The following is a 55,897-nucleotide window of genomic DNA, read 5'->3' as shown; positions in this document are numbered from 1 at the left end:
AATTCATAGTGGTGTAGCTGGTCGGCTGGCAACTGGCCGGAGGCGGCCAGGATGCCCAGTGCGATGGGCAGGTCGAAGCGGCCCGATTCCTTGGGTAAATCGGCTGGGGCCAGGTTGACGGTGATGCGCCGCGCCGGCATGTCGAAACCGCAGTTCTGCAGCGCGGCACGCACCCGGTCGCGCGATTCCTTGACTTCCGTATCCGGCAAGCCAACGATCGTAAACGACGGCAAGCCATTGGCAAGGTGGGTTTCGACACTGACCTCGGGCGCCTCCATGCCGGCCAGGGCGCGGCTTTTCAGGACTGCCAGGCTCATGAGTTTCCCCTGCACCGCGGGCGCGGGCAGGTTCAGTGTAGCCGTTGGTGCCGCCGCAGGTTTGAGGTATGCCAGCAAGACCGCTGAAAGGCGGCTTGCCGGTCACCTTACACTTTTGGTTCGTTCAGGCGGGTTTCCAGTTCGATCAGGCGCAATTCCAGTGCATCCAGTTTCGCGCGGGTCTTGGCCAGCACTTGTGCCTGGATATCAAATTCTTCGCGCGTGACCAGGTCCAGGCGGGCAAAGCCCTGGGTCATCATCGATTTCACGTTCTTCTCGATATCCTTGGCCGGCGAGTTTTCTATGGCTTGATGGATCTTGCCTTGCAGGTCGTTAAAAAAGGTATTCATGTCCATGGTAGGTCCTTTGTGGTGCAGCCTGTGCATCGCACCATTGCGGTGCACAGCGGCGTTAATCTGGTGCGAATCCTGGCAGTTATAACTCTCCAGCAGTTCCTTGCCGCATGTCCAGGGGCTTGCAGGGTATGTATGGACGGAAATGCACCTGTCAAGGTGGCAATGGAGCTGGCACGTATTCTGCTAAAGAAGCTATGAACGCTTTGTGATCTCCAGACAAGATTTTAAACCTCAACTGCTTTAAAAGTTCAATAAAAGGGAATCGCCATGAAGAATCTGTCCAAGAACATGACTTTAGCTGCAGCGTTGACGTTGGCCGTGGCCGCCCTGAGCGGCCATGCCATGGCCCAGGATGCGGCGGCGGCACCGGCTGCTGCCGAAGCGGTACCCGATAATGTAGTGAGTTACAACGTGGCGCTGACGAGCGATTACCGCTACCGCGGCCTGTCGCAAAGCCGTCTCGATCCCGCCATCAGCGGTGGCACCGACTATACCCACAACCCGACGGGCCTGTATGTGGGCACCTGGCTGTCGAGCATCAAATGGATCAAGGATGGCGGCGGCGACACGAACCTGGAATGGGATATCTACGGCGGCAAACGGGGCGAATTCGCACCGGGGATCACCTACGATGTGGGTGGCCTGTACTACTTCTACCCATCGAATGGACTGAGCACGAATGCCAATACCTTCGAGCTGTACGGCCAGGTCGGTTTCGGGCCGGCCTACATCAAGTATTCGCACTCGACGACCAACCTGTTTGGCGTGGCCGACAGCAAGAACAGCGGCTATATCGATGCCGGCCTGAACGTGCCGCTGTACGACGACTATACGTTCAACCTGCACGTGGGCCATCAGAGCGTCAAACACAATGACTCGCTCAGCTACTATGACTACAAGCTGGGCGTGACCAAGGATTTCCCCGGCGTTGTCACCGTGTCGCTGGCGGCCGTGCGCGCCGACATCACGTCGCTGGCACCGAACGGCAAGAACCTGGCGAAAACTGGCCTGGTCCTGACTGTTTCCAAAACCTTTTAAGCGAGACTGCCATGAAAATGATTACTGCAATCATTAAGCCGTTCAAACTGGATGAAGTGCGCGAAGCCTTGTCTGCTATCAATGTGCAAGGCATTACCGTCACCGAAGTCAAGGGGTTTGGCCGCCAGAAGGGCCACACGGAACTGTACCGTGGCGCCGAGTATGTCGTCGATTTCTTGCCAAAAACAAAAATTGAAGCGGCCGTCGACGATGCCATCGTCGACCAGGCCATCGAGGCGATCGAAGGTGCCGCGCGTACCGGTAAAATCGGCGATGGCAAGATTTTTGTGTACAACCTGGAACAAGTCATTCGCATCCGTACCGGTGAAACCGGCAACGAAGCGCTCTAAGGGGAATATTGATGCGTAAAAATATAACAAAATTGCTAGCTGGGTTTGCCTGTCTGTGTGCGTTTGGCGTTGCCGCGCCCAGTTTTGCCGATGCGCCGGCCAAGCCGGAAGCCGTTGCGGCCGCGGTCGCCACGCCAGCCGTGACGCCTGCGCCTGACGCTGCACCAGCCGCCGTCGCGCCAGCAGCGGCCGCCGCGGCTGCTGCCACGCCGGCGCCAGCCGCCGCCCCCGTCGCCAACAAGGGCGACACGAGTTTCATGATGATCTGCACCGTGCTGGTCATTTTGATGACCATCCCCGGCCTGGCCCTGTTCTACGGCGGCCTGGTGCGTTCGAAGAACATGCTGTCCGTCCTGATGCAGGTATTCATGGTCTTCGCGCTGGTCGTGGTGCTGTGGTGCATTTATGGCTACTCGGTCGCCTTCACGGAAAAAACCGCCTTCTTCGGTGGCTTCGACCGTCTCTTCCTGAATGGCATCTGGGATCCGGTAAAGGGCACCTTTGCCTCCGCCGCCACCTTCAGCAAGGGCGTCGTCATCCCCGAGTTCGTGTTTGTCGCCTTCCAGGGCACGTTTGCCGCGATTACCTGCTCGCTGATCGTCGGCGCCTTTGCCGAACGCGCCAAGTTTTCCGCCGTGCTGGCCTTCGTCGTACTGTGGTTCACGTTTGCCTACCTGCCGGCAGCCCACATGGTCTGGTTCTGGACCGGTCCTGATGCCATCACCAACGCCGCCACCTCGGCCAGCGAAGCCCTGAAAGCGGGCTGGATCTGGCAAAAAGGCGCGCTGGACTTCGCCGGCGGCACCGTGGTGCACATCAATGCCGCTATCGCCGGCCTGGTGGGCGCCATCATGATCGGCAAGCGCGTCGGCTATGGCCGCGAATCGATGGCACCGCACTCGCTGACGATGACCATGATCGGCGCTTCCCTGCTGTGGGTGGGCTGGTTCGGTTTCAATGCCGGCTCCTCGCTGGAAGCGGGCGACGTGGCCGCCCTGGCCTTCGTCAACACCATGCTGGCCACGGCTGCCGCGACCCTGTCGTGGGTGTTCGGCGAGTGGATCACCAAGGGCAAGCCTTCCATGCTCGGTGGCGCTTCCGGTGCCGTGGCCGGCCTGGTGGCGATCACCCCGGCGGCCGGCTTTGTCGGCCCGATGGGCGGCCTGGTCATCGGCTTGCTGGCCGGTATCGTCTGCCTGTGGGGCGTGAATGGCCTGAAACGCCTGATCGGCGCCGACGATTCGCTCGACGTATTCGGCGTGCACGGCGTGGGCGGCATCCTGGGTGCCTTGCTGACGGGTGTATTTGCTGCACCACAACTGGGCGGCCAGGGCATCTTCGACTACGTCACCAACAAGATGTCGGCGGATCCGTATTCGATCGGCCACCAGGTATGGGTACAGGCGCAGGCAGTCGGCACGACCATCATCTGGTCGGCCGTGGTCTCCGTCATCGCCTATAAACTGGTCGACATCGTCATCGGCCTGCGCGTGCCGGAAGAAGAAGAGCGCGAAGGCCTCGATATCACCAGCCATGGCGAACAGGCATATCATGGTTAAATGCTAATTTTCTGCTGCGGGAGCGCCCAGGCGCACCGCCGCAGCGTGGTTTTGCCGGAAAAGGCGTCTCATCGAGGCGCCTTTTTTTCGTCATGGGAATGGAAAAGGTCTTTAAAACAAGGCTTTTGCCCCGATTTGGGGTACTTACACGGTAATATAGTCGGCAGTTCTGTGTGCTTTTTTGAATACTGCACATAATTTAAGGATGTAACTATGGTTCCCCATCTCGTCACGGCCCTGACCGGACCGCTGCTCGACCTCGAAAAAAAGATTCTGGCCGCGACGCCGGCCATTGAGCGCTGGTTCCGCATGGAGTGGCAAGAGCACACGCCGCCCTTCTATTGCTCGGTTGACTTGCGCAATGCCGGCTACAAGCTGGCGCCCGTCGATACCAATCTGTTCCCTGGCGGTTTTCATAACCTGGCCACGGAAATGCTGCCCCTGTCCGTGCAGGCGGCCATGGCCGCCATCGACAAGTATTGCCCGGATGCCCGCAACCTGCTGATCGTGCCGGAATTGCACAACACCACGCCGCAATACCTGCAGAACGTGGCGCGCCTGATGCAGATCTTCCGCCAGACGGGACTGCACGTGCGCTTCGGCTCGTGGTCGCCCGACATCACCCAGCCGACACCGCTGGCGTTGCCAGATGGCAACATGCTCGTCATCGAACCCCTCGTGCGCCTGAACAATGGCCGCCGCCTGGGCTTGAAGGATTTCGACCCGTGCACGATTCTGCTGAATAACGACTTGTCGGACGGTATCCCCGATATCTTGCAAAATATTCATGAACAAAGTCTGTTGCCGCCCTTGCATGCGGGCTGGGCCTTGCGTCGCAAGAGCAACCACTACACGGCCTACGATGAAGTGGTGAAAAAGTTCGGCAAGATGATCGACGTCGATCCGTGGATGCTCAACCCCTTCCACGCCAAATGCAGCGACGTCAACTTCCAGGAAGGCGAGGGCGAAGACGCGCTGGCCGCCAGTGTGGACGTGCTGCTGGCGAAGATCCGCAAGAAATACAAGGAATACGGCATCAAGGAAAAGCCCTTCGTCATCGTCAAGCCCGATGCGGGCACGTATGGCACGGGCATCATGACGGTGCGCGACGCCAGCGAAGTGCGCGACCTGTCGCGCAAGCAGCGCGACAAGATGTCCATCGTCAAGGATGGCAAGGTCGTCACGGATGTGATCATCCAGGAAGGCGTGCCGACCTTCGAGAGCATCAAGGATGCCGTGGCCGAGCCCGTCGTCTACATGATCGACCGCTATGTGGTGGGCGGCTTCTACCGCGTGCATGCGGAGCGGGGCGTGGACCAGAACCTGAACGCGCCCGGCTCGCAGTACGTGCCGCTGGCGTTTGCCCAGCAGCATGCTGTGCCGGACTTGAAGGCCAAGCCGGGCACGGCCGCGCCGAACCGTTTCTATGTGTATGGCGTGGTGGCGCGCCTGGCCTTGCTGGCCGCGTCGCTGGAAATGGAGCGTACGGACCCGAATCCCGAGGTGTATTGATCCATCCATGAGGCGTGCCGGGCGCGGTGACTACTGTGCCTGGCGATCTCGGCTAGAATCAAGCATTCCTTATCCAGGCTCCCCGATTGGACGCACCATGAAAATTGCATTCCTTGCCGACCCGCTGGCAAGCTTCAAGACCTACAAAGATTCCACCTTTGCCATGATGCGCGAGGCGGCCAGGCGCGGCCACGCCGTCCATGCCTTCGAGCAGAAGGACATGGCGCTGGAAGAAGGCATCGTCACGGCACTGGTCAAGCACATCGCGCTGACGGGCGACGAGCACGACTGGTACAAGGTCGTCTCCACCGACGAAGTACGCCTGTCGACGCTGGACGCCATCATCGAGCGCAAGGACCCGCCGTTCGACATGGAATACGTGTACGGCACATATCTGCTGGAACTGGCGGAAAAGCAGGGCGCCTGCGTCTTCAACAAGCCATCCGCCATCCGCGACAACAATGAAAAGCTGGCCATCGCGCAGTTTTCCGAATTCACTTCGCCGACCCTGGTGACGTCGAACGAAGCGCGCCTGCGCGCCTTCCACGCCAAGCACCAGGACGTCATCTTCAAGCCGCTCGACGGCATGGGCGGCACGGGCATCTTCCGCGTCAAGGCCGATGGCCTGAACCTGGGCGCCATCATCGAGACGCTGACGGAGAACGGCGCGCAAACCATCATGGCGCAGCGCTTCATCGCCGACATCGTCAAGGGCGACAAGCGCATTCTCGTCATCGGCGGCAAGCCGGTGCCGTTTTCGCTGGCGCGCATCCCGCAGGCGGGCGAAGTGCGTGGCAACCTGGCCGCCGGCGGCACGGGCGTGGCGCAGCCATTGACGACGCGCGACCTGGAAATCGCGGAAAAGCTGGGCCCGATCCTGGCCGCGCGCGGCCTGATGCTGGTAGGATTGGACGTGATCGGCGACTACCTGACGGAAGTCAACGTCACCAGCCCGACTTGCTTCCAGGAAATTATGCAGCAGACCGGATTTGACGTGGCCGCCATGTTCATCGATGCGGTCGAACACGGTGTTGCGTCCGCGCAGCAGCGATCACAGGTGAAATGACTATGGTAGGGATTTTGCTCATGACACATGCACCGTTGGGCCAGGCTTTCATCGCCGCCTGCGCGCATGTGTTTCGCGGACCCACGGAACGCTTTGAAGCCATCGACGTCGTCGCCGACCAGGACCTGGCGGAAGTACAGAAGCTGGCCTCGGAAGCTATCTGCCGCCTCGACGACGGTTCCGGCGTGCTGGTGATTACCGACGTGAAGGGCGGCACGCCATCGAACTGCTGCAACAAGCTGGCCGATGCGGGGCGCGTGGAAGTCATCGCCGGCATCAGCCTGCCGATGCTGCTGCGCGCGATTACCTATCGCCGCGACTCGCTCGACGTGGTGGTGGAGATGGCCCTGGCCGGCGCGCAAAGCGGCGCCGTGCGCGTGGATAACCGCATTCGCGTGGGCGAATAGGAAAGTGCAGGGCCGCCGCCCTGGAGGCGGCGGGTGGTATAGGCCAAGATTGTCATCAGCGCAGTGCATTCAGGGATAAAGACTATATAAAAATGATTCAAAAAGAACTCGAAATCATCAACAAGCTGGGACTGCACGCACGCGCTTCCGCCAAATTTACCCAGTTGGCCGCCAAGTTCAAGAGCGACGTCTGGTTGACCCGCAACGCGCGCCGCATCAATGCCAAGTCCATCATGGGCGTCATGATGCTGGCCGCCGGCAAGGGCGCGAAAGTGACCCTGGAAGCAGATGGCGATGATGAGCAGGCATGTGTCGATGCGCTCACCGCCCTGATTAATGACAGGTTTGGCGAAGGCGAGTAATGCCCGCCGAACGCAGCCGCAGCCGCATTCCGACAGGTCAACCCATGGCATCCTTCACGCTCCACGGCATCCCGGTTTCCCGCGGCATTGCCATTGGCCGCGCGCATTTGCTGGCGCCGGCCGCCCTTGACGTCAAACATTACCTGGTCGCCCAGGAACAGATCGAAGCCGAAGTCCAGCGCCTGCAAAACGCCATCGCCACCGTCCACAAGGAACTGCAAACCTTGTGGAACGATCTGCCCAAGGACGCGCCCACCGAGCTGGGCGCCTTCATCGACGTGCACGCGCTGATCCTGTCCGATCCGATGATTTCCGAAGCGCCGCTCGATATCATCCGCAAGCGCCACTACAACGCCGAATGGGCGCTGTTGACGCAGATCGATGAATTGTCTGCGCAATTCGATGAAATTGAAGACCCGTATTTGCGCGAGCGCAAGGCGGACATCCAGCAAGTCGCCGAGCGCGTGCTGAAAGTCCTGCTGGGCACGGAGCAATTGCTGCCCAAGGCGGCTGCCGAAGACGAGCTGATGGCGCAGATGATCGTCGTCGCCCACGACATCTCGCCGGCCGACATGCTGCAGTTCCGCGACCGCTCCTTCATCGGTTTCATCACCGACGTGGGCGGGCAGAACTCGCACACGGCCATCGTCGCGCGCAGCCTGGACATCCCGGCCGCCGTCGGCATGTCGCAGGCGTCGACCCTGATCGAGCAGGATGACTGGCTGATCATCGACGGCGATGCCGGCGTGGTGATCGCCAATCCCAGCGCGCTGGTGCTGGAACAGTACCGCGAGCGCCAGACGGCCATGCAGCGTGCGCGCAAAAAGCTGGGCAAGCTGAAAAAGACGCCGGCCGTCACGAAATGCGGCACCCCCGTCACCCTGCTGGCGAATATCGAGCTGCCCGAGGATTGCCCGTTCGCCCTGGAGTCGGGCGCCAGCGGCGTGGGCCTGTTCCGCTCCGAATTCCTGTTCATGGGCCGCGCCCACAAGATTCCCACCGAGGACGAGCAGTTCGAGGCCTACCGCAACACGGTGCAGTCGATGAAGGGGCGGGTCGTCACCATCCGCACGCTCGACATCGGCGCCGACAAGCCGCTCGACCAGGCCGACCATACGGCACTCAATCCCGCCCTGGGCCTGCGCGCCATCCGCTATTGCCTGGCCGAGCCGCAGCTGTTCCTGACGCAGCTGCGCGCCATCCTGCGCGCTTCCGCCTTCGGCAAGGTGCGCATCCTGATCCCCATGCTGGCGCACGCCTTCGAGATCGACCAGTCGCTGGCCATGATCGCGCAAGCCAAGGCCAGCCTGCGCGAGGAAGGCATCAAGTTCGACGATGCCGTCGAAGTGGGCGCCATGATCGAAATCCCGGCCGCCGCGCTGGCGCTGCCCATGTTCGTCAAGCGCATGGATTTCCTCTCCATCGGCACGAATGACCTGATCCAGTACACGCTGGCCATCGACCGCGTCGACTACGAGGTGGCGCATTTGTACAATCCGCTGCATCCGGCCGTGCTGCAGCTGATCTCCATGACGATCGCCGCCGGCCACAAGGCGGGCATCGACGTGGCCGTCTGTGGCGAGATGGCGGGCGACGTGAAACTCACGCGCCTGTTGCTGGGCATGGGCTTGCGCGAGTTTTCCATGCATCCGGCGCAACTGTTGGCGGTCAAGCAAGAGATTCTCAACAGCGACCTGGGGCTGATCGCACCACAAATGCGCAAAATTATGCGTTCGATGGAGCCAAATGTGATCGCGGAAGCCGTACAACAGTTGCAGCTCATGTAAACTGTCGTTTTATCAGCATCAGGACACATCGCGCGCGGCAAGATGTGTCCTGGTGCTAAAGTTGCAGCACCTATCATCGCGGTGCTGCATCGACCATGGCCCGTGGGGCCACCCCCCTTTTATAAACCGACACACATGTCATCCATTGGAATCGTTTCGCCGCAAACCATGTATTTTGCGGAACCCCTGCAGCTGCAAAGCGGCGCCTCGCTGCAGGACTATATGTTGATGTATGAAACCTACGGCACCCTGAACGCCGACAAATCGAACGCGGTGCTGGTCTGCCACGCCCTGAACGCCTCGCACCACGTGGCCGGCGTCTACGCGGACGAACCGAAGAGCACGGGCTGGTGGGACAATATGGTGGGACCGGGCAAGCCGCTCGACACCAACAAATTCTTCGTCATCGGCGTCAACAACCTGGGTTCGTGCTTCGGCTCGACGGGCCCCATGCACACCAATCCCGCCACCGGCAAGCCGTATGGCGCCAGCTTCCCCGTCGTCACGGTGGAAGACTGGGTCAGCGCGCAGGCGCGCCTGGCCAATGAACTGGGCATCAACCAGTTCGCCGCCGTGATGGGCGGCTCGCTGGGCGGCATGCAGGCGCTGGCGTGGAGCATCATGTTCCCCGAGCGGCTGCGCCACTGCGTGGTGATCGCCTCGACGGCCAAGCTGTCGGCGCAGAACATCGCCTTCAACGACGTGGCGCGCCAGGCCATCCTGTCGGACCCCGACTACCGTGGCGGCGACTTCTATGCGCACGGCGTGGTGCCGAAGAACGGCTTGCGCGTGGCGCGCATGGTGGGCCACATCACCTATCTGTCGAACGACGACATGGCCGAGAAATTCGGCCGCAAGCTGCGCGACGCGGCGCAGACGGGCGACTACAAGTTCGGCTTCGGCATCGACTTCGAAATCGAGTCCTACCTGCGCTACCAGGGAGATAAATTCTCCGAATACTTCGATGCCAACACCTATCTCTTGATCACCAAGGCGCTCGATTATTTCGACCCGGCGCGCGCGCATGGCGGCGACCTGGCGAAGGCCCTGTCGGGCACCAAGGCCAAGTTCTTCCTCGCCTCGTTTTCCACCGACTGGCGCTTCTCGCCCGAGCGCAGCCGCGAAATCGTCGAAGCGCTCGTATGCAACCGCCGCCAGGTCACGTATGCCGAGATCGACGCGCCGCACGGCCACGACGCCTTTTTGCTGGAAGATCCGCGCTACATGAACATGGTGCGCGCCTACTACGGCCAGGTATGGAATGACATCGCCGCAGGCGCGCCCGCGGCAGCACAGAACACCGCCGTCCGCCAGGGCGCGAAGGAGACCGCATGACTTTTGACGAATTGAGCGCGCTGCGCCCCGACCTGGCCTTCATCGCCCACTGGGTGCCGGACAACGCGCATGTGCTGGACGTGGGCTGCGGCGACGGCGTGATGCTGCAATATTTGCAAAGCGATAAGGAATGCAGCGGCTACGGCATCGAGATCGCCGACGACAAGGTGCTGGCCAGTACCCAGCGCGGCGTCAACGTGATCCAGCAGGACATGGAAAAGGGCCTGGCGATCTTTGGCGACAACAGCTTCGACACGGTGCTGTGCCTGTCTTCCCTGCAGATGATGAAGCAGGTCGAGCCGCTGCTGCGAGACATCGTGCGGGTGGGCGCCGAGGCCATCGTCTCGTTCCCCAACTTCGCCTACTGGCCGCACCGCGTGGCGCTGCTGAAAGGGCGCATGCCCGTGTCGAAATCGCTGCCCTACCAGTGGTACGACACGCCCAACGTGCGCTGCGCTACCATCAACGACTTCCGTGAACTGGCCGAGGAATGCGGCCTGGAAGTGATCGAATGCGTGGCCCTGGCCGAAGGCAGGATGGTCTCCGTACTGCCCAACCTGCGCGGCGACCTGGCCGTCTTCCGCCTGCGCAAAAAAGCGGTGCATTGATGACCAGCAGTCCGGCGCCAGGCTGGCGTTCCTATGCCAATGGCCGCATGCTGGCCGTGCTGGTGCTGGGCTTCAGTTCCGGCCTGCCCCTGTTCATCCTGCTGTACCTGCTGCAGGCGTGGCTGGCCAAGTCGGGCCTGAACGTCAAGGCGCTGGGGCTGTTCGCCCTGGTGCAGTTCCCCTACATCTGGAAATTCCTGTGGGCGCCCCTGATGGACCGCTACAGCATCCTGGGGCTGGGACGCCGGCGCGGCTGGATGGCGCTCACCCAGGTGGCACTGTTCTTTTCCATCGGCGGCATGGGCATGCTGGACCCGCTCTCGCAGATCGGCCTCATCGCCGCCGCTGCCGGCGGTGTCGCCTTTCTATCGGCCAGCCAGGACATCGTCATCGACGCCTACCGCCGCGAAATCCTCAGCGACAACGAGCAGGGGCTGGGCGCCGCCGTCATCGTCAACGCATATAAAGTGGCGGGCATGGTGCCGGGTGCGCTGTCGTTGATCCTGGCCGACCGCATGCCGTGGCAGCCCGTGTTCTGGATCACGGCCGCCTTCATGCTGCCGGGCCTCGCGTGCACCCTGTTGATCAGGGAGCCGACCGTGTACGGCTCGCCGCCGAAGACCATGCGCGAGGCGATCATCTTGCCCTTCCGCGAATTCATCGCGCGCGATGGTTGGCGTAACGCAATGTGGATCCTCGCCTTCGTATTACTCTACAAAATAGGCGACAGCATGGCCACGGCGCTGGCGACGAAGTTCTATCTGGACCTGGGGTTCAGCATGACGCAGATCGGCCTGGCCGCCAACACCACGGGATTCTGGGCCAGCCTGGCCGGCGGTGTGGTGGGCGGCGTGTGGATGCTCAAGCTGGGCATCAACCGGGGCCTGTGGGTCTTCGGCGCGCTGCAGGCGATCGCGATTTTGGGATTCGCCTGGCTGGCGCAGGTGGGGCCGAATACCATGCTGTTGAGCGCCGTGATCGGCTTCGAAGCGTTTGCCAGCCTGGGCCTGGGGGCCGCCGCCTTTGTCGCGTTCCTGTCGCGCACCACGGACCCGCGCTACACGGCCACGCAATATGCCCTGTTTTCCAGCCTGAGCGCCGTGCCGCGCACCCTGATCAATGCCTCGGTGGGCTTCCTCGTCGCGGAGCTGGGCTGGTTTTCCTTTTTCATCGTGTGCTTCTTCCTGGCCTTCCCGGCCATGATGATGCTGCCTAAAATCGCTCCATGGAGGTCTGCCAATGGCACCAGTATCCCTTAAACATTACGCCGTCCTGGCCAGCCTGTGCGCGGCGACGGCGCTGGCGCCGCTGCCCGCCTTCGCGCAGCAGGCGACGATACAGGATGGCATCAAGGTGCGTCCGCTGTCGACCTCGCGCATCTTTGCCGGCGGCGTCGATTTTAATGAACAATCGAAGCAGCAATACACGCAGCTGGTCAACGAAGCGAAGGAAAAGAATGCGCTGGTGCCCGACAGCGACCCGCAGGTGAAGCGCCTGCGCGCCATCGCCCAGCGCATCATCCCGTTCGCCACGCGCTGGAACGAGGCGGCGGCCGGCTGGAACTGGCAGATCAACCTGCTCAATTCCGACCAGGTCAACGCCTTTTGCATGCCCGGCGGGCAGATCGCTTTTTACAGCGGCATCATCACCAAGCTGAACCTGACCGACGATGAAGTGGCCGTCGTCATGGGCCATGAGATTTCGCACGCGCTGCGCGAACACTCGCAGGCGCAGGCGGGCAAGGGCAACCTGGCCGCCGTCGGCTCGAAGCTGGTGGGTGCGGGCCTGTCGGCCTGGCTGGGCGTCGATCCGAGCATCACCAGTACGGCCACCAATATGGCGGCGCAGGGCGTGATGCTGAAGTTCTCGCGCGACGATGAACGCGAAGCGGACCTGATCGGCATGGACCTGGCCGCGCGCGCCGGCTTCGATCCGCGCGCCGGCGTGGTGCTGTGGCAGAAGATGGCCGCCGTGAGCAAGGGCGCGCCGCCCGAATTCCTTTCGACGCACCCGTCGGGCAAGGACCGCATTTCGCAGATGAACAGCCACATGGCGCAAGTGCTGCCGCTGTACGCGCGCAGCAAGGGCGTCAGCGTCGATGCCTTGCCGCCGTATCGCAGCAACGCCATCGCGTCGCGCTAGCATGTCCAGCCGTCACGCTGCCGCACCGTTGCCCATGCGTGACGGCGTGGCGCCCAGTTATCTGTGGCTGCCGGAGGGGCAGTGGCCCGGCATGCTCGCCTTCCTCGTCGCGCGCTATCCGCAGATCAGCGCCGCGCAATGGCGGGACCGCATGGCGCGCGGGGAAGTGGTCGATGGCGAGGGCGCGGTGCTGGCCCCGGACAGCGCGTACCGGCGCGGCATGCGCATCTTTTACTACCGCGAGCTGGAGCGCGAAACGCCGATTCCGTTCCAGGAAGCGATCCTGTTCCAGGACGAGCATCTGGTGGTGGTCGACAAGCCGCATTTTTTGCCCATGACGCCGGGCGGGCGCTTCGTGCAGGAGACCCTGCTCACGCGCCTGAAGAGAAACCTGGACTGCGCCGAACTCACGCCCATCCACCGTCTGGACCGCGAAACGGCCGGCGTGGTGATTTTTTCGCGCCAGGTCGCCAGCCGGGGCGCCTACCAGTCGCTGTTCCAGCGCCGCGAAGTGCGCAAGACCTACGAGGCGCTGGCGCCGGCATTGGCGGAGCGCGACTTTCCGTTCACCTACCGCAGCCGCATGGTCGAGGGCACGCAGTTCTTCCTCATGCGGGAAGAAGCGGGCGAGCCGAATTCGGAAACCGTCATCGACGTGATCGAACGGCGCGGCGAGTTGAATCTGTACCGGCTGCAGCCGCACACGGGCCGCAAGCACCAGCTGCGCGTGCACCTGGCCGCGCTGGGCATCCCCATCGTCAACGATGCGTTTTATCCCGTGGCCCTGCCGTGCAAGGAAGACGACATGTCGCAGCCCTTGCAGCTGCTGGCGCGCGCCATCGATTTCACGGACCCGTTGAGCGGCGCGCCGCGCCGTTTCGAGAGCCGGCGCAGCCTGGAGGCTTAAGCCTTGAGCGTGTAGTCGATGATCAGCGGCGCGTGGTCGGAAAAGCGCTCGTCCTTGTAGACGCTGACCGTGTGTGCCTGGGCCGCGATGCCGGGCGTGGCGACGTGGTAGTCGATGCGCCAGCCCACGTTCTTCGCGTAGGCCTGTCCGCGGTTGCTCCACCAGGTGTACTGGTCTTCGCGCTTGTCCAGGCCGCGGTGCACGTCGACGAAGCCCACTTCGTCGAAGACGCGCGTCAGCCATGCGCGTTCCTCGGGCAGGAAGCCGGAATTCTTCTTGTTGCCCTTCCAGTTTTTCAGGTCGATTTCGTGGTGGGCGATGTTCCAGTCGCCGCAGATGACCACTTCGCGGCCCAGCGCCTTCAATTCCAGCAGGTGCGGCAGGAACAGTTCCATGAAGCGGAACTTGGCTTCCTGGCGTTCCGGGCCGGACGAACCGGACGGGCAGTACACGGAAATGACGGACAGGTTGCCAAAATCACAGCGCACATAGCGGCCTTCGGCATCGAATTCCGGGCTGCCGAAACCGATATGCACGGCGTCCGGTTCCACCTTGCTGTACACGCCCGTGCCCGAATAGCCTTTTTTCTCGGCGTAGTGGAAATGGCCATGGTAGCCGTGCGGGTTGAGGAATTCCGGCGTCATGTCGGGCAGCTGCGCCTTCAATTCCTGCACGCAGATGAAATCGGCCGTTTGCGTGCCCATCCAGTTGAAAAAGCCTTTTTTGGCGGCGGAGCGGATGCCGTTCAGGTTGGCGGAGATAATTTTTGGCATAGATTGAGAGTGAAAAGGGCGCTGGACGGGGCCGGCGGGCGCGGCATGGCGATTGTCTCGCCGCTGCGCGCGGATTAAAATACAGGCACTTTTAAAAAATGAGGCTAATGTGAATAATTTACGCCAGCAGTTTATCGCGTTTTCAGTATCCAAGGGAGTCTTGCGGTTCGGCGAGTTCACCACCAAGGCCGGGCGCCAGTCGCCGTACTTCTTCAATGCGGGCCTGTTCCATGACGGTGCCACCCTGGCCGAGCTGGCGCAGTTCTACGCGCAGACCCTGCTCGACTCGGGCGTGGAATTCGACATGCTGTTCGGCCCCGCATACAAGGGCATCACCCTGGCGTCGGCCACCGCCGTGGCGCTGGCCGGCAAGGGCCGTAACACCTCGTTCGCCTTCAACCGCAAGGAAGCCAAGGACCACGGCGAAGGCGGCACCATCGTCGGCGCCAAGCTGCATGGCAAGGTTGTCATCATTGACGATGTGATCTCGGCCGGCACGTCGGTGCGCGAATCGGTGGACATGATCCGTGCCGCCGGCGCCGAGCCATGCGCCGTGCTGATCGCCCTGGACCGCATGGAGCGCTCCGGCCCGGACGGCCAGCTGTCGCCAAGTTCGGCGGTGCAGGAAGTGTCGAAACAATATGGCATCCCCGTCATCTCGATCGGCAACCTGGACGACCTGTTCGGCTACCTGAACGGCGCTGGCGCCGATCCGGAACTGCTGCAGCACAAAGAAGCCGTTTCCGCTTACCGCGCGCGCTACGGCATCTGATGTTCACGCGCGCTTGAACGTCCTCTTCGTTTGCAGCCGCAACCAGTGGCGCAGTCCCACGGCGGAGCGGGTATGGCGCCGCCATCCTGCCCTGTCCGTGCGTTCGGGCGGTACCAGTCCGAACGCGCGCCATCCCGTCAATGCGAATGACCTGGCCTGGTGCGCGGTGATTTTCGTGATGGAAGAGAAGCACAAGTCGCGCCTGCGCGCGCAGTTTGGCCGCCTGCTCGAGCATAAGACCATCCACGTGCTCGACATCCCCGACGAGTATCAATTCATGCAGCCGGAGCTGGTCGAGCAGCTCGAACTGTCGGTCGCGTCCATTCTCGGCCTCGATTGACCCAGCGCACCTGCGCATAGCGCCGCAGGATTTCGCGCATCAATGCCCTGGCCACGCCGCGATGGCGAAATGGCGGTTTCACAAATAGCATGTTGAGCGTGGCTTCGCCGCCGCAGGGGCTGAAATCGAGCATGGCCACCTGCTGCCCATCGATGCAGGCCGACAGCGCATGCTCGCCCCAGGGCAGCACGTCTATCATCCCAGCCATGGCTTGACCGCCGAATGCAGGCCCAGGGCGAACAGCCCGACAAAAAAACACCGCTTGAACACCTGCTGCGAGATGCGCCCGCGCAGCCATTGGCCGGCCAGCATGCCCGCGATCGCCGGCAGCAGCGCATACGCCGAAGCGCCCGCCGCACCGAGGCCTAAGTCGCCGTGCAGGGACAGGCTGGCCGCCAGCGCCACCGTCGAGACGGTAAACGCCAGGCCCAGCGCCTGTACCAGCGCATCGCGCGCCAGGCCCAGTCCCTGCAGATACGGCACGGCGGGGATCACGAACACGCCCGTGGCGGCCGTCACCAGGCCCGTCGCGGCGCCCATCACGGGACCCAGCCACGCTTCGTGCCGGGCGGGCACGCGCAGCTGCAGCGAAAACAGGCCGGCCAGCGCGTACAGCATCAGCGCCACGCCCAGGGCGACGACGGCCCAGGCGCCGCTATCCTTCGGCAGCAGCGCGCCGCCCGCCAGGGTGCCGGCCATGACGGCGGCCAGCATGGGCCACAGGCGCCGCAGCAGGGCGCGCAGGCCGGGACCGGCCGCCAGCTGCCACACGTTCGTCACCATCGAGGGCACGATCAGCAGCGCGGCCGCCTGCACGGGCGCCATGACGAGGCTGAGCGTGCCCATGGCCACGGTCGGCAAGCCCAGTCCCACTACGCCCTTGACGAAGCCTGCGGCGATGAAGCTGGCGCCGACGGCCAACAGGAATGCGATATCCATGTTTTGATTTAAGAATGAACGTGCATGGATTTTGCGCGCCGCGCGCGCTTTCGCCAAGGTGGATTATCCGCAGTCAGCCTATGTTAGAAGCGAAGGCTGGTAAGATGGCGCAAAGGAGGACGCCATGCGTTTTGATCTGGTCGACTTGCAGCTGTTTGTCAACGTGGTGGAGGCGGGCAGCCTGACGGCGGGCGCCGCGCGCAGCCATCTGGCGCTGGCCTCGAGCAGCGCGCGCGTGCGCGGGATGGAGGAGATGCTGGGCATGCCGCTGCTGCTGCGCGGCCGGCGCGGCGTGGAGCCGACGCCCGTGGGACAGACCCTGCTGCATCACGCGCGCCTCGTTTTAATGCAAATGGAGAAAATGCGCGGAGAGCTGGGCGAATTTGCGCGCGGCTTGAAAGGGCAACTGCGGCTGCTGTGCAATACGGCGGCGCTCAGCGAATTCCTGCCCGAGGCGCTCGGCGCTTTCCTCGACCGCCATCCGAACCTGACCATCGACCTGGAAGAGCGTCTCAGTTACGATATCGTCAAGGCCGTCTCGGAAGGGCTGGCCGACATGGGCATCGTCTCCGATTCGGTGGACATGCGCGGCTTGCAGACGTTTTTGTTCCGCCCCGACCGGCTGGTGGTGATTGCGGCGGCGGACGGCGTGCATCACCGCGCCCTGGGGCAGGATGGTGTCGTCGACTTTGCCAGCGTGCTTGATCACGATTTCATCGGCCTGGCCGACGACAGCGCGATGCAGCAGTACCTGGGCCTGCACGCGGCGCGCCTGGGTCGTCCGCTGAAAGTGCGCGTGCGACTGCGCAGCTTCGATGCCGTCTGCCGCATGGTGGCCAGCGGCGTGGGCGTGAGCGTGGTGCCGCTGGCGGCGGCCAGCCGCTGCCAGCAGACGATGGCGCTGCGCTGCCTGGAATTATCCGATCCCTGGTCGGTACGCAATCTGACGATTTGCGTGCGCCAGTTCAGTGAATTACCCCTGTATGCGCGCCAGTTGATCGATCACCTGAAGGCGTGACAGGGCATGACAGGAGCAGCGATGCGTTTTTCAGAAGACAAGATGGCCAGCCTGCGGTGCAGCGACGGGGTCGAGCGGCCCATCCACATCTGGGAGCCGCCGCAGCCGCAGCCGCCGCGCGCCGTGATCCTGGCCATCCACGGCGGCATGGCGCATGCGGGCGACTACGTCACGCCGGCGCTGTATTTCCGCCAGCACGGCATCGCCACCGTCAGCTTCGACATGGTGGGCCACGATGGCAAGCGCAAGGTCGACATCCCTTCCTTCGACGCCTTCCTCGACGACGAAGAGCTGTTCCTCGCCTGGGTCAAGGCTGCGTATCCGGGCGTGCCGATTTTTGTCATGGGCCATTCCATGGGCGGGCTGATCGCCACGCACCTGGGACTACACCGTTTTGCGGGCGAGCCTGCCATCAAGGGTTTTATCATTTCATCGCCGTACTACGTGAACGCGATTCCCGTGCCGAAGCTGATGCAGATGCTGTCGGGCTGGCTGGCCAGGCACTTTCCCACGATGAAGGTGCCGCTGGGTAACCTGACCATGCTGCTCACGCACGACCAGACGATTACCGCGCGCCATTTCCAGGACGAGCGCGACGGCATCCGCGCCAGTGCGGCGACGGTGCGTTTCGCCCATGCCTTGCTGTCGGCGCAAAAGGCGCTGGCGGACGGCCTGTCCGGCTGGACCTTCCCCCTGTTCGCCGTGGTGGCCGGTGACGACAAGCTGGCCAGCAGCCGCGCCACGGAAAGCATGCTGCGCAGCGTGCCCGATGGCTTGCTCGACTATCATTTTTATCCGGCCAATTATCACGAGAATTTCAACGAACTGAACCGCGAAGTGATCTTCGCCGCCATCCTGGACTGGATGGAAAAACTGCTCGCACCCGTGCCGGCGTGAGGCGCCAGTATCGTTATAATCGGACTAATGAATTTTACCGCCGGTCCAGCCGGTCCGGTCCCCGCGGCACAGGGGATGCACAAGGAAACAACTATGCGCTTGCTGATTGCTTTGATACTCCCATGGCTGACCTTTTTCACCATAGGCCGCCCGATTGCCGGCATCATCTGCCTGATACTGCAAATTACCGTGATCGGCTGGCTGCCAGCCACGATCTGGGCCGTGTATGCGCTGAGCCAGTACAAGACGGACCAGAAGATCGCCGAGGCCATGCGCCGGCGCTAACGATGCGCTAAGACTGGCCTAAGCTTCGCTTTCTATCTTGATTCATATCAACCACACATGATGGAGAATAAGATGGCACTTAACAGACGCGGTATTGTGGGCCTGGCGGGAGCGGTGTTGAGCGTCGGTCTTTTGCTGGGCGGCGTGGCGCAGGCGCAAGCCGACAGTGCGCTGCCTGCTGTGCAGAAGAGCGGGGCGGTCGAATACCTGAGCGGTGGCATCGGCCTCGATGAATCGACGGCCATCCAGAGCGCCAGCCGGCACTGGCCATTGAGCCTGGTGTTTTCCGTGCAGGCGGCGCCACGGGCGGAATATGCTTCCGACGTGAAGCTGGAAATACGCGATGCGAAGGGGGCCATGCAGCTCGAGACCACGGCCAGCGGCCCCTTCCTGCTGGCCAGGCTGGCGCCGGGCAGCTACAGCTTGCGCGCCACCCTGGCGGGCAAGACGCTGGAGCGCAAGGTACAGATCAAGGCGGGCAGCTCCGCGCGCGTGGAACTGGTCTGGCCAGCGGGAACGAACCAGGGCAAGACTTGATGCCTGGCGACGGCAAGGCGCCTGAACGGGGCTTGTCGGCGCATATCCTGCCCACGTCGGCGACGATGATCGGCGTGTGCATGACCGTGCTGTCGATCGGGCACCTGGCGCCGCGCGGCGACGTGCGCGTGGTGATCGACAAGCTGCTGGCAGGCGACGCCGTCGTGTTTCTCGTCAGCGCCGTGCTGTCCTTCATGTCGCTGCGCCCCGGCCAGTCGCGCCTGCGCTACGAATGGTGGGGCGAACTGGTGTTCATCTGCGGCCTGGCCATGCTGGCGCTGGGCGCCGTGGTGCTGGCCTTCGTCATCAACTGATGCCGATCAGCTGACCTCGAGCACGCGGCCTTCCGCAGCGCTGTGCAGGGCCAGTTCGATCAGACGTATCGTCGCTGCCGCATCCTCGGCCGCCACCGGTGCCGGCGCGCCATGACGGATGGCGTCGGCCATGCCCTGGTAAAAGTCCTGGTAGCGGCCCGCCTGCATTTCCAGGTGTTCAACATGTCCGTCCGGCTGCGCTCCCAGGTGCAGTGCGCCGCGCACGGGATCCACGCCCCAGCCTGGCTGGCCCGGCCTGCCGCCCGCCTTCAAGGCGTCTTCCTGCGGGTCGAGGCCGAACTTCACGAAACTGCCCTTGTCGCCATGCACGGCGAAGCGTGCCGTCGGCGCCTTCACCAGGCAACCGGCCTGCAGCACCACGCGCAGGCGCTCGTAGTACAAAACGATGTGCATGTAGTCGACGGCCTGCGCGTTGTCGCGCTGCAGGGCGATGTCGGCATACAGCTTTTCCGGCTTGCCGAACAGCTGCATGGCCTGGTCCAGCATGTGCGGTCCCAGGTCGTACAGCAGGCCGCCGCCGGGTGCCGCGGACTCGCGCCAGCGCTGGCGGATCTCGGGGCGGAAGCGGTCGAAATGCGATTCGACGCTGGCGATGCGGCCCAGGGTGCCCTGCGCCAGCAGCGCCTTGAGCGTCAGGAAGTCGCCATCCCAGCGCCGGTTGTGGTACACGCTGAGCACCAGCTGCTTCTTGTTTGCCAGGTCGATCAGGGTCTGCGCTTCAAAGCTGGAAATGGTGAAGGGCTTGTCGACCACCACGTGCTTGCCTGCCTGCAGGGCTGCCAGCGCCAGGCTGAAATGCGCCTCGTTGGGGGCGGCGATGACCACCAGCTCGATCGCCGGGTCGGCAAACAGCTGCGCCGCTTCGGCGTAGACAGTCGCTTGCGGCCAGTCCTTGTGCACGAGCTCAGGCTTGCTGGAGGCGACGGCCGACAGTTCCAGTGCCTCGATGGCGGAGAGGACGGGAGCGTGGAAGGTGGAGCCGGCAAAGCCGTAGCCGACCAGTCCGGTTTTGATCTTGTTCATGGCGTGTTCACAGGGGCGTGGAAGAATCCATGATCATACCCGCAAGCGGGCGGCGGCGGCGCTGCAGCAAAGTTGCAACGCCGCCGCTGCTGCTTTAGTTCAGTCTCCAGACGTATTGCACCTTGACGCTGGCACTGACTGGCTTGCCGCCAGCCAGGGCCGGCTTGAACGTGCACTTGGCGATGCCGCTGCGCGCCGCTTCGTCGAGGGCCGGGTGGCCGCTGCTGTTGAGCACGCTCGACCCGCGGACCTTGCCGGCGGCATCGACATCGAAGGACATGTTGACCGTGCCCTCTTCCTTTGCCTGCAGCGATGCGGCCGGGTAGACGGGTTTGCCGCAGACGCCAAAGTCGATGACGGGGCGGCGCTCCAGTACCGGCGCGCTGTCGGCGGCGACGGCCTGGCCGTAGATGCCGAGACAGGCGCCGGCCAGGGCCAGCAGCGGCACGGCCGCCTTCCAGTTCAGGGTTTGTGGTGCGGGGCGCAGCAGTCGTTTGATACGTGACATAAGATCTCCTCCGTTGGCCGCCTGGGCCAGGTGGTGGGTTGAGAACTGGAGACGTTCCAGTTCCGAGAGTGCAAGAGCCAGACGCCGCGGTTCGCCCAGTTGTCTTGCTGCGAAATCATCTGCAATGTGTTCCCGTTCGAGGCGCACGCCGCGTGAAATCCACCAGACGGCAGGGTGGAAGAACAGCAGCGCCTCGATGACGTTTTGCAGCAGGTTGAGCAGATAGTCGTGGCGCCGGATGTGCGCCAGTTCGTGCGCCAGCAGCGCTTCGAGCAGCTGCGGCGGCATGCCGGTGATCAGCGCTGCGGGCACCAGCACCATGGGGCGCCAGATGCCGGCCGTGAGCGGACTGGCGATGTCGTCGAGTATGCGCAGGCGCACGGGACGCGTCACGCGCGCATCCTGCGCCATGCGGGACAGGCGCGCCTGCCAGGAGGCATGCGTGGCCCCCATCCTGCTGGCGCTGCGTTCTATCCACAGCATGCCCAGCGCCATGCGCAGGGCCAGCAGGGCGGCACACAGCGCCCACACGCCGACGATGGCGCGCAGCAGCAGGTGCAGGTCGGGCAAGCTGTCGGGCACCAGCAGTGCGGCCGGCAGCAGGGGATTGGTGAACAGGACGCCGCTTGCTTGCGTGTCCGCCAGGCGCAGGTACAGGCCCGCCGCCGGCCAGGCCAGGCAGGCCAGCAAGGCGCCGCAGCCGACGGCGTAGCGCGCCTCGGGACGCGCATTGCGCAGGGCGGCCCAGGCCAGTGCCGTGGCGCAGCCGATCAGCAAACCTTGCCACAGGAAGTGCAGCAGGGTCCAGCCCAGGGCCGGCACGAAGCCGCTCATGACTGTTCATCCTTGAGCATTTTTTCGATTTCCGCGCGTTCGGCGCGCGATACGCCCGTGCGCAGGGCCGCCAGCACCAGCGCCTTGGCCGAGCCGGCAAAGGCTTTCTGCATCAAATCCTTCAGCAGGTTCGTCTGCAGGCTGTCCTGCGCCTGGGCCGGCGCATACACGTGCGAACGCTGACTTTCGTCGCGGATCAGCAAGCCCTTGCCATGCATGATCTGCATCAGGCGCAGCACGGTGCCGTAGGTGATGGCCGGCTTGGCCAGCGCCATCGCCTCGTGCACCTGCTTGGCCGTGGCGGCGCCCAGCGGCCACAGTGTTTGCAGCAGATCGAGTTCGGCTGCCGTCGGTTTCGGGATGTCGTGCGTCTTGGCCATGCTGTTTTCCTCTTGCCTGAAATTCAATATGGCTAGCTTAAACCTTGTAGACAAAAATGTATACTTTAATTTGCAGCGACACAGAAACGCCTTCCAGGCATGGAAAAAAATCTAGACAAGCTTGTTTATGCGTGGGTTCTACGGGCGAAAAAAAAGACGCCGCAGCGTCTTTTTTGGAGGGAGCGTAAAAAATTATCCCGCCAGCTTGGCCTTCAGCAGTTCCGTCAGCTGGGCCGGGTTGGCCTTGCCTTTCGACGCTTTCATGGCTTGGCCGATCAGCGCATTGATGGCCGCTTCCTTGCCGGCGCGGTACTGCTCCACCGACTTGGCGTTCGCTGCCAGCACTTCGTCGACGATGGCTTCCAGGGCACCCGTGTCGGAGATCTGCTTCAGGCCCTTGGCATCGATGACGGTGTCGACCAGGTTCTCGTCGCCGGACTTGGCTTCCCACATGCCGGCGAAGACTTCCTTTGCCGCCTTGTTCGAGATGGTGCCGTCGGCAATGCGCTTGAGCATGGCGGCCAGCTGCGCCGGAGAGACCGGGGCGTCATCCAGGTCCACGCCTTCGCGGTTGACGGTCGACGACACGTCGCCCATCAGCCAGTTGGCGGCGGCCTTGGCATTTTCCTTGCCGGCCTTGTCGACGACGGCGACGAAATAGGTGGCCATGGCTTTCGACTGCGTCAGTACCAGGGCATCGTATTCCGGCAGGGCGTATTCGCTGATGAAGCGCGCGCGCATGGCGGCCGGCAGCTCCGGCATCGAGGCCTTGACCTGGTCGATCCACTCCTGCGAGATGACCAGCGGCGGCAGGTCCGGGTCCGGGAAGTAGCGGTAATCCTGGGCGTCTTCCTTGCTGCGCATTTCACGCGTTTCCTTGCGGTCCGGGTCGTACAGGCGCGTCGCCTGCACGACCTTGCCGCCGTCTTCGATCAGCTCGATCTGGCGGCGCACTTCGACGTGCACGGCTTCCTCGATGAAGCGGAAGGAGTTCAGGTTCTTGATTTCGCAGCGCGTGCCGAATTCCTTCTGGCCGACGGGGCGCACGGAGACGTTGACGTCGCAGCGGAACGAGCCTTCCTGCATGTTGCCGTCGCAAACGCCCAGCCACATGACCAGCGAGTGCAGGGCCTTGGCGTAGGCCACGGCTTCGGCGGCGCTGCGGATTTCCGGTTCCGAGACGATTTCCAGCAGCGGCGTGCCGGCGCGGTTCAAGTCGATGCCGCTCATGCCCGCATAGTCTTCGTGCAGCGACTTGCCCGCGTCTTCTTCCAGGTGGGCGCGCGTCAGGTTGACCGTCTTGGTGACGAATTCGCCATCCTTTTCATAGCCGAAGGTCAGGGCGCCGCCGATGACGACCGGGTCCTCGAACTGGCTGATCTGATAACCCTTCGGTGAATCCGGATAAAAATAGTTCTTGCGCGCGAAGACCGAGTGCGGCGCCACGGTGGCACCCACGGCCAGGCCGAAGCGGATGGCGCGGTCGACGGCCTGCTTGTTCATCACGGGCAGCACGCCCGGCAGGGCCAGGTCGACGGGGCTGGCCTGCGTGTTGGCTTCGGCGCCGTACTTGATCGGCGAACCGCTGAAGATTTTGGATTCGGTCGTGAGCTGCACGTGGTTCTCAAGACCGATGACGACTTCCCATTGCATAGTGTTCTCGCTTAATTTGGTGGCGCCGCCAGTGGCGGCGCGTTTGTTCTTAGATGCCGGCCGGGCTGCGCGTATGCCAGTCCGTCACTTGCTGGAATTGGTGGGCCACGTTCAGCAGCCTGGCTTCGCCAAAGTAGTTGCCGATGATTTGCAGGCCGACGGGACGCTTGCCGTTTTTCTCGCCTTCGCCGAAACCGCAAGGGATCGACATGCCGGGCAGGCCGGCCAGGCTGGTCGACAGGGTGTAGATGTCGGCCAGGTAGTTCGCCACCGGGTCGTCCGTCTTGTCGCCCAGGTCCCAGGCGACGGTCGGCGCGACGGGGCCCATGATGACGTCGCAGACGGCGTTCGGGCCATTCAGGACGGCGTCGAAGTCCTGTGCGATGAGGCGGCGGATCTTCTGCGCCTTCAGGTAGTAGGCGTCGTAATAGCCGTGGCACAGCACGTAGGTGCCGACCATGATGCGGCGCTGCACTTCCGGGCCGAAGCCTTCGGCGCGCGACTTCTTGTACATGTCCTGCAGGTCCTTGTACTCGCTAGCGCGGTGGCCGTAGCGCACGCCGTCGTAGCGCGACAGGTTCGACGACGCTTCGGCCGGGGCGATCATGTAGTAGGCGGGAATCGACAGGGCGGTGTTCGGCAGCGAGATGTCGACCAGGGTGGCGCCCAGCTTTTCATACTGCGCCAGCGCGCCGCGCACGGCCGCTTCCACGTCCTTGGCCAGGCCCTCGCCGAAATACTCGCGCGGCACGCCGATGCGCAGGCCCGTCAGGGGCTGGCCCAGTTCGCGCGAAAAATCTTCCGTCACGCCGCCCTGTTCCGGCGACAGGCTGGTCGAGTCGCGCTCGTCGAAGCCGGCCATGGCGCTCAAGAGCAGGGCACAGTCTTCGGCCGAGCGGGCCATCGGGCCGCCCTGGTCCAGCGAAGAGGCAAAGGCGATCATGCCGAAGCGCGAGACGCGGCCATAGGTCGGCTTGATGCCGGTGATGCCGCAAAAGGCGGCCGGCTGGCGGATCGAGCCGCCCGTGTCGGTGCCGGTGGCCGCCGGCGTCAGGCCAGCCGCCACGGCGGCCGCCGAACCACCGGACGAGCCGCCCGGCACGGCCGTCTTGTCCCAGGGGTTCTGCACGGCGCCGAAGGCCGAGTTTTCGTTGCCGGAACCCATGGCGAATTCGTCGCAATTGACCTTGCCCAGGGTGACCATGCCGGCCGCCTGGAATTTTTCCACCACGGTGGCGTCAAACGGACTGGCGTAGTTGGCCAGCATCTTCGAGCCGGCCGTGGTGCGCCAGCCTTTCGTCACGAACAGGTCCTTGTGCGCGATCGGCACGCCCGTCAATGGCGTGGCCGTGCCGGCGGCGATGCGCGCATCGGCTTCGGCAGCTTGCGCCAGGGTCAGGGCACGGTCGACGTGCAGGAAGGCGTTCGAGTTGTCTGCTGCGATGCGGTCGAGAAAATGCGTCGCCAGTGCAACGGCGGAAATTTCCTTGTTCTGCAAAAGCGTGGACAGCTGTTTGATGGATTTTGTATGCATGGCGTTTCTATTTGATTTTATTCGGCGGAAGACGAGCGTACTCAGCGAGAACGCGAAAGATGCTTATTCGATCACTTTTGGCACGAGGTAGAGTCCGTCCTGCACTTTCGGCGCCACGGCCTGGTAGGCGTCGCGGCGATTCTGCTCGGTGGCGACGTCCTCGCGCAGGCGCAGGGCGATATTGTCCATGTGGGCGGCCAGCGGGTGGCTCAAGGGTGCCACGCCATCGGTATTGACGGCTTGCATTTGCTCGGCCAGTGCAAAAATTTTGTTCAATTGATCCAGCGACGTGACGGCCTGGTCGTCGGCCATTTCAAGTTGTGCCAGGTGGGCGATGCGTTTTACGTCGGATAGTGTCAGGGACATGGCAAATGGCGCGGAGTGCCGCGCATTAGTATTAAGTTGGCGTTTTGATAAAACGCGGGTATTTACTGCTCTTTTGCTCACAAAAACCGAGGAATGCCGCGTAACTCGCGGCTGCAAGAGTCGCACTTTTCCATGGTTTTTGGGCAAATCGCATTCAAATTATAAGGTAGAATGGCGGGTTAATGCGTTGCCGGCGCTGATGGACCGCTGCCGCAGCATAGAAAAGATTGCGCAAGCGCCAAGCGAAACCCGGAAAAATCGCCTTCATGGATTTTCAGGGTGCCTGAAAGCGCCCGCTTTGAAACTCCCCATAAACAGCTTTTGCGCAGCTCGATGCGCTACAGGACACTCATGTTTGGTTTTTTACGCAGGTATATCTCCACCGATCTGGCCATTGACTTGGGCACGGCCAACACTCTTATTTATGTACGCGGCCTCGGTATCGTCCTGGACGAGCCATCCGTCGTCGCCATCCGCCAGGAAGGCGGTCCGAATGGCAAGAAGACCATTCAGGCAGTCGGCAAGGAAGCCAAGCAGATGCTGGGCAAGGTGCCGGGCAATATCGAAGCGATTCGTCCGATGAAAGATGGCGTGATCGCCGACTTCACCGTGACCGAGCAGATGCTCAAGCAGTTCATCCGCATGGTGCACGACTCGAAATTCTTCCGTCCTTCGCCGCGCATCATCATTTGCGTGCCGTGCGGTTCGACCCAGGTCGAGCGCCGCGCGATCCGCGAATCGGCCCTGGGCGCCGGCGCCTCGCAGGTATACCTGATCGAAGAACCGATGGCAGCGGCCATCGGCGCGGGCCTGCCCGTGTCGGAAGCGACGGGCTCGATGGTGGTCGACATCGGCGGCGGCACGACGGAAGTGGGCATCATCTCGCTGGGCGGCATGGTCTACAAGGGTTCCGTACGCGTCGGCGGCGACAAGTTCGATGAAGCCATCGTCAACTACATCCGCCGCAACTACGGCATGCTGATCGGCGAACAGACGGCCGAAGCCATCAAGAAGGCCATCGGTTCGGCCTTCCCGGGTTCGGAAGTGAAGGAAATGGAAGTCAAGGGCCGCAATCTGTCCGAAGGCATCCCCCGTTCGTTCACCATTTCCAGCAACGAGATCCTCGAAGCGCTGACGGATCCGCTGAACAACATCGTCTCGGCCGTGAAGAACGCGCTGGAACAGACGCCGCCGGAACTGGGCGCTGACATCGCCGAAAAAGGCATGATGCTGACGGGCGGCGGCGCACTGCTGCGCGACCTGGACCGCCTGCTGATGGAGGAAACCGGCCTGCCGGTGCTGGTGGCCGAGGACCCGCTCACCTGCGTGGTGCGCGGTTCCGGTATGGCACTGGAACGTATGGACAAGCTCGGCTCGATCTTCTCCTACGAATAATCTGACAGAAGGGCCGGAAACCATCTCCGGCCTTTTTTTGGTTTTGGCGCCGGCGTTTGCCCGGGGCCTGTACGTTGGCGCACTGCGCCTGATTATTGGATGTCATGGAATACAGTCCTCCGCCACTTTTCAAACAAGGCGCCTCTGCCCGCGTCAAGATGATGGTGTTCGCCGGCATTTCTATCGCCCTGCTGCTGGTCGATTCGCGCATGCACGCGCTGACGGCCGTGCGCCAGGCCGTCGGCACCGTGCTGTATCCGGTGCAGATGGCGGCCCTGGTGCCGCGCGACGTGGCGCTCGGCGTCGGCAATTACTTTTCTTCGCTGTCCGCCCTGGAAAAACAGGTGCGCGACCTGAAGCACGAACAGATCGCCTCGGCGCAGATCCTGCAGCAGGCGCAGCTCAACATCGTGGAAAACAACCATTTGCGCAAACTGATGGAGGCGCGCGAGCGCGTGCCCGTCAAGACCCAGTTGGCCGAAGTGCTGTATGACACGCGCGATTCGGCCACGCGCAAGATCGTGCTCGACCGCGGCATCCAGAACGGTGTCGAACTGGGCCGTCCCGTGATCGACAACCTGGGCGTGGTGGGACAGGTCACGCGCGTCTTCCCGTTTACGTCCGAAGTGACTCTGCTGACGGATGAAGAGCAGGCCATTCCCGTGCAGCTGCTGCGCAACGGTGTGCGCAGCGTGGCCATCGGCCGCGGCAAGTCCGGCACGATGGAACTGCGCTTCACGGCCCCCAGCGCCGACATCCAGATCGGCGACATCGTCATTACCTCCGGTCTCGATGGCCTGTACCCTGCCGGCCTGGCCGTGGCGCGCGTGACTCTGGTCGAACGCAATGCGCACGGCCCGTTCGGCCGTGTCGTGTGCCAGCCGCTGGCCGGCATCGAACGCAATACCCAGCTGCTCATTCTGATGACGTCGCCCGAGATTCCACCGCGTCCGCCCGCCGAAGATGTCAAGACGGGCCGCAAGATCGCCGGCAAGATGGCGCCGATCAAGGACCCGGCGGCGACAACCCCGGCCGCCGCGCCCGCCGCCAATGCGGCGACGGCGCCAGCGGCGAAGCCGCCTGCTGCACCTGCGCCGAAGCCGGCAACTGCGCCGGCCGCGACGCCAGCGCCGGCCGCCGTGCCACCGAAGGAGGCGACACGATGAACCGCCCGCACTACATCCTGCTGCCCGTCAGCCCCCTGTTCATCGGCTTTTCCCTGCTGTGCGCGTTTCTGCTGAACTTGCTGCCATGGGGACAGTTCGTCGGCGTGCCCGATTTCGTCGCCCTCGTGCTGGTCTTCTGGGGCATCCACCAGCCGCGCAAGGTCGGCATCGGCGTGGCATTCTTCATGGGCCTGATGATGGACGTGCACGACTCGACCCTGCTGGGCGAGAACGCGCTGGCCTACACCCTGCTGTCGTACTTTGCCATCATGATGCACCGCCGCGTGCTGTGGTTCCCCATCATGACGCAGGCGCTGCACGTGCTGCCGCTGCTGCTGCTGACGCAGGCGCTGCAACTGCTGACGCGCTTGATCGTCTCGGGGCGCTTTCCCGGCTGGCTCAACTTCATCGAGAGCTTCGTTGCCGTGGCCCTGTGGCCCTTCGTCACCTGGATCCTGCTGGCGCCGCAGCGCCGCGCCGTGGACCGCGACCACAATCGGCCGATTTGACGGGCGCCTGCCATGACTGAACTTAAGAATACCGAGCGCGAACTGCATTTTTTCCGCATGCGCCTGACCGTGCTGGGCGGGCTCGTCTTCGTCTGCTTTTCGCTGCTGCTGGCGCGCTTCATCTGGCTGCAGGTGATCAAGCACGAGGATTACGCCACCAAGGCCGAGGACAACCGCATCGCCGTCGTGCCCATCGTGCCCACGCGGGGCCTGATCCTCGACCGCAATGGCGTGGTCCTGGCGCGCAATTACTCGGCCTACACGCTGGAAATCACGCCGTCGAAACTCAGTGCCAGCCTCGATTCCGTGATCGACGAGCTGTCGACCCTGATCCAGGTCGACATCAAGGACCGCCGCCGCTTCAAGAAACTGCTGGAAGAGTCGAAGAATTTCGTCAGCGTGCCCCTGCGCACGCGCCTGACGGACGAGGAAGTGGCGCGCTTCACGGCGCAGCGTTTCCGCTTCCCGGGCGTGGAAGTGCAGGCGCGCCTGTTCCGCCAGTATCCGATGGGCGAGATCGCCTCGCACGTGGTGGGCTTCATCGGCCGCATCAACCGCAATGAAGCCAAGACCCTGGAAGAGGGCGAGGACGCGGCCAATTACAACGGCACCGACCATATCGGCAAGGAAGGCCTGGAGAAAAGCTACGAGAAGCAGCTGCATGGCACCACCGGCTATGAAGAGGTGGAAGTGTCGGCCGGCGGACGCGCCATGCGCACCCTGTCGCGCACTGCCGCCACGCCCGGCAACAACCTGATCCTGTCGATCGACATCGAACTGCAGAAGGTGGTCGAGGAAGCGTTCGGCGAATGGCGCGGCGCGGCCGTGGCGATCGACCCGGCCACGGGCGACATCCTGGCCTACGTCTCCAAGCCAGGCTACGACCCCAACCTGTTCGTCGACGGCATCGACCAGCAAAGCTGGAACGAGCTCAATACCTCGCTGGACCGGCCGATGGTCAACCGTCCCCTGTCCGGCACCTATGCGCCTGGTTCGACCTTCAAGCCCTTCATGGCGCTGGCCGCGCTGGAGCTGGGCAAGCGCACGCCGAGCCAGTCGATTTCCGACCCCGGCTTCTTCATCCTGGGCGGGCACACCTTCCGCGACGACAAGGTGGGCGGCCACGGCACGGTCGACATGCACAAGTCCATCGTCGTCTCGTGCAACACCTATTATTACCAGCTGGGGCGCGACATGGGCATCGATGCCATCCACGACTTCATGAAGCCGTTCGGCTTCGGCCAGCTGACGGGCATCGACCTGAATAACGAAAAGACGGGCGTGCTGCCGTCGACGGAATGGAAGCGCAACCGCTTCAAGACGCCGCAACAGAAAAAATGGGTGGGCGGCGACACGATTTCGGTGAGTAACGGTTCCGGCTACAATTCCTATACGCCGTTGCAGATCGCCCACGCGACGGCCAACCTGGCCAATAACGGCGTGGTGATGAAGCCGCATCTGGTGAAGATCATCGAAGACGCCAGCACGCGCGCACGCACCCTGACGGTGCCGAAGGAAAGCTACCGCATCCCGCTCAAGCAGGAAAACATCGATACCATCAAGCGCGCCATGGTGGGCGTGACCAGCGAACAGGGCGGCACGGCCGCGCGCATCTTCGCCGGCGTGCAGTATACGGTGGGCGGCAAGACGGGCACGGCGCAGGTGGTGGGCATCAAGAAGAACGAGAAGTACAACGCCAAGCTGCTGGCCGAACGCCTGCGCGACAACGCCCTGTTTACGGCCTTCGCGCCGGCTGACAAGCCGCGCATCGCGATAGCCATCGTGGTGGAAAACGCGGGCTTCGGCGCCGGCGTGGCCGCGCCGATCGCGCGCAAGGCGCTCGACTACTACCTGCTGGGCAAGCGCCCGAGCGACAAGGAAAAGGACACCACCAAGGTGCCCAAGGAAGATGTCGACGAAGTGCGCACCCTGGAAGAAATCACGGACGAGCAGGCTGCCCCGGCGGCGCCTGCCAGACAGCAATGAAACCTGACTTATTACGAGAGGCGCTCGCCATGGCGGCGCGCCCGACCCCAAGGCACTAAGGAAGCACATGCCCATTAACGAGAGGCGCTCGCTGTGGCGGCGCGCCAAACCCTACCTGGCGGTGTTCGATCCGCCGCTGATGATCATCATCCTGATGCTGCTCAGCACCAGTTTGCTGACCCTGTATTCGGCCAGCATCGGCATCCCCGGCAAGATCGAGGACCATCTGCGCAACATCCTGCTGTGCTTTTTCGTCATGTGGGTGGCGGCCAATGTCACGCCGCAGATGATGATGCGCATTGCCGTGCCCGCGTACACGGTCTCGGTGCTGCTGCTGGTGGCCGTGGCGCTGTTCGGCACCATCAAGCTCGGCGCGCGGCGCTGGCTGCACATCGGCGTGATCGACATCCAGCCGTCCGAGTTCCTGAAGATCGCCACGCCGCTGATGCTGGCCTGGTTTTTCCAGCAAAATGCCGGTTTGCTGCGCTGGAAATCCTTCCTGATCGCGGCCGTGCTGCTGCTCGTGCCCGTGTACCTGATTGCGCGCCAGCCCGACCTGGGCACGGCGCTGCTGGTGGTGGCGGCCGGCTTTACCGTGATTTTCCTCGCCGGCCTGTCGTGGAAGGTGATGCTGGGCCTGTTCCTCGTCGTTGGCTGCTACCTGCCCGTCGCCTGGTCGCACATGCACGACTACCAGCGCGACCGCGTGATGATGCTGATCGACCCGACCAAGGACCCGCTGGGCAAGGGCTTCCACATCATCCAGTCCATCATCGCCATCGGTTCCGGCGGCATGACTGGCAAAGGCTGGACGCATGGCACGCAAGCCCACCTGGAATTCGTTCCTGAACGCACCACCGACTTCATTTTTGCCGTGTATTCCGAGGAGTTCGGCCTGGTCGGCAACTTGATCCTGATGCTGATGTATTTGCTGCTGGTGGGACGGGGGCTGATGATCGCCGCCAATGCCCCCAGTTTTTTCACTCGCCTGCTGGCAGGAGCGATAACGATGATTTTCTTTACTTACGCCTTTGTAAACATGGGCATGGTCAGCGGCATTTTGCCGGTGGTCGGCGTGCCCCTGCCTTTCCTCAGCTACGGCGGCACTGCGCTGCTGACCCTGGGCGTGGCCACCGGCATCCTGATGAGCATTCAGCGTCATCGCAAGCTGGTGCAGACCTGATGCGCGCGCCTTTCGACACGCTCGCTATGCGCGGGCCGAATGTTGCCACACTGCTGGCCGTCCTGCTGACCCTGGCCGCCTGCGGCACCACGCCGACCAAGTCCGGCTCGGGCAACGTGCCGCTGCCGTCCGGCGGCAAGGTCAAGGTGCCAGTGCGCCAGGACCCCACCCTGCCGGCGTTGCCGGCGGCCGGGTCCGGGCGCGGCGGCTACTACAAGGACGATGGCCCGGGCGACAATCCCCCGCCCAACCTGCGCGACGTGCCCGATGCGGAAGTGCGCAACGAGCCGTATTCCACGCGCTCGAACCGTCCCTACGTCGTCTTCGGCAAGACCTACACGCCGATCACCGACAACGAGCCGTTTACCCAGAAGGGCACGGGCACCTGGTATGGCAAGAAATTCCATGGCCAGCGCACTTCGTCGGGCGAGATCTACGACATGTACAAGATGACGGCGGCCCACCCGACCTTGCCGATTCCCTCGTATGCGCGCGTGACGAGCATCGACAGCGGCGAGCAGGTGATCGTGCGCATCAACGATCGCGGACCGTTCCACGCCACGCGCGTCATCGACGTGTCGTACACGGCGGCGCTGAAACTGGGCTTCCTGGGCAAAGGGAGCCACCAGGTGGTGGTCGAGCGGCTGCTGCCGGCCGATATCGATGCCATCCTGGCCGCCCGCGCGGCGCCGAAGCCGGCGCCGCTGACGCCATCGGTGGTGGCCATTTCCATCGATACGCCGGTGGAAACGGGAGAAGTGGTGCAGCCGGTCGTGTCGTCGCAATTGGTCGCCGTCGACGCGACGGTCGCGGCACCGGCGCCGGCAGCGCTGGAAAGCGGCTTCTATCTGCAGCTGGGTGCGTATTCGCGCGCCGACAATGCGGAAACGGGGCGCGCGCGCCTGGCGCCGTACACGGCCCTGGGGACCCTGGGCGTGGTGCAGGCAGGCAATCTGTTCCGTCTGTATGGCGGCCCGTTTTCCAGCCGTGCCGATGCGGCACGGGCGGCGGCCAGCTTGCCGGAATCGACCGGGATCAAGCCCATCGTCATCCAGCGGTAGGTGCCTGAAAAAGTGCATGGCGTTGTTGCCATGCCTTGTCGTACATTCGTACTGCCTGCGGCATGGCGCCTGGCCCTGAATAGTTTGCCAGACGCGCCTGGCGCAGCTTATTTGCAGCTGCGCAGATCTTGGTCCGGGAATTGCGCCTTGATCTTTTCCAGGCGCGCGCGCGTGGCCGCGTCGAGGTCGCGGAACTGGTAGGCCAGCTGCTTGCTGGCCGTGTAGCGGGGAGCGATGCGGGCGCTGTGCACGCCCTGCTTGTTCAGCGATGCCAGCTGGGTCTGCGCGCCGCTTTCCGACTTGAAGACCCCCAGTGAAATGCCCCAGCGCGTCGGGCTGCTTTCATTCATGATGAAGTAATTCGTCACGCCCAGCTGCTTCAATTCGCCGGCCTTGCGGTCGGCACCTTCCTTGCTGCCCTGCGGGGGGATGTACACCATGTAGCTGGACACTTCCTGGCCAGCCACGTTGCGGCGCGACTGGCGGTCGCCCAGGTCCAGCGCTGCGACTTGCGCCTCAAAGCGGCGCGCGTCGGCCAGCAGGAAATTGCCCACCTCCGTGCATGCGTACGACAGCGGCGGCGCCGCTACGGCCGGCGCCGCCGCCGTTTCTTCGGTGGCGGCTGGCGCCGCGGGCGCCATGGCCTGCTCCTGCGTCAGCAGGGTGAGCCTGGTCGCCTGCAGCTGGTTTTTCAGGCGCCCCGGCTCGTGCGTCTCGCTGCGAAAACTGCCCAGGTAGCCCTGGCCGATGGCGAACACCAGCAGGTTGACGCCGGCGAGCAGCCAGAAGACGAATTTCAGCACGTGTGTTCTCCTTGAGTTCCTGGCTCGTCGCCTGCGCGCGCGGCCGCCTGCAGGCCGAGCATGACGATATTGTCCACCAGGTGCAGCGGCACGGGCAAGGCCAGGGCTGGCGCGATGCGCGGCGCGGCGCCACCGGACAGCAGGCAGGCGCTGGCGCCATGCATGCGCACGGCCCGTTCGATGGCGCCCGCCTGCGCCGCCAGGCAGCCCGACAGGATGGCATCGTCCGTGTTGTCGGCGAAACCGGCCGGCAGGGGACTGTTGCCGGCGATCTGCGGCAACTGCGCCGTATTGCGCGCCAGCGAACTGGCCATCAGGCCCAGTCCCGGCAAGATCATCCCGCCCAGGAAGACGCCGTCGGCCGTGACGGCGTCGATGGTGGTGGCGGTGCCGCAATTGGCGACGATGACGGCCTGGCCCGGCGCCAGCGCATGGGCGCCGATGGCGGCGGCAAAGCGGTCGCAGCCCAGTTGCGACGGCTCGCGGTAATCGTTCGTCACGCCGGCCAGCGCCGGCAGCGAAGCGAAGGTGGCGATGGCTTGCGTCGGGAGGCTGGCCGGCAGCTGCGCCCGCAGGCGCGCGCCGATGGCCGTTCCCGCCACGTTCGACAGCAGCACGGCGGAGATGGCCAGGCTGCGCCAGGCCGCCTGCAAGGTATCGAGCTGGGCGTGCGTCACGGCGCCGCTGGCCAGCCAGGCGCCGGGTGCGCCGGCGGGAGCTGCCAGCGCCCACTTGATGCGCGTGTTACCGGCGTCGATCAGCAATAGCATGTACTTACTCCTGTGCCAGGCGCAAGGAAACGTCGCCGGACATGATGTGCTGCAGGCCGTCCTCGCCGCGCAGCAGCAGCCGTCCCAGTTCGTCCACGCCGGCTGCCACGCCTTGCTGCAGCAATTGGCCGTTGTCGAGGATTTTCACGTGCTGGCCCTGCCATGCGTGCAGCAGGTTCCAGCGCTCGGTAAACGGCGCAAAACCCGTGTCGTCGAATTCGGCCAGCACGCCGGCCAGGCGGCTCAGGAGCGCCGCCACCAGGGTGTTGCGCTCCATCTGCGCCAGCCACGGCACGGCCGAGACGCTGCGTCCGATCTGCTGTTCCAGCGCATCGGGCATCAGCAAATTGATGCCGCAGCCGATGACGGCCCACACGCCGCCGTCCGGCGCCTGCTGCGTCTCGACGAGGATGCCGGCCAGCTTGTGGCCATCCTTGAGCAGGTCGTTCGGCCACTTCAATTGCACCGGTACCCCCAGGGCAGTCATGCTTTCGGCCAGCGCCACGCCGACGGCCAGCGGCAGGCCGACCAGCCGGTGCAGCGGGCCCTTGAAGCGCCACGCCAGCGAGAACATCAGGCTGGCATCGGGCTGCGACACCCAGGGCCGTCCGGCGCGCCCGCGCCCTGCCGTCTGCTGGCCGGCGATGCGCAGGGTGGGGCCTGCCAGCGTGGCGCAGCGCGCCAGCAGGTCGGCGTTGGTCGAGCCGGTTTCGTCGACCACTTCGATGGCCACGTGGGCCGCGCCCGTGGCGCAATGGGCGGCGATGGCCGCGCTGTTCAGGTCTGAGTGCTTCGTCATGGGGAGGGTATGGTTTTACTGGCTGTCGCCGGGTGGCTTGCTGCGCGCCTTGTGCGGCGCGTTGGCGAAGGCCATGTCGTAGAGGGCATTGGGCAGGGCGCGCAGCAGCTTGGCGACGACGCCCATCTGCCACGGGATCACGCGATAGCTGTCGCCGTCGGCGATGGCGCGCGCGGCGCGTGCGGCGAATTTTTCGGCCGGCATCAGGAAGGGCATGCGGTAGGCGTTATGCCGCGTCATCGGCGTGTCGATGTAGCCGGGCGTGATGGTGACGACCTTCACGCCGGCCGGCTTGAGTTCCAGGCGCAGCGATTCGCAGTAGCTGATGACGGCCGCCTTCGAGGCGCTGTACGCTTCGGCGCCGGGCAGGCCGCGGATGCCGGCCACGCTGCCGATGCCCACCAGGCGGCCGCTGCCCTGGCTTTTCATGGCGGCGATGAAGGGAGCAAAGGTGGCGACGGTGGCCGTGACGTTGATGGCCATCAAACGGGCGAAGGCATCGAGGTCTTCCGCGTGCTCCGTCAGGGTGCCATACGACACGCCGGCGCTGGCGATGACGACGTCGATGCGTCCGGCATGGGTGATAAAGTCTTCGGCGGCGCTTTTCAATGCGGCGTGGTCGCACACGTCGACGGCGTAGGCGCGGTGGCGTTCAGGGTGGGGCAGGGAAGCGATCAGCTGCTGCAGGGTGTCGCCGCGGCGGGCCAGCAAGCCCAGTCGGGCGCCCTGGCGCGCGTACTGCAGCGCCAGGGCGGCGCCCAGTCCGCTCGACGCCCCCGTGATGAAGACGCTGTAAGGCACGCCGTGCATCAGGCGATGCGCGCGTGCCGGGGCTGCGCCGGGGAGATAGACATGCTTACTTCTTTTCCGCTTTGGCTTTCGCCACCAGCACGTCCATCACGGTCAATGCCTGGGCATTGAGCTGTTCTTCGTTCTGTGCCGACTTGCTGCCCTGGTTCGCCTGCGAAGGCGAGGTGATGTAGCGGCCGTCGATGGCGATCATGGGCCAGAACGTGACGTTATACGCCTGCATCATGGCGTCGGTCTTGCGCACGCGGGCCGAGATGCCCATCGAGCGGTAGGTGTCGATGAACTTCTGGCGATCCACGCCCTGCTTGGCGACGAAGTCGAACACGGCGTCATCGGTGGCCAGGCGGTTGCGCTCCACGTGCATGGCGTTAAACACCTTGGCGTGCAGCTTGTCGAGCAGGCCCATGGCCTGCAGGGTGAAGAACAAGCGCTGTTGCGGCGCCACGCTGTCGTCGCGCGAGACGTGCACGCGCTTGAAGACGATGTTGTCGCCCTGCTTCTTGACCCAGGCCGCCAGCTGCGGCTCAAGCACGTTGCAATGGGGGCAGTAATACGCGAAAAATTCCGTGACCTCGACCTTCTTGCCCGAGTCCGTGGCTTGCGGCGTGGCCAGGGTGTCGTATTCGACGCCATTCTTTGGCTCGGCCGGCGAGGCCGACGCGCCCATGGCGATGCCGCACAGGGCGGCGGCAAACAGGACTTTTTTCAGAAAACGCATGCTGGTTCCTTATTTTTGGTTGCGGACGACGGCGACATCGATGCCGTTTTCGGACAGTTTGGTGCGTGCGCGGTTCATGGCTTCGAGCTGGTTGAACGGCCCGATGCGCACGCGGTGCAGCACGCCGGCATCGGTGCTGCGGTCGCTGATGGCCGCTTCAAAGCCCAGCAGGGCCAGTTTGCCGCGCGTGCTTTCGGCGTCTGCCATGTCATGGAAGGCGCCGGCCTGCAGATAATAAATCCATTTGTCGCCCGCTGCATCGGCGGCCTTGGTTTCGCCCTTCGTCTCGGCCTTGGCCTGTGGCGCCGGGGCGGCTGCAGGGGCTTTCGGCGCCGGCTTGTCCTTCAGGGTGCCGATCAGCTCCTGCAATGCGTCCGGTGGCGGCGCCTTCGGCTGCTGCGCTGGCGCGGGGGCAGGGGCGGCCGGCTGCGTCGGCGCGCCGATTTCGCGCGGCTCCTTGGAGAAGTCGCGCGCCGCTTCCTTGGCCGCTTCCTTGTTGCCGTACATCGGCTTGTTCGGGTCGGCGATCTGGCCGGCCGTCGGTTCGGCCGACTTGCCGGCCCGGCTCGACTTGTCGGTGAAGGGCGAGGAGCCCTTGGTGATCACCAGGGCGACCACCACGGCGATGCCCAGGCCGATGACCAGGCCGATGATGATGCCGACGAGGGTGTTGCCCTGCTGGCGGCGGACCGGCGTGGCGCGGGAAGCGTAAGAGGAAGCGTGATTCATTGGCGGTTTGACCTTCGCGATTACATTTTGCTTGGCGCGGACACGCCAATCAGTGCCAGGCCGTTGCGCAGCACCTGGCGCGCAGCGACGACCAGCGCCAGGCGGGCCAGCTTGACGGCTTCGTCCTCGACCAGCACTTTTTCGGCAAAGTAGAAGCTGTGCAGGTTGGCGGCCAGATCGCGCAGGTAGAAGGCCACCTGGTGCGGTCCCAGTTCGGCTTGCGCGCGCGCCAGGGTTTCCGGATAGGCGGCCAGGGTCGCCAGCAGGGTCGCTTCGGTCGGTGCAGTCAGGGGCGACAGGTCGACGTCGGCGATCGTGCCTTCATCGCCGCCCCAGTTTTCCAGGATGCGGCAGATGCGCGCGTGCGCGTACTGCACGTAATACACCGGGTTTTCATCCGTGGTTTTCAGCGCCACGTCGACGTCGAAGACGAATTCCGTGTCGGCCTTGCGCGAGATCAGGAAGAAGCGCACGGCGTCGCGGCCCTTGGCGATGTCGCCGCCGCCCGACCATTCGATCAGGTCGCGCACGGTCACGTAGGAGCCGGCGCGTTTCGAGATCTTGACTTCTTCGCCATCCTTCATGACGGTGACCATCTTGTGCAGCACGTAGTCGGGGTAGCCTTGCGGGATGCCCATGTCGACGGCCTGCAGGCCGGCGCGCACGCGGGCGATGGTGCCGTGGTGGTCGCTGCCCTGGATGTTGATGGCCTGCACGAAGCCGCGTTGCCATTTCACCAGGTGATACGCCACGTCCGGCACGAAATACGTGTAGGTGCCGTCCGTCTTGCGCATGACGCGGTCCTTGTCGTCGCCGAAGTCGGTGGTGCGCAGCCACAGCGCGCCATCCTGCTCGTAGGTGTGGCCCGCCTTGATCAAGGTGTCCACGGCGCTGTTGACCTTGCCGTCCGCGTACAGTGACGATTCCAGGTAGTAATTGTCGAACTTCACGCCAAACGCCTGCAAGTCGATGTCCTGCTCGTTGCGCAGGTAGGTGACGGCGAACGGGCGGATCGAATCGATGTCGTCCACGTTGCCGTTGGCCGTGGCGGGCAAGCCGTCGCTGGCCGACACGGTCTTGCCGGCCTTGAAGTCGTTGGCGATGTCGGCGATGTAGTCGCCGTTGTAGGCGGACTCGGGCCATTCGGCGTCGCCCGGCTTGAAGCCGCGCGCGCGCGCCTGCACGGAATTGGCCAGGGTCTGGATCTGCACGCCCGCGTCGTTGTAGTAGAACTCGCGCGTCACTTGATAGCCTTGCGCGTCGAACAGCGACGATAAAGCGTCGCCCAGGGCCGCCTGGCGGCCATGGCCCACGTGCAGGGGGCCGGTCGGGTTGGCCGAGACGAATTCCAGGATCACCTGCTTGCCGGCGCCGGCCGTGCTGCGGCCATAGCGGTCGGCTTCGGCCAGGATGGTCTTCACGACAGCCTGTTTCGCGGCGTTCGAGACGCGCACGTTGATGAAGCCGGGGCCGGCGATTTCCACCGCCTCGACCAGGCCTTTGCCGGCCGGGTTGGCCAGCACGGCCGTGACGATGGTTTGCGCCAGTTCGCGCGGATTCTGTTTCAGCTGCTTGGCCAGTTGCATGGCGATGTTGCAGGCGACGTCGCCGTGCGATGCGTCGCGTGGTCGCTCGAGCACCACGGAAGGCGCAAGCGAAGTGCCGGCCAGGACGGGAGCGAGGGCGGCCTGGAACAGGGCGATGATTTCTTGTTTCTGTTGGGCGAGCATGAGCAGGATGGCGGCGGAACCGCGTTAAGAATGAATAGAATGAATCAAAAAGCAAAACGGACGGCAAGTACCCAAGCCGCCCAGACTGCGTTAATTATACTGGTTTGCCGGCGGGAACAATACGCTTGCAGGCGGGCGCCCCCTGCCGCGGCGTTTCACGATATTATCAGGATGGCATGCACATGTTGGTGCATGAAAACATCAGCGTGGCCCATTCTGCTTGTATATATGCAGTTTTTTGCCGCAATTTACCTTGTACACTGCAATCGCTTGGGTCAGCGGGCGCCACAAACGCTACAATCGACCCTTTATTGATGACGCGCGGCACGCGAATGTGCCAGCAGGCCGCCAGCCGCGCGCAGCCACACCGGATAACTATGAACAAGCGCCCCACGCTGAAATTGAAAACCAAGCCGGCGCCAGGCCAGGCCTCTGCCCCTGCCGCGCCGAAATTGCGTCCCAGCTACCATCCCGACCTGAAACCGGTCTTGCAGCCAGGCTTCCAACCCGATCTGCGCGCCGACTCGCTGGCCTTCTGCCTGCTGGGCGCCGCCAATGCCGTGGCGCAAGTGCGTACCGGCACGGCCCTGCCGCAGGCGCTGGCCAAGGTGTTTGCGCAATCGAACGCCAGCCCGCAGGCGCGCGGCGCCATCCAGGATATTTCCTATCGCACCATGCGCCAGCTGGGCCGCAGCGAAACCCTCGTCGGCCTGATGACGTCGAAGGCGCCCGAACCGCCGATGCTGGCCGCGCTGCTGTGCTGCGCGCTGGCCTTGATGTCGGCCGAGCCGGGCGAGCAGCCGTACGAAGAATTTACCGTTGTCGACCAGGCTGTCACGGTGGCGACGTCGCACCCTGACCTGGCGCATGCCAAGGGCATGGTGAACGCCGTCTTGCGGCGTTTCTTGCGCGAGCGCAAGTCCTTGCTGGAAGCGGCCCTGCAACAGCCATTGGCGCAGTGGAACTATCCGCAGTGGTGGATCGATTCGCTGCGCCTCGCCTATCCCCGCGACTGGCAAGCCATTTTGACGGCGGGCAATGCCGTGCCGCCGCTGACCCTGCGCGTCAACCGCCGTAAGAGCACGGTGGAAGCCTATCTGGCTGTGCTGGCGGAAGCGGGCATCGCCGCGCGCCAGGTGGGGCCGTACGCCGTACGCCTGGACAAGCCGATCGGCGTGGCGCTGATCCCCGGCTTCGAGCAGGGCGTCGTGTCCGTGCAGGATGCTGGCGCGCAACTGGCCGCGCCGCTGCTGGACTTGCAGGACGGCATGCGCGTGCTGGACGCCTGCGCGGCGCCGGGCGGCAAGACGTGCCACATCCTGGAACTGGCCGACGTGCAGGTCACGGCCATCGATGCCGACGCCAAGCGCCTGCCGCGCATCGCGGAAAACCTCGAGCGCCTGGGCCTGGAAGCGACCCTGAAGGCGCAGGACGCGCAATCGAGCGCGTGGTGGGATGGCCAGCAGTACGACCGCATCCTGGCCGACGTGCCGTGCACGGCCTCGGGCATCGTGCGCCGTCATCCGGACATCCGCTGGCTGCGCCGCAAGGGTGATGCGTTCCAACTTGCAACACTTTCTTCCAAAATTCTGGACAACCTGTGGCAGATGCTGCGTCCCGATGGTAAATTGCTGTTCGTGACGTGTTCATTGTGGCCGCAAGAATCCGAGGCACAGGCGGCGGCATTTGCGGTGCGCAATAATGCGACCCGTTTGACAGCCCCTGGTCAGCTGTTGCCGACTGGCAGCGCGGAGCAGGACCATGACGGTTTGTTCTATGCGCTATTCCAAAAAAATGCGGCTTGAGCGATTCGTCGAACCTTTTCCTACGGACACTATCGGCACACTTGTGACAACACGACTCCTCCGACTCCTGGCGCTGCTGTTGCTGCTGGCCTGTAGCATGCCACGCGCGCATGCCGCCGATATGGTCGAGATCACCCGTGCCTATATCGAGTCGAGCGAGGAAGGCTACAAGCTGGCCGCGACCTATTCCTTCGAGCTCAATCACGACCTCGATGATGCCGTGCAGCATGGCGTACCCCTGTTTTTCACGACCGAAATCGAACTGACCCGGCCCCGCTGGTACTGGTTCGATGAAAAGGCCATCGTTGCGCGCCAGACCAGCCGCCTGTCGTACAACGTGCTGACACGCCAGTACCATGTGTCGGGCGGCGGCTTGCAGCAGAGCTTTGCCAACCTGGACGATGCGCTGTTCCTGATCCGCCGTCCCAGCCGCTGGCTGGTGGCGCGGCGCGGCGAGCTGAAAGTGGGGCAGACCTACAACGTGACCTTGCGCATGGGCATGGACCGCGACTACCTGCCCAAGCCGATACAGGTCAATGCCTTCAACAACAGTGACTGGCGCCTGGCTTCGAATAAAAAAACCTTCTTGTATACGGCGGAGTAGTGAGTCAAGCATTGCGCTATCTGCTGGTGGTGGGCGGCGGCATTGTCAGTATCCTGCTGTTCCTGCTGGCCTCGGCATCCGACAATTCCGGCTTTTTCGACCGTTATTATTCCTGGCTGCTGGGGCTCAACGCCGCCGTGGCCGTTTCCCTGCTGGCGCTGGTCGGCATTTCCCTGGGGCGCCTGTACGCGCGCTACAAGAGCGGCAAATTCGGCTCCAAGCTGATGACGCGCCTGGTGATGCTGTTCGCCATCGTCGGCATCCTGCCCGGTCTCGTGATTTTCGTCGTGTCCGTGCGCTTCGTGTCCCATTCCATCGAATCGTGGTTCAACGTCAAGATTGAAGCGGCGCTGGAATCGGGCCTGGAGCTGGGCCGCGCGGGCCTCGATGCGGCCCTGGTCGAGCTCGACCACCGCGGCCACAAGGCGGTCGACGAAATGCGCGCCGACCCGGTGGCCGGTCCGGCGGTGCTGACCAGCCTGCTGCGCGAGGAAGGCATGCAAAACGTCATGATCGTCAGCGGCGATGGCGTCCTGCTGGCCAGCGCCGGCCCGCACAGCGCGGCCGACCTGCCCACGCCGGCCATGCTGGCGCAGGCAGCCTTGCCGGCCGGCTACGCGTCCGCCGAGGGCGGGCTGGAGTTGCATGACGACAGCATGGAGTCGGGCGGCGGCGGTATCCGCGCCGGGCCACCGGCCGCCCTCGATGCGGCCGCCGGCCTGCGTCTGCGCGTGCTGGTCGCCGTGCCGGGGCCATCCGTGTCGCCCCGCTACCTGCAATTGCTGCAATCGGTGCCGCCCAAGCTGGCGACGAACGGCGAAATGCTGCGCGCCGCCTACAGCGAGTACAAGGAACGCTTCGTCGCGCGCGTGGGCTTGCGCAAGATGTACATGGAAATCCTCACCTTGACCTTGCTGCTGGCCATCTTTGGCGCCATCGGCAGCGCCTTCCTGATCGCCGGCAACCTGGCCCAGCCCCTGCTGCTGCTGGCGGAAGGCACGCGCGCCGTGGCCGAGGGCGACCTGTCGCCGCGCCCCATCGTCGCCTCCAAGGATGAGCTGGGTACCCTGACGCAATCGTTCAACATCATGACGCGCCAGCTGCTCGACGCGCGCACGGCCGTGGAAAGCAACCGCGCCGCGCTGCAAAACGCCAAGGCCCACCTGGAATCCGTGCTGGCCAATATGTCGGCCGGCGTGATGGTGCTCGATGGCGACTTCAAGCTGGTGACCTGCAATGAATCGGTGGAGCGCATCCTGCAGCATTCGGGGGCCAGCATGGTGGGCCAGCCGCTGGCCGATATTGCCGGAATGGAAGAATTTGGTTCCGCCATCATCAGCGCCTTCACGGCGCAGAGCGCGCAATCGGCATCCGGCCGCAACCTGCAGCGCCTGCACTGGCAGCGCCAGATCGAGATCCCGCGCCGTCTGGGCAGCAGTGCCGACGAGCACGACATCACCCTGCTGGCCCGCGGCTCGCGCCTGCCGCTGGAGTCCGGCAGCGGCTACATCGTCGTGTTCGATGATATTTCCGACGTCATTTCCGCCCAGCGCTCGATCGCCTGGGGCGAGGTGGCGCGCCGCCTGGCGCATGAAATCAAGAATCCGCTCACGCCCATCCAGCTGTCGGCCGAGCGTCTGCAGATGAAGCTGGAAGGCAAGCTGGAGCAGCCTGACGCCGACCTGCTCAGCCGCGCCACCACCACCATCGTCAAGCAGGTCGACGCCATGAAGCGCATGGTCGACGACTTCCGCGACTATGCGCGCACGCCGCCGGCCGTGCTGGTGCCATTGCGCCTGAATGAGCTGATCGAGGAGATCCTGAACCTGTACCTGCGCGGCGACGATGGCGACATCATCCACCCGCAGCTGGCGCCCAACCTGCCCATGGTGATGGGCGATCCCACGCAGTTGCGCCAGGTCATACACAACTTATTGCAGAATGCACAGGACGCCATGGCGGACCTGCCGCCGGATTCGCCGCATCCGCGGATTGACGTAAGGACGGAAGCAATTCATTATCGCAGTGCGGACGGCGGCGTAAACATCGCCGTGCGGCTGGCCATCACCGACAATGGCCCCGGTTTCGCGCCGAAGATCCTGGCGCGGGCCTTCGAACCCTACGTCACGTCGAAGGCGCGCGGCACGGGCCTGGGCCTGGCGATGGTGAAGAAAATCATCGATGAACATGGTGGACGCATCGATATCGAGAATCGGGTCGACGGCAATGGCGCTTCGGTGGTCATTTTGCTGTTAAAGTTAGCTCCCGACGCTCCGGCCCAGGAATTCCTGGCTTGAGGGTCTGGTTTAGTATTTAAAACACTAATAAAATCATAGCTGTCCGCCGCGTGCCTCTTGTGCGCGACGGCCGGCGAAATGAGGAAGGCAAGACACGAATGGCAAACATACTCGTAGTGGATGATGAAATGGGTATCCGTGAGTTGCTCTCGGAAATTCTGGGCGACGAAGGACATGCTATCCAGCTGGCCGAAAATGCGCAGCAGGCGCGCGAAGCGCGTGCCGCCGGTGCGCCGGATCTGGTATTGCTGGATATCTGGATGCCCGATACGGACGGCGTGACCTTGCTCAAGGAATGGCAGCGCGATGGCTTGCTGACCATGCCGGTGATCATGATGTCGGGCCATGCCACCATCGATACGGCCGTCGAGGCGACGCGCATCGGCGCGCTGAACTTCCTGGAAAAGCCGATTGCCCTGCAAAAACTGCTGAAAGCGGTCCAGCAAGGCTTGACGCGGGCCCAGGAAACCGTGCGCGCGCCGAGCGTGGCGCCACGGCCGGCAGCGCCCGTCATCGCCGAAGAAAGCAGCCATCCCGTGCCCAGTTTTGGCGGCAGCGCGCCGCAGCAGCTGATGGTGCGCCCCGGCATCAACGTGCCGGCGGTGGCCGAAGGCCACGGCTACAACCTGTCCTTCGACTTGCCCCTGCGCGAGGCGCGCGACGCCTTCGAGCGCATGTATTTCGAACACCACCTGGGCCGCGAAGGGGGCAGCATGACCCGCGTGGCGGAAAAAACGGGCCTGGAGCGCACCCATTTGTACCGCAAGCTGAAACAGCTGGGCGTCGAGCCGGGCAAGCTGGCCAAGAAAAGCCTGTGACGTCCGCCCTGCGGCACGCGACGCCACTGACCCTCGTCAGCGGCGGACGTGCCGCCGACCGCGAGGCCGCCATCGCGCAAGCCTTGCGGCCGCAGCAAGCGAGCGCCGTCATCCTGGAAGGATTGGCTGACGGCAACTCCCCCCTGGCCGACCTGGCCGAACAAGTTTCTTCTTCCCCACCGTTTCCCTTGCAACTGTTGCGCATCGCGCCTGGCTGCCTGTGCTGCAGCGGCAATCTCGTATTGCGTGTAACATTGAATCGTCTGTTGCGCCATCCCCCCGCGCACTTGTTCATCAGCCTGGCCGACGCCACGCATATCGAGCAACTGCGCACCTGGCTCACCGCCAGTCCCTATGATGCCCTGCTGGCGCTGCAGGCGGACCTCGTGGTTTCCTGAGCGCAGGTTTTCTGATCGCATGACCGCAGTCGCAATTTGCATCTCGTTACAACTCTGTAGCCCGCCGGGTGGCATGGCGCTTGAAATGGCGCCGTATCAGCCCCACCTCTGTTCTGAAACCGCAGGAGCTTCTCCTGCCTGAGCGAAGGATGCAAAATGAACCTGATCTATAACAGCGAGCAATATAGCGTCGTGGAATTCGGCGTCGACGTCGACCTCGAAGCCTTGCGCTTCGGCGGCTATGAAATCGTCGACAAGGGCGGCAAGCGGGAAACCTTCATTGCCGGCGTCCTGGCGCAAAACTTCCGCCGCGACGTCACGGAACTGATCGCCAGCGAACCGAGCATGGAAGAAATCGATGAATTCCTGGGCAGCTACGATTCCCTCATGAGCCAGCCTGTCCTGCTGCACTGATACTATTCCTCTGATGGCGATCGCCACCATACCAATTGGCAAGCCGGCATGGTATGGTGGCCGGGTTACCCCGCTGCAAACAGATCATGTGCCAACTACTCGGAATGAATTGCAATGTCCCAACGGACATTGTCTTTAGTTTTACCGGCTTCGCCATGCGCGGCGGCCATACGGATACCCACCATGACGGCTGGGGCATCGCCTTTTTCGAGGGCGCCGGCGTGCGCCATTTCGTCGACCACCAGGCGGCCGTCGCCTCGCCCGTGGCCGAACTGATCAAACGCTATCCCATCAAGTCGCGCAATGTCATCGCGCACATCCGCAAGGCCACGCAGGGCCAGGTGGCGCTGGAAAACTGCCACCCCTTCGTGCGCGAACTGTGGGGCCGCTACTGGGTCTTCGCCCATAACGGCGACCTGAAGGAATTTCATCCCGTGCTGACGGGCAGTTACCGCCCCGTCGGCTGCACGGACAGCGAACTGGCCTTCTGCTACCTGCTGCAGGAATTGCACGCGCGCTTCGGCGACGCGCCGCCGGCCTTGCCTGCCCTGCACCTGGCGCTGGCGGAGCTGTTGCCGGGCATCGCTGCCCACGGCACCTTCAACATGATGCTCTCCAGCGGAGAGGCGCTGTTTGCCCATTGCTCCACCAGCTTGCATTATCTGGTGCGACAACATCCGTTTCCAACTGCTAAACTCTCCGATGAAGACCTCAGCGTCGATTTTTCCCAGGTCACCACGCCGCAGGACCGGGTGGCCGTGATCGTCACGCAGCCGCTGACCACCAACGAGCAATGGACGGCGTTTGCGCCCGGAGAATTGAAGTTGTTTGTCGATGGGATGGTGCAGGAAAGCCCGGCCACCTAATTTGTTGACGACAATACGCCCGATTACTGCCAAAATACCCACAGCGCGGGCGAAATTCAGCTAAAGTATTGTCAATAGTGAACCTTGATGCGGGCGCGGCGCGGCCAGTGTCACTCGACGTGATTGATGAAGAGTTAATGATCGATATTTCCAGCAACGACATCACCCCGAAACCCTTGCGCGTACGCGAGTTCTATCTGGGGCGACAACCTATCCTTGACCGCAATCAAGCCCTGTTCGGCTATGAGTTGCTATTCCGCAACGCTCCGGTCGGGCCCGCCAACATCACGAGCGATTTGTCGGCCACGGCTTCCGTCATTGCCCATGCCTCGCAACTGGGCATGGAAAAGGTCATCGGCGACGCGCTCGGCTTCGTCAACGTCGATGCCGATGTGATCATGAGCGACATCTTCGTCTTCCTGCCGCGCGAAAAAGTCGTGCTGGAAGTGGTCGAATCGATGCAGGTGACGCCGGCATTGCGCACGCGCATCAGCGAACTGGTGGGCCACGGCTTCACCTTTGCGCTGGAAAATGTCGTGGCCGATACGACGCAGGTACAGGAACTGTTGCCTCTGGTGCAATACGTCAAGATGGACATGAGCACCGTCGATCCGAAGGTGCTGGCGGCCCTGGCGCCCCGTTTCAAGCAGGAACACAAGAAACTGGTGGCGGAAAAGGTCGAAACGCGCGAAGAATTCAAGTCGGGCCTGGACCTGGGCTTCGATTATTTCCAGGGCTATTACTTTGCCAAGCCGGCCATCATGACGGGCAAGAAGCTGTCGCCGTCGCAACTGGCCGTCATGGAGCTGATGACCCTGGTCACCTCCGATGCGGACAACATGGAGATCGAGCGCGCCATCAAGCGCGACGTGTCGCTGGCCTTGAACTTATTGCGCTTGGTCAATACACCGGCCGTGGGCGCCCGCCAGCGCATCGATTCGCTGAGCCAGGCCGTCACCGTGCTGGGCCGTCGCCAGCTGCAGCGCTGGCTGCAGATCATGCTGTACGCGGAACCAAGCAAGCGCGGCCATAGCATGACGCCGCTGCTGATGCTGGCCACCACGCGCGGCCGCCTACTGGAATTGCTGGCCCATAAACTGCGCCCGAACCACGCCCATTCGGCCGATATCGCCTTTACGGTCGGCATCATGTCGCTGATGGATACCCTGTTCGGCGTGCCGATGTCGGAAATCCTGAAACAGATCGAAGTGATCGACGAAGTGGCCGAAGCGCTGCTGTCGCGCGAAGGCTTCTACGGCGACTTGCTGCGCCTGGCCGAATGCATCGAGCGCATCGAAGACATGGAAGGCGAAATCGTGCCCACCCTGCGCGACCTGGCCATGTCCCCGGACGACCTGGTGGAGCTGGAAATGGCCGCCTATGAATGGAGTGATAATGTCGTGAGGTATGCGCTGTAGTGGCGCCTGACCTGAGCTGCTGCGCGTCGGCATAGGCGGCCTGCGATGCTCACCGTACCTCGGTACGGTTGCGCTTCTTGGCCACCTCTCCCTTCCGCTCGCTACGCTCATGCCAAGTGCTGTGACGTCGCGTATCTGCTGTGTTGTTCATAAAAGCCCTGCACGGCGTCGCCGTGGCAGGGCTTTTTTGCGCCGGTAGCTGCACTACGCGGCGGCGCCGGGCCAGTGCTTGTGCAGCTCGGGGTCCGTGCGCAGTTCCCACAGGGCCAGGACGACGACGGCGATGCCGACGATCAGCTCGTTCCACATGACGACGCGCTGGTCGGCCAGGCGCAGTATCCATGGCGAGGCGGCGACCCAGACACCCACCAGCAGGTTGACGACGACGGCCCAGAAATACGTCTTGTATAGGTCGAAGGCGGCCAGGATGGCAATCACCAGTCCCGAGACAAAGGCGTTGATCATCTGCGGCGAGCCTTCGGCATAGGAGAACGCCCAGGGCGAGACGAGCAGCCACAGGCCCAGCAGCAGGATTACCTGATCCTGCCAGCGTTTGAGTTTGAAATTGGTTGCCATAGTACCTCCTTGCCAGTTGGAAACGGGCCGGAGCGGGCATGCAGCATGCCGGCCGGCATACTGCGTTAGTGCGCCGCGGCGCGCGAAAAGTTCCGCGCGCCGGGTCGCCACGTTATGACAGGTTCGGCGCCAGCCAGCGTTCCACGTCCTCGACCTTTGCGCCGCGGCGCTTGGCCATGTCTTCCACCTGGTCCATGCCAATCTTGCCGACGACGAAGTATTTCGACTCCGGGTGGGCAAAGTAGAAGCCGGAGACGGCCGCGCCGGGGAACATGGCATACGATTCCGTCAGCTGCATGCCGATTTCCTCAGCCTGCATGACCTCGAACATTTCCTTCTTGACCGTGTGCTCGGGGCAGGCCGGGTAGCCGGGCGCGGGGCGGATGCCGACGTATTTCTCGGCGATCATGTCGTCGTTGCTCAAGTGTTCGTCCGGCACATAGCCCCACAAGTCCTTGCGCACGCGCTCGTGCAGGTATTCCGCAAACGCTTCGGCCAGGCGGTCGGCCAGGGATTTCAACATGATGGACGAGTAATCGTCGTGCGCATCCTCGAAGCGCTTCTCGTATTTTTCGATGCCCAGGCCGGACGTCACGGCGAACATGCCGATGTAATCCTTCACGCCCGATGCCTTCGGCGCAATGAAGTCGGCCAGGCACTGGTTCGGCCGCTGCACGCCGTCGACGACGGGTTTGACGCCTTGCTGGCGCATGCCGTAATACGTGAACGCCACGCTACTGCGCGTATCGTCGGTGTACACCTCGATATCGTCGTCATTGACGCTGTTGGCCGGCAGCAAGGACACGACGCCATTGGCCGTCAGCCAGCGTCCGTCGATGAGTTTTTTCAGCAAGGCCTGGCCTTCCGCGTACACCTTGGTGGCCGCATCGCCCACCACTTCATCCGTCAGGATGGCGGGGAAGGGGCCGGCCAGGTCCCAGGTCTGGAAGAACGGGCCCCAGTCGATGTAGTTGGCCAGGGTGGCCAGGTCGACGTTCTTGAAGACGCGGCGGCCGATGAACTTCGGCTTCACGGGCGTGCACGGACCATCGAAGGGCACGACCATCTTGTTGGCGCGGGCCTGGGCCAGCGGCAGGATGGGCAGCGCCTTCTTGTTGGCGTGCTGCTCGCGGATGCGCGCGTAGTCGAGTTCGATGTCTTCCACGTATTTGTCGCGCTGTTCCGGCGTCAGCAAGGATTGCGCCACGGACACGGAACGCGAAGCGTCCGGCACGTAGATGACGGGGCCGTCGTAGTTGTGGGCGATCTTCACGGCCGTGTGGGCGCGGCTGGTGGTGGCGCCGCCGATCAGCAGGGGAATCTTCATCATGCGGAAATGCTCGTCGCGCTGCATTTCCTTGGCGACATACGCCATTTCTTCCAAGGACGGCGTGATCAGGCCCGACAGGCCGATGATGTCCGCGTTTTCCACCTTGGCGCGGGCGAGGATTTCCGAGCACGGCACCATCACGCCCATGTTTACCACTTCGAAGTTATTGCATTGCAGCACGACGGTGACGATGTTCTTGCCGATGTCATGCACGTCGCCCTTCACGGTCGCCATGATGATCTTGCCCTTCGGCTTGGCGACGATGCCCGTGCGCTGTTCTTCCAGCAGCTTTTCTTCCTCGATGAACGGGATCAGGTGGGCCACGGCCTGCTTCATGACGCGCGCCGATTTCACCACCTGCGGCAGGAACATCTTGCCCTGGCCGAACAGGTCGCCCACCACGTCCATGCCCGCCATTAACGGACCCTCGATCACGTGGATGGGGCGCCCGCCATTGTGCAGCAGTTCCTGGCGCGCCTCTTCCGTGTCTTCCACGATGAATTGCGTGATGCCGTGCACCAGCGCGTGCGACAGGCGCTCCTGCACCGTGCCTTCGCGCCAGGCCAGGGTTTGCGCCTCGGCCTTGCCGCCCGCCTTCAGGGTGCCGGCAAATTCGATCATGCGCTCGGTGGAGTCTTCGCGGCGGTTCAGCACCACGTCTTCCACGCGTTCGCGCAGTTCCGGGTCCAGGTTGTCGTACACGCCGACCATGCCCGCGTTGACGATGCCCATGGTCATGCCTGCCTTGATGGCGTGGTACAGGAAGACGGTATGGATGGCTTCGCGGGCCGGATCGTTGCCGCGGAAACTGAAGGAGACGTTCGACACGCCGCCCGAGATCTTCGCGTACGGCAAGTTTTCCTTGATCCAGCGCGTGGCGTTGATGAAGTCGACGGCGTAGTTGTTGTGCTCTTCGATACCGGTGGCCACGGCAAAGATGTTCGGGTCGAAAATGATGTCTTCCGGCGGGAAGTCCAGGGCATCGATCAATAAGTGGTATGCGCGGGCGCAAATCTCGATCTTGCGCTCGAAGGTATCGGCTTGCCCTTTTTCATCGAAGGCCATGACGATGACGGCCGCGCCATAACGACGGCACAGCTTGGCCTGGCGCAGGAATTCCTCTTCGCCTTCCTTCATGGAAATGGAATTGACGATGGCCTTGCCCTGCACGCATTTCAAGCCCGCTTCGATGACGGACCATTTCGACGAGTCGACCATGATGGGCACGCGCGAGATATCGGGTTCCGAGGCGATCAGGTTCAGGAAGCGCGTCATGGCCGCCTGCGAATCGAGCATGGCCTCGTCCATGTTGATGTCGATCACCTGCGCGCCGTTTTCCACCTGCTGGCGCGCCACGGACAGGGCTTCGTCGTATTGCTCGTTGAGAATCATGCGCGCGAACGCCTTCGAGCCCGTGACGTTGGTGCGCTCGCCCACGTTGACGAACAGCGATTCGTCGTTGACGACGAACGGTTCCAGGCCCGCCAGGCGCAGGTCGTGCGACGGCGGCGGCACGGTGCGCGGGGTGTTTTTCGACAGCAATTCGCCGATGGCGGCGATGTGCTCTGGCGTGGTGCCGCAGCAGCCGCCCGCCATGTTCAAAAAGCCCGCGTCGGCAAATTCGCGCAGCAGGGCGGAGGTGTCGGCCGGCAACTCGTCGAAGCCCGTGTCGCTCATGGGGTTGGGCAAGCCCGCATTCGGGTAGATGCACACGAAGGTGTCGGCGATCTTGGCCAGCTCTTCCGCGTACGGGCGCATCAGGGCGGCGCCCAGGGCGCAGTTCAGGCCGATCGTCAGCGGCTTCGCGTGGCGCACGGAATTCCAGAAGGCGGGCACGGTCTGGCCCGACAGGATGCGGCCCGATGCGTCCGTGACGGTGCCGGAAATCATCAGCGGCAGGCGCACGACGCCGGGGTTTTGTTCGTAGTACAGGTCGATGGCGAACAGGGCCGCCTTGCAGTTCAGGGTATCGAAGATGGTTTCCACCAGCAGCACGTCCGCGCCGCCTTCCACCAGGCCCTGCGTCTGCTGCAGGTAGGCCGCCACCAGCTGGTCGAAGGTGACGTTGCGCGCGGCCGGGTCGTTCACGTCGGGCGATATCGATGCCGTCTTCGGCGTGGGGCCCAGGGCGCCGGCGACGAAGCGCGGCTTGTCCGGGGTGGAATACTTGTCGCAGGCGGCGCGTGCCAGTTTTGCCGCCTGCACATTCATTTCATAGGCCAGGTGGGCCATGTGATAGTCGTCCTGGGCGATCGTCGTGGCGCCGAAGGTATTCGTTTCGATCAGGTCGGCGCCGGCGGCCAGGTAGCGCTCGTGGATTTCCTGGATGATGTGCGGCTGCGTCAGGGTCAGCAGTTCGTTGTTGCCCTTGACGAACAGTTCGCGTGCCCCGCTGTCGGCCGGCGCGGCGAAATCGATGAAGCGGCCCGTGGGACCGCCCCGGTAGGCTTCCTCGTCGAGCTTGTATTGCTGGATGATCGTGCCCATGGCGCCGTCGAGGATCATGATCCGCTGCGCCAGGATGGCGCGCAAGGTGGCTTCGGTCGGGGACATGGCGGGGATCACGGTATCGTTCATTTCATGCTTTCAATAGGCAAACGGGCGGCGGCGCGGCGGCAAGACTTTGCGAGGCGGTTGCGGGCCAGCAGGATCAGCTGACGGAGAGTGCCGGCCGGGTAGGGCAGGCAGAAGGTGGCAATCGCCTGATTTCACCGGGTCTAAAATTATACGGCATCAGGCTGCTTTGGTTTTGGGCAAAAGCGGCCGTTCGCCACGCGCCCGCCGTTCCTGCAACACCGGCGCCTCTCCTGCGCCGCTATCCCGGCAACATTCCCCGCTTTTTTCCGCTGTTTCTAAAAATTACATTCCTGAAAATCTTACTGAAAACGTTAATTCTTCCAACAAAGTTGGCGAGAAGGCATGTCCTCTAGCTTGTGGATATATTTCCACATTATTTGATCCGGCCGCGATTTATTTTCATGAATCGAATGGCAATAAGCATATCTGGAAACAATCTTGATTTGAAACAATACAGAGGGAGACGAATAATGCTCACAATAAAAATTGCCAAGCAGATATTTTAATTATTATCAAAACCAATTGAATCAAAAGCATTAATAGTTGTCTTTCGGAATTGAAGTCACGGATAATATTGGTTCCTCGAAATTAAATTCTCACCAAAAGTCACCAATATGTCACATTTCCCGCATGTCTCACCCGGCCTTGCGCTGTTCGACCATGGTTGCCGGCCATGAAAAACCATTTGCTTGTAGCATTGTTTCTCATGCTGGGCCTGTCCGCCTGCGGTGGCGGCGGCAGTAGTGGCGGCGACACGGTGGTGGCGACCACGTCGGGCAGTCCCGTCGTGATTCCCGCCGTCACGGCCGTTGCGGCGAGCAACGTCGCCGTGGGCGGCAGCGTCGTGATCACGGGGACGAACCTGAGCCGCGTCACGGCTTTCCAGGTGGGCGGCGTGACCGTGGCCACGAGTGCCGTCAGCGAGACGAGCGCCACCCTGATCATGCCGGGCGTGCCCGTGTCGGGCGCCTTGAGCCTCGTCAGTACCAGCGGCACGGCGGCCAGCAGCTACAGCGTGAACGTGTATGTGCCGCTGAGCATCAGCAGCGTCGAGCCGGCCACGGGCGGCGTCGGTTCCAGCGTCACCATCGCGGGCGGCGGCATGGGCGCCGTCACGGCGGTGCAATTCGGCAGCGGCGCCTCGGCCGTCCCGCAGAGCCAGGGTGCGGGCAGCGTGACCGTCCTCGTGCCGGCGGGTGCCGCGACGGGGCCGCTGACGGTGCACGGTCCCTACAACGACGTGACCAGCGGCGACACCTACACCGTGCTGGCCAGCGTGACGGTGACGTCGATCAGCACGGCCATCAGCGGCCAGGCGATGTCGGTGACGGTGCAGGGCACGAACCTCGACCAGGTCAGCGCCGCCTCCGTGGGCAGCACGCCGGCGACCATCGTCAGCGCCAGCAGCAGCCAGCTGGTCCTGTCCGCGCCGGCGTCGGCGACGGGCAATGTGATGCTGTCGGCCGCGTCGCGCATCGCCGTGAATGCGGGCACGGTGTCGGCCTTTACCCTGGGCAGCATTGATTTTGCGCAAGTGCTGAACCTGAACGCCAGCGATACGGCCCTGCGTCTGACGCGCGGCAAGGCGGCCGCCGTGCGCGTGTCCGTGCTGGGCACGCAGGCGGGGCGGAGCAGCCCCGTCGTGACCTTGAGCGCCACCTCCGCCACTGGCGGCAACCTGGGCAGCGTCGCCATGAGCGGCCCCGCCATCTTGCCAACGGAAAAAAGCGATTACAGTTTCAGCGGCAACTTCAGCGGCGTCTTGCCGGCGGCCTGGATCTTGCCCGGCGTGCGTGTGCGCGTCACGGCCGTGGGCAACGATGGCACGCAGGTGAGCCAGGAAGCGGCGCCTGCCGTGGCCAGCGCGGCCAAGATCCGCCTCGTGCTCGTGCCGCTCAGCACGGACGATGGCGTGGCCCAGCTGCCGGACGCCGAAGTGATCCGTGCCGCCCTGACGCGCGTGTATCCGTATGCGGCGGAAAATATCAGCATCACCACGCGCGCACCGCTCAGCGTGCCGGGCAGCAGTACGGCCGACAGCTGGTGGAGCACCACCTTGCCGCTGGTGGAGGATGCGCGCATCCGCGAAGACAGCGGCGCCTATTACTATGGCTTCGTGCCGAAAATGTCCGTCGGCCGTTCCGCCGGCCTGGCGTACATCAACCAGCGCACCAGCGGCGGCGACTACACCTCGGCCATCGGCCTCGATGCCCGCTACGGCAGCACGGCGTCGGTGGATCCTTTCGGCAATGGCTGGCCTGAATGGCTGACGACGCTCGTGCATGAGCTGGGCCACAACCACTCGCTCAAGCACGTCGCCTGCGGCGGCCCGGCCGATCCGGCCACCGACTACCCGTATGCGAACGGCAATCTGGGACCGCAGCCCCTGTATAACAGCAGCTATGACGGCAGCATCGGCCAGTTGAGCAAGGCCGCCTATGGCGCGGGCACCCCGATGAAGGACGTGATGAGCTATTGCAGCGGAGCCTGGTTCTCCGACTACAGCTATGCCCGCGTGCAGCAATTCCTGGAAAAACGCAGCGCGCAGGGCACGGGCGGCAATGTGCTGGCGGCCAGCGTGTCCGTCGCCGAGAATGGCTACCTGACCATTTCCGGGCGCATCACGCCGGCCGGCGTGGCGCTGCGTCCCGCCATCGCCTCCTCGTCGCGCATCGGCGCCGCAGCCAGCGGCAGTGGCCAGGCGTACACCTTGCGCATCCTGACGGTGTCGGGAGCGACTATCGACTTGCCCTTCGATGCCGTCACCCTGGCCGACCACGGCGGCAGCGCCATGAGCCATTTCCGTGTCAGCTTTGCCAACCCGGGCGACATCAGCGACGTGGAAGTATTGGCAAAAGGCAAGGCATTAGCCAAGCTGGAGCGCCCGGCGCGCCGCAGCCAGGCGGCGGCCAACGATGCCAGCTTTGATGCCACGCAAACGGGCGGCAAGCTGGCCCTGGCCTGGAATGCCCAGGCGGAACCGTACGCCGCCGTGCTGCACGTGGCCGCCGATGGCCGCAAGACGGTGGTCGCCAGCGGCTTGACGGGCGGCAACGCCAGCGTCGACGTGAGCGCCTTGCCGGCCGGCGGCCGTTTCGAGGTCAGCCTGTCGTCCACCCTGGGCGCGCGCCTGATGAAGGTTTCGCGCCGCTAGGCGACGCAGCCGGATGCAAAAAGGGCTTGCCGCGGCAAGCC

55 protein-coding genes (1 of these 55 cut by a window edge) are annotated in these 55,897 nt (G+C 63.6%); 35 read left to right on the top strand and 20 right to left on the bottom strand.

Annotated features, from left to right (window positions below; all coding sequences use genetic code 11):
• Both EBS11_RS18705 and EBS11_RS18700 read right to left on the bottom strand, forming a co-directional pair.
• On the bottom strand, window positions 1–317 hold the 5' portion of the coding sequence (locus tag EBS11_RS18705; protein ID WP_290605206.1) for a YifB family Mg chelatase-like AAA ATPase. It extends 1,204 nt beyond the left edge of the window; only the first 317 of its 1,521 coding nucleotides appear in the window; the start codon lies at window positions 315–317; its stop codon lies beyond the left edge, outside the window.
• A gap of 107 nt (window positions 318–424) precedes the next feature.
• A complete protein-coding gene (locus EBS11_RS18700) occupies window positions 425–673 on the bottom strand; it encodes an accessory factor UbiK family protein (protein WP_290605204.1) in 249 nt (82 codons plus the stop codon).
• Window positions 674–940: 267 nt separating this feature from the next.
• On the opposite strand from EBS11_RS18700, the gene EBS11_RS18695 reads away from it, so the two are divergent.
• The 13 genes from EBS11_RS18695 to EBS11_RS18635 all read left to right on the top strand — a co-directional run bounded on the left by EBS11_RS18695 (window position 941) and on the right by EBS11_RS18635 (window position 13,746).
• Window positions 941–1,711 carry a TorF family putative porin gene (locus EBS11_RS18695; protein ID WP_290605202.1) on the top strand — a complete coding sequence of 257 codons (771 nt, stop codon included), beginning with the start codon at window positions 941–943 and terminating at the stop codon, window positions 1,709–1,711.
• Between the two features lie 11 nt (window positions 1,712–1,722).
• Complete coding sequence (locus EBS11_RS18690; RefSeq protein WP_010393464.1) at window positions 1,723–2,061, top strand: P-II family nitrogen regulator; 339 nt, start codon at window positions 1,723–1,725, stop codon at window positions 2,059–2,061.
• An 11-nt stretch (window positions 2,062–2,072) separates the two neighbouring features.
• The gene (gene amt / locus EBS11_RS18685) at window positions 2,073–3,620 is read left to right on the top strand and encodes an ammonium transporter (protein WP_290605198.1); all 1,548 of its coding nucleotides are present in this window, start codon (window positions 2,073–2,075) and stop codon (window positions 3,618–3,620) included.
• Between the two features lie 213 nt (window positions 3,621–3,833).
• The gene (gshA, locus tag EBS11_RS18680) at window positions 3,834–5,132 is read left to right on the top strand and encodes a glutamate--cysteine ligase (protein ID WP_070254361.1); all 1,299 of its coding nucleotides are present in this window, start codon (window positions 3,834–3,836) and stop codon (window positions 5,130–5,132) included.
• Window positions 5,133–5,229: 97 nt separating this feature from the next.
• Window positions 5,230–6,198 (top strand): glutathione synthase, encoded by a 969-nt coding sequence (gshB, locus tag EBS11_RS18675; RefSeq protein ID WP_290605195.1) that lies wholly within the window; start codon window positions 5,230–5,232, stop codon window positions 6,196–6,198.
• A gap of 2 nt (window positions 6,199–6,200) precedes the next feature.
• Entirely contained in the window at window positions 6,201–6,605 is a 405-nt protein-coding gene (locus tag EBS11_RS18670) for a PTS fructose transporter subunit IIA (RefSeq protein ID WP_131376741.1), read from the top strand.
• Between the two features lie 92 nt (window positions 6,606–6,697).
• Window positions 6,698–6,967, top strand: coding sequence for an HPr family phosphocarrier protein (locus tag EBS11_RS18665; RefSeq protein ID WP_092803603.1), 270 nt, complete (start codon window positions 6,698–6,700; stop codon window positions 6,965–6,967).
• A 44-nt stretch (window positions 6,968–7,011) separates the two neighbouring features.
• Window positions 7,012–8,754 (top strand): phosphoenolpyruvate--protein phosphotransferase, encoded by a 1,743-nt coding sequence (ptsP, locus tag EBS11_RS18660; RefSeq protein WP_290605191.1) that lies wholly within the window; start codon window positions 7,012–7,014, stop codon window positions 8,752–8,754.
• Between the two features lie 135 nt (window positions 8,755–8,889).
• Window positions 8,890–10,089 carry a homoserine O-acetyltransferase gene (locus tag EBS11_RS18655; RefSeq protein ID WP_290605189.1) on the top strand — a complete coding sequence of 400 codons (1,200 nt, stop codon included), beginning with the start codon at window positions 8,890–8,892 and terminating at the stop codon, window positions 10,087–10,089.
• A complete protein-coding gene (metW, locus tag EBS11_RS18650) occupies window positions 10,086–10,697 on the top strand; it encodes a methionine biosynthesis protein MetW (protein WP_290605187.1) in 612 nt (203 codons plus the stop codon). The genes EBS11_RS18655 and metW overlap by 4 nt, the downstream gene beginning before the upstream one ends.
• Complete coding sequence (locus EBS11_RS18645) at window positions 10,697–11,956, top strand: AmpG family muropeptide MFS transporter (RefSeq protein WP_290605185.1); 1,260 nt, start codon at window positions 10,697–10,699, stop codon at window positions 11,954–11,956. Before metW ends, EBS11_RS18645 begins: the two co-directional genes overlap by 1 nt.
• On the top strand, window positions 11,937–12,839 hold the full coding sequence (locus EBS11_RS18640; RefSeq protein ID WP_290605183.1) for a M48 family metallopeptidase: 903 nt from the start codon (window positions 11,937–11,939) through the stop codon (window positions 12,837–12,839). Before EBS11_RS18645 ends, EBS11_RS18640 begins: the two co-directional genes overlap by 20 nt.
• A gap of 1 nt (window position 12,840) precedes the next feature.
• Window positions 12,841–13,746, top strand: coding sequence for an RluA family pseudouridine synthase (locus EBS11_RS18635; protein ID WP_290605181.1), 906 nt, complete (start codon window positions 12,841–12,843; stop codon window positions 13,744–13,746).
• On the opposite strand, the gene EBS11_RS18630 is transcribed toward EBS11_RS18635, so the two are convergent.
• Entirely contained in the window at window positions 13,743–14,519 is a 777-nt protein-coding gene (locus tag EBS11_RS18630; RefSeq protein WP_077399376.1) for an exodeoxyribonuclease III, read from the bottom strand. The genes EBS11_RS18635 and EBS11_RS18630 overlap by 4 nt on opposite strands.
• A gap of 109 nt (window positions 14,520–14,628) precedes the next feature.
• Between EBS11_RS18630 and pyrE the strand changes: the two genes are divergently transcribed.
• Window positions 14,629–15,291 carry an orotate phosphoribosyltransferase gene (gene pyrE / locus EBS11_RS18625; protein WP_092803624.1) on the top strand — a complete coding sequence of 221 codons (663 nt, stop codon included), beginning with the start codon at window positions 14,629–14,631 and terminating at the stop codon, window positions 15,289–15,291.
• A gap of 13 nt (window positions 15,292–15,304) precedes the next feature.
• Window positions 15,305–15,631: a phosphotyrosine protein phosphatase gene (locus EBS11_RS18620; RefSeq protein ID WP_290605177.1), complete on the top strand. Its 327-nt coding sequence runs from the start codon at window positions 15,305–15,307 to the stop codon at window positions 15,629–15,631.
• Here the strand turns inward: EBS11_RS18620 and EBS11_RS28380 are convergent.
• Together EBS11_RS28380 and EBS11_RS18615 are read right to left on the bottom strand one after the other, a co-directional pair.
• Window positions 15,567–15,830, bottom strand: coding sequence for a GNAT family N-acetyltransferase (locus EBS11_RS28380; protein ID WP_365955716.1), 264 nt, complete (start codon window positions 15,828–15,830; stop codon window positions 15,567–15,569). The two genes, EBS11_RS18620 and EBS11_RS28380, sit on opposite strands and share 65 nt — an antisense overlap.
• Window positions 15,827–16,570 (bottom strand): sulfite exporter TauE/SafE family protein, encoded by a 744-nt coding sequence (locus EBS11_RS18615; RefSeq protein WP_290605175.1) that lies wholly within the window; start codon window positions 16,568–16,570, stop codon window positions 15,827–15,829. Before EBS11_RS18615 ends, EBS11_RS28380 begins: the two co-directional genes overlap by 4 nt.
• A gap of 124 nt (window positions 16,571–16,694) precedes the next feature.
• Here EBS11_RS18615 and EBS11_RS18610 point away from each other — a divergent pair, with 124 nt between their 5' ends.
• The 5 genes from EBS11_RS18610 (at window position 16,695) to EBS11_RS18590 (ending at window position 19,621) form a co-directional block, all read left to right on the top strand.
• Window positions 16,695–17,588 carry a LysR substrate-binding domain-containing protein gene (locus EBS11_RS18610; protein ID WP_290605173.1) on the top strand — a complete coding sequence of 298 codons (894 nt, stop codon included), beginning with the start codon at window positions 16,695–16,697 and terminating at the stop codon, window positions 17,586–17,588.
• Window positions 17,589–17,609: 21 nt separating this feature from the next.
• A complete protein-coding gene (locus EBS11_RS18605) occupies window positions 17,610–18,485 on the top strand; it encodes an alpha/beta fold hydrolase (protein ID WP_290605171.1) in 876 nt (291 codons plus the stop codon).
• 93 nt (window positions 18,486–18,578) lie between these two features.
• Window positions 18,579–18,770, top strand: a complete 192-nt coding sequence (locus tag EBS11_RS18600) for a YqaE/Pmp3 family membrane protein (RefSeq protein ID WP_010393172.1) — start codon at window positions 18,579–18,581, stop codon at window positions 18,768–18,770.
• A 72-nt stretch (window positions 18,771–18,842) separates the two neighbouring features.
• Complete coding sequence (locus tag EBS11_RS18595; RefSeq protein WP_290605169.1) at window positions 18,843–19,307, top strand: carboxypeptidase regulatory-like domain-containing protein; 465 nt, start codon at window positions 18,843–18,845, stop codon at window positions 19,305–19,307.
• The gene (locus tag EBS11_RS18590) at window positions 19,307–19,621 is read left to right on the top strand and encodes a hypothetical protein (protein ID WP_290605214.1); all 315 of its coding nucleotides are present in this window, start codon (window positions 19,307–19,309) and stop codon (window positions 19,619–19,621) included. The genes EBS11_RS18595 and EBS11_RS18590 overlap by 1 nt, the downstream gene beginning before the upstream one ends.
• Window positions 19,622–19,627: 6 nt before the next feature.
• Here the strand turns inward: EBS11_RS18590 and EBS11_RS18585 are convergent, their stop codons facing one another.
• From EBS11_RS18585 to gatC, 6 genes are all read right to left on the bottom strand, one after another.
• A complete protein-coding gene (locus EBS11_RS18585) occupies window positions 19,628–20,665 on the bottom strand; it encodes an oxidoreductase (protein WP_290605168.1) in 1,038 nt (345 codons plus the stop codon).
• Window positions 20,666–20,759: 94 nt separating this feature from the next.
• Window positions 20,760–22,007 (bottom strand): M56 family metallopeptidase, encoded by a 1,248-nt coding sequence (locus EBS11_RS18580; RefSeq protein ID WP_290605166.1) that lies wholly within the window; start codon window positions 22,005–22,007, stop codon window positions 20,760–20,762.
• Window positions 22,004–22,387, bottom strand: coding sequence for a BlaI/MecI/CopY family transcriptional regulator (locus tag EBS11_RS18575; RefSeq protein WP_290605164.1), 384 nt, complete (start codon window positions 22,385–22,387; stop codon window positions 22,004–22,006). The genes EBS11_RS18580 and EBS11_RS18575 overlap by 4 nt, the downstream gene beginning before the upstream one ends.
• Before the next feature lie 192 nt (window positions 22,388–22,579).
• Window positions 22,580–24,115, bottom strand: coding sequence for an Asp-tRNA(Asn)/Glu-tRNA(Gln) amidotransferase subunit GatB (gatB, locus tag EBS11_RS18570; RefSeq protein WP_290605212.1), 1,536 nt, complete (start codon window positions 24,113–24,115; stop codon window positions 22,580–22,582).
• A complete protein-coding gene (gatA, locus tag EBS11_RS18565) occupies window positions 24,090–25,574 on the bottom strand; it encodes an Asp-tRNA(Asn)/Glu-tRNA(Gln) amidotransferase subunit GatA (RefSeq protein ID WP_290605162.1) in 1,485 nt (494 codons plus the stop codon). Before gatA ends, gatB begins: the two co-directional genes overlap by 26 nt.
• Window positions 25,575–25,637: 63 nt before the next feature.
• Window positions 25,638–25,940, bottom strand: a complete 303-nt coding sequence (gene gatC / locus EBS11_RS18560) for an Asp-tRNA(Asn)/Glu-tRNA(Gln) amidotransferase subunit GatC (protein ID WP_290605160.1) — start codon at window positions 25,938–25,940, stop codon at window positions 25,638–25,640.
• Window positions 25,941–26,291: 351 nt separating this feature from the next.
• Between gatC and EBS11_RS18555 the strand changes: the two genes are divergently transcribed.
• From EBS11_RS18555 to EBS11_RS18530, 6 genes are all read left to right on the top strand, one after another.
• Window positions 26,292–27,335 (top strand): rod shape-determining protein, encoded by a 1,044-nt coding sequence (locus tag EBS11_RS18555; protein WP_010393186.1) that lies wholly within the window; start codon window positions 26,292–26,294, stop codon window positions 27,333–27,335.
• A 104-nt stretch (window positions 27,336–27,439) separates the two neighbouring features.
• Window positions 27,440–28,501, top strand: coding sequence for a rod shape-determining protein MreC (gene mreC / locus EBS11_RS18550; protein WP_290605150.1), 1,062 nt, complete (start codon window positions 27,440–27,442; stop codon window positions 28,499–28,501).
• Complete coding sequence (gene mreD / locus EBS11_RS18545; RefSeq protein ID WP_092716741.1) at window positions 28,498–29,010, top strand: rod shape-determining protein MreD; 513 nt, start codon at window positions 28,498–28,500, stop codon at window positions 29,008–29,010. The genes mreC and mreD overlap by 4 nt, the downstream gene beginning before the upstream one ends.
• A gap of 12 nt (window positions 29,011–29,022) precedes the next feature.
• Complete coding sequence (mrdA, locus tag EBS11_RS18540) at window positions 29,023–30,996, top strand: penicillin-binding protein 2 (RefSeq protein WP_290605145.1); 1,974 nt, start codon at window positions 29,023–29,025, stop codon at window positions 30,994–30,996.
• A 67-nt stretch (window positions 30,997–31,063) separates the two neighbouring features.
• Complete coding sequence (rodA, locus tag EBS11_RS18535) at window positions 31,064–32,179, top strand: rod shape-determining protein RodA (protein WP_290605143.1); 1,116 nt, start codon at window positions 31,064–31,066, stop codon at window positions 32,177–32,179.
• Complete coding sequence (locus EBS11_RS18530) at window positions 32,179–33,240, top strand: septal ring lytic transglycosylase RlpA family protein (RefSeq protein WP_290605142.1); 1,062 nt, start codon at window positions 32,179–32,181, stop codon at window positions 33,238–33,240. Before rodA ends, EBS11_RS18530 begins: the two co-directional genes overlap by 1 nt.
• Before the next feature lie 107 nt (window positions 33,241–33,347).
• Here the strand turns inward: EBS11_RS18530 and EBS11_RS18525 are convergent, their stop codons facing one another.
• Genes EBS11_RS18525 through argS form a run of 7 tightly spaced genes read right to left on the bottom strand, consistent with a single transcriptional unit; the run spans window position 33,348 to window position 39,599 of the window.
• Entirely contained in the window at window positions 33,348–34,043 is a 696-nt protein-coding gene (locus EBS11_RS18525) for an SPOR domain-containing protein (RefSeq protein WP_290605140.1), read from the bottom strand.
• The gene (locus tag EBS11_RS18520) at window positions 34,037–34,813 is read right to left on the bottom strand and encodes a type III pantothenate kinase (protein WP_290605138.1); all 777 of its coding nucleotides are present in this window, start codon (window positions 34,811–34,813) and stop codon (window positions 34,037–34,039) included. Before EBS11_RS18520 ends, EBS11_RS18525 begins: the two co-directional genes overlap by 7 nt.
• Window positions 34,814–34,817: 4 nt before the next feature.
• A complete protein-coding gene (locus EBS11_RS18515; protein ID WP_290605136.1) occupies window positions 34,818–35,612 on the bottom strand; it encodes a biotin--[acetyl-CoA-carboxylase] ligase in 795 nt (264 codons plus the stop codon).
• Window positions 35,613–35,627: 15 nt separating this feature from the next.
• Window positions 35,628–36,422, bottom strand: coding sequence for an SDR family oxidoreductase (locus EBS11_RS18510; protein ID WP_290605134.1), 795 nt, complete (start codon window positions 36,420–36,422; stop codon window positions 35,628–35,630).
• 46 nt (window positions 36,423–36,468) lie between these two features.
• A complete protein-coding gene (locus EBS11_RS18505) occupies window positions 36,469–37,140 on the bottom strand; it encodes a thiol:disulfide interchange protein DsbA/DsbL (protein WP_290605132.1) in 672 nt (223 codons plus the stop codon).
• A gap of 9 nt (window positions 37,141–37,149) precedes the next feature.
• A complete protein-coding gene (locus EBS11_RS18500; protein WP_290605130.1) occupies window positions 37,150–37,869 on the bottom strand; it encodes an SPOR domain-containing protein in 720 nt (239 codons plus the stop codon).
• A gap of 20 nt (window positions 37,870–37,889) precedes the next feature.
• Window positions 37,890–39,599, bottom strand: coding sequence for an arginine--tRNA ligase (argS, locus tag EBS11_RS18495; RefSeq protein ID WP_290605128.1), 1,710 nt, complete (start codon window positions 39,597–39,599; stop codon window positions 37,890–37,892).
• A 377-nt stretch (window positions 39,600–39,976) separates the two neighbouring features.
• Between argS and rsmB the strand changes: the two genes are divergently transcribed.
• The 8 genes from rsmB to EBS11_RS18455 all read left to right on the top strand — a co-directional run bounded on the left by rsmB (window position 39,977) and on the right by EBS11_RS18455 (window position 48,219).
• Window positions 39,977–41,404, top strand: a complete 1,428-nt coding sequence (gene rsmB, locus EBS11_RS18490) for a 16S rRNA (cytosine(967)-C(5))-methyltransferase RsmB (protein ID WP_290605126.1) — start codon at window positions 39,977–39,979, stop codon at window positions 41,402–41,404.
• A gap of 97 nt (window positions 41,405–41,501) precedes the next feature.
• Entirely contained in the window at window positions 41,502–42,008 is a 507-nt protein-coding gene (locus EBS11_RS18485) for a DUF4390 domain-containing protein (protein ID WP_290605124.1), read from the top strand.
• Complete coding sequence (locus EBS11_RS18480; RefSeq protein ID WP_290605123.1) at window positions 42,008–44,305, top strand: ATP-binding protein; 2,298 nt, start codon at window positions 42,008–42,010, stop codon at window positions 44,303–44,305. The genes EBS11_RS18485 and EBS11_RS18480 overlap by 1 nt, the downstream gene beginning before the upstream one ends.
• Before the next feature lie 98 nt (window positions 44,306–44,403).
• Window positions 44,404–45,123, top strand: coding sequence for a response regulator (locus EBS11_RS18475; protein ID WP_290605122.1), 720 nt, complete (start codon window positions 44,404–44,406; stop codon window positions 45,121–45,123).
• A complete protein-coding gene (locus tag EBS11_RS18470; RefSeq protein ID WP_290605120.1) occupies window positions 45,120–45,521 on the top strand; it encodes a GTPase in 402 nt (133 codons plus the stop codon). The genes EBS11_RS18475 and EBS11_RS18470 overlap by 4 nt, the downstream gene beginning before the upstream one ends.
• A gap of 156 nt (window positions 45,522–45,677) precedes the next feature.
• Window positions 45,678–45,935, top strand: coding sequence for a DUF3567 domain-containing protein (locus EBS11_RS18465; RefSeq protein WP_290605119.1), 258 nt, complete (start codon window positions 45,678–45,680; stop codon window positions 45,933–45,935).
• Window positions 45,936–46,021: 86 nt separating this feature from the next.
• Window positions 46,022–46,801, top strand: coding sequence for a class II glutamine amidotransferase (locus tag EBS11_RS18460; RefSeq protein WP_290605118.1), 780 nt, complete (start codon window positions 46,022–46,024; stop codon window positions 46,799–46,801).
• Window positions 46,802–46,938: 137 nt separating this feature from the next.
• Complete coding sequence (locus EBS11_RS18455) at window positions 46,939–48,219, top strand: EAL domain-containing protein (RefSeq protein ID WP_290605116.1); 1,281 nt, start codon at window positions 46,939–46,941, stop codon at window positions 48,217–48,219.
• Between the two features lie 204 nt (window positions 48,220–48,423).
• Here EBS11_RS18455 and EBS11_RS18450 read toward each other — a convergent pair whose 3' ends face one another.
• Both EBS11_RS18450 and metH read right to left on the bottom strand, forming a co-directional pair.
• Entirely contained in the window at window positions 48,424–48,795 is a 372-nt protein-coding gene (locus EBS11_RS18450; protein ID WP_290605115.1) for an SPW repeat protein, read from the bottom strand.
• A 112-nt stretch (window positions 48,796–48,907) separates the two neighbouring features.
• The gene (gene metH / locus EBS11_RS18445) at window positions 48,908–52,702 is read right to left on the bottom strand and encodes a methionine synthase (protein ID WP_290605114.1); all 3,795 of its coding nucleotides are present in this window, start codon (window positions 52,700–52,702) and stop codon (window positions 48,908–48,910) included.
• A gap of 685 nt (window positions 52,703–53,387) precedes the next feature.
• Between metH and EBS11_RS18440 the strand changes: the two genes are divergently transcribed.
• Window positions 53,388–55,856, top strand: coding sequence for an IPT/TIG domain-containing protein (locus tag EBS11_RS18440; protein WP_290605113.1), 2,469 nt, complete (start codon window positions 53,388–53,390; stop codon window positions 55,854–55,856).
• Window positions 55,857–55,897 lie beyond the last annotated feature (41 nt).

This window comes from Janthinobacterium sp. (genome assembly GCF_009923995.1).
Taxonomy (GTDB): Bacteria; Pseudomonadota; Gammaproteobacteria; order Burkholderiales; family Burkholderiaceae_D; genus Janthinobacterium.
Note: the sequence above shows the minus strand (reverse complement) of the source record. Positions and strands in the feature narration are given on the sequence as shown.

What these genes read in the sequence shown, in the direction of transcription:
- EBS11_RS18530 (WP_290605142.1), top strand. Translation starts at nt 32,179, where the DNA reads ATGCGCGCGCCTTTCGACACGCTCGCTATGCGCGGGCCGAATGTTGCC.
- EBS11_RS18520 (WP_290605138.1), bottom strand. Translation starts at nt 34,813, where the DNA reads ATGCTATTGCTGATCGACGCCGGTAACACGCGCATCAAGTGGGCGCTG.
- EBS11_RS18500 (WP_290605130.1), bottom strand. Translation starts at nt 37,869, where the DNA reads ATGAATCACGCTTCCTCTTACGCTTCCCGCGCCACGCCGGTCCGCCGC.
- EBS11_RS18640 (WP_290605183.1), top strand. Translation starts at nt 11,937, where the DNA reads ATGGCACCAGTATCCCTTAAACATTACGCCGTCCTGGCCAGCCTGTGC.
- gatA (WP_290605162.1), bottom strand. Translation starts at nt 25,574, where the DNA reads ATGCATACAAAATCCATCAAACAGCTGTCCACGCTTTTGCAGAACAAG.
- EBS11_RS18505 (WP_290605132.1), bottom strand. Translation starts at nt 37,140, where the DNA reads ATGCGTTTTCTGAAAAAAGTCCTGTTTGCCGCCGCCCTGTGCGGCATC.
- rodA (WP_290605143.1), top strand. Translation starts at nt 31,064, where the DNA reads ATGCCCATTAACGAGAGGCGCTCGCTGTGGCGGCGCGCCAAACCCTAC.
- EBS11_RS18670 (WP_131376741.1), top strand. Translation starts at nt 6,201, where the DNA reads ATGGTAGGGATTTTGCTCATGACACATGCACCGTTGGGCCAGGCTTTC.
- EBS11_RS18595 (WP_290605169.1), top strand. Translation starts at nt 18,843, where the DNA reads ATGGCACTTAACAGACGCGGTATTGTGGGCCTGGCGGGAGCGGTGTTG.
- EBS11_RS18455 (WP_290605116.1), top strand. Translation starts at nt 46,939, where the DNA reads ATGATCGATATTTCCAGCAACGACATCACCCCGAAACCCTTGCGCGTA.
- EBS11_RS18690 (WP_010393464.1), top strand. Translation starts at nt 1,723, where the DNA reads ATGAAAATGATTACTGCAATCATTAAGCCGTTCAAACTGGATGAAGTG.
- EBS11_RS18580 (WP_290605166.1), bottom strand. Translation starts at nt 22,007, where the DNA reads ATGAGCGGCTTCGTGCCGGCCCTGGGCTGGACCCTGCTGCACTTCCTG.
- EBS11_RS18515 (WP_290605136.1), bottom strand. Translation starts at nt 35,612, where the DNA reads ATGACGAAGCACTCAGACCTGAACAGCGCGGCCATCGCCGCCCATTGC.
- ptsP (WP_290605191.1), top strand. Translation starts at nt 7,012, where the DNA reads ATGGCATCCTTCACGCTCCACGGCATCCCGGTTTCCCGCGGCATTGCC.
- EBS11_RS18510 (WP_290605134.1), bottom strand. Translation starts at nt 36,422, where the DNA reads ATGCACGGCGTGCCTTACAGCGTCTTCATCACGGGGGCGTCGAGCGGA.
- rsmB (WP_290605126.1), top strand. Translation starts at nt 39,977, where the DNA reads ATGAACAAGCGCCCCACGCTGAAATTGAAAACCAAGCCGGCGCCAGGC.
- EBS11_RS18635 (WP_290605181.1), top strand. Translation starts at nt 12,841, where the DNA reads ATGTCCAGCCGTCACGCTGCCGCACCGTTGCCCATGCGTGACGGCGTG.
- EBS11_RS18460 (WP_290605118.1), top strand. Translation starts at nt 46,022, where the DNA reads ATGTGCCAACTACTCGGAATGAATTGCAATGTCCCAACGGACATTGTC.
- EBS11_RS18665 (WP_092803603.1), top strand. Translation starts at nt 6,698, where the DNA reads ATGATTCAAAAAGAACTCGAAATCATCAACAAGCTGGGACTGCACGCA.
- gatC (WP_290605160.1), bottom strand. Translation starts at nt 25,940, where the DNA reads ATGTCCCTGACACTATCCGACGTAAAACGCATCGCCCACCTGGCACAA.
- gshB (WP_290605195.1), top strand. Translation starts at nt 5,230, where the DNA reads ATGAAAATTGCATTCCTTGCCGACCCGCTGGCAAGCTTCAAGACCTAC.
- EBS11_RS18585 (WP_290605168.1), bottom strand. Translation starts at nt 20,665, where the DNA reads ATGAACAAGATCAAAACCGGACTGGTCGGCTACGGCTTTGCCGGCTCC.
- EBS11_RS18590 (WP_290605214.1), top strand. Translation starts at nt 19,307, where the DNA reads ATGCCTGGCGACGGCAAGGCGCCTGAACGGGGCTTGTCGGCGCATATC.
- gshA (WP_070254361.1), top strand. Translation starts at nt 3,834, where the DNA reads ATGGTTCCCCATCTCGTCACGGCCCTGACCGGACCGCTGCTCGACCTC.
- EBS11_RS18600 (WP_010393172.1), top strand. Translation starts at nt 18,579, where the DNA reads ATGCGCTTGCTGATTGCTTTGATACTCCCATGGCTGACCTTTTTCACC.
- metH (WP_290605114.1), bottom strand. Translation starts at nt 52,702, where the DNA reads ATGAACGATACCGTGATCCCCGCCATGTCCCCGACCGAAGCCACCTTG.
- EBS11_RS18655 (WP_290605189.1), top strand. Translation starts at nt 8,890, where the DNA reads ATGTCATCCATTGGAATCGTTTCGCCGCAAACCATGTATTTTGCGGAA.
- EBS11_RS18605 (WP_290605171.1), top strand. Translation starts at nt 17,610, where the DNA reads ATGCGTTTTTCAGAAGACAAGATGGCCAGCCTGCGGTGCAGCGACGGG.
- EBS11_RS18610 (WP_290605173.1), top strand. Translation starts at nt 16,695, where the DNA reads ATGCGTTTTGATCTGGTCGACTTGCAGCTGTTTGTCAACGTGGTGGAG.
- EBS11_RS18615 (WP_290605175.1), bottom strand. Translation starts at nt 16,570, where the DNA reads ATGGATATCGCATTCCTGTTGGCCGTCGGCGCCAGCTTCATCGCCGCA.
- EBS11_RS18700 (WP_290605204.1), bottom strand. Translation starts at nt 673, where the DNA reads ATGGACATGAATACCTTTTTTAACGACCTGCAAGGCAAGATCCATCAA.
- EBS11_RS18555 (WP_010393186.1), top strand. Translation starts at nt 26,292, where the DNA reads ATGTTTGGTTTTTTACGCAGGTATATCTCCACCGATCTGGCCATTGAC.
- amt (WP_290605198.1), top strand. Translation starts at nt 2,073, where the DNA reads ATGCGTAAAAATATAACAAAATTGCTAGCTGGGTTTGCCTGTCTGTGT.
- mreD (WP_092716741.1), top strand. Translation starts at nt 28,498, where the DNA reads ATGAACCGCCCGCACTACATCCTGCTGCCCGTCAGCCCCCTGTTCATC.
- argS (WP_290605128.1), bottom strand. Translation starts at nt 39,599, where the DNA reads ATGCTCGCCCAACAGAAACAAGAAATCATCGCCCTGTTCCAGGCCGCC.
- mreC (WP_290605150.1), top strand. Translation starts at nt 27,440, where the DNA reads ATGGAATACAGTCCTCCGCCACTTTTCAAACAAGGCGCCTCTGCCCGC.
- EBS11_RS18450 (WP_290605115.1), bottom strand. Translation starts at nt 48,795, where the DNA reads ATGGCAACCAATTTCAAACTCAAACGCTGGCAGGATCAGGTAATCCTG.
- EBS11_RS18695 (WP_290605202.1), top strand. Translation starts at nt 941, where the DNA reads ATGAAGAATCTGTCCAAGAACATGACTTTAGCTGCAGCGTTGACGTTG.
- EBS11_RS18485 (WP_290605124.1), top strand. Translation starts at nt 41,502, where the DNA reads ATGCCACGCGCGCATGCCGCCGATATGGTCGAGATCACCCGTGCCTAT.
- EBS11_RS28380 (WP_365955716.1), bottom strand. Translation starts at nt 15,830, where the DNA reads ATGATAGACGTGCTGCCCTGGGGCGAGCATGCGCTGTCGGCCTGCATC.
- EBS11_RS18645 (WP_290605185.1), top strand. Translation starts at nt 10,697, where the DNA reads ATGACCAGCAGTCCGGCGCCAGGCTGGCGTTCCTATGCCAATGGCCGC.
- EBS11_RS18475 (WP_290605122.1), top strand. Translation starts at nt 44,404, where the DNA reads ATGGCAAACATACTCGTAGTGGATGATGAAATGGGTATCCGTGAGTTG.
- EBS11_RS18575 (WP_290605164.1), bottom strand. Translation starts at nt 22,387, where the DNA reads ATGGCCAAGACGCACGACATCCCGAAACCGACGGCAGCCGAACTCGAT.
- EBS11_RS18630 (WP_077399376.1), bottom strand. Translation starts at nt 14,519, where the DNA reads ATGCCAAAAATTATCTCCGCCAACCTGAACGGCATCCGCTCCGCCGCC.
- metW (WP_290605187.1), top strand. Translation starts at nt 10,086, where the DNA reads ATGACTTTTGACGAATTGAGCGCGCTGCGCCCCGACCTGGCCTTCATC.
- mrdA (WP_290605145.1), top strand. Translation starts at nt 29,023, where the DNA reads ATGACTGAACTTAAGAATACCGAGCGCGAACTGCATTTTTTCCGCATG.
- EBS11_RS18465 (WP_290605119.1), top strand. Translation starts at nt 45,678, where the DNA reads ATGAACCTGATCTATAACAGCGAGCAATATAGCGTCGTGGAATTCGGC.